We start from the raw sequence: 56,905 nt of genomic DNA, 5'->3' as shown, positions 1-56,905 counted from the left end.
ACTCCGGCCAGCCGGCCGCGAGCACGGCGTTGCGGGCCACGTTCCAGGACTGCTCGCCGACCTGCGACACACAGCCCCACACCACGTCGTCGACCTGACCCGGGTCGATGCCGGTGCGCTCGGCGAGCGCGCGCAGCACGTGCGCCGAGAGGTCGACCGGATGCACTCCGGCGAGGCTGCCCTTGCGCCGCCCGACCGGGGTCCGCACCGCGCCGACGATGACCGCGTCACTCATGTCTACTCCCCGGTAACCTCGCTTGCCCCGATCCTACGTGCTGACCGGACCGGCCGTCCTCCCCCGGCGCGCGGCAGGTGCGGCTGGCATGCTGGGCGGATGGATCCACAGTCGCCGCCGGTCCGGCAGTGGCGGGTGCCGCGGGAGGTGCCGGCGATCAAGGCGATCGGCGCGCTCGCGCTGCTGGCCCTGGGGCTGGTCTTCGCCGCCGGTGATCCGGTCCGTCCGGCGCTCGCCGGGCTGGCCGCCGCCGGCCTGCTCGCCTGGGCGCTGCGCGACGTGGTCGCACCGGTCCGCCTCGCCGTCGACCCGGACGGGCTCACCGTGCTGCGGGGGTTCGCCGGGCGGCACCGGCTGCCGTGGGACGCGGTGGAGGCGATCCGCCTGGATCGGCGCAGCCGGCGCGGGATCACCGCCGAGACGCTGGAGATCGACGCCGGGGAGTCGCTGCACCTGTTCGGCCGCCGTGACCTGGACGCCCCGCTGGACGAGGTGGCCGCGGCGCTGACCGAGGCCCGCCCCGCGCGCTGAGACGCCGGCTCAGCCGAGCAGGGCGGCGGTCCGGACGAGCGTCAGGCCGATCAGCGCGACCAGCACGATCGCGCAGCCCGCCACCTGGAACACGGTCCGCCGCGACCGTGGGGCGTACGCCAGGACCAGCGCCACCAGCGCGCCCGCGACCAGCCCGCCGAGGTGCCCGGCCACCGAGATGCTCGGCACGGTGAACGTGAAGATCAGGTTGATCACCAGGATCGGCACGATGGCCGAGGTGTCCCGGCCGAGCCGCCGCATGATCACGAAGACGGCGGCGAACAGGCCGAAGACGGCGGTGGAGGCGCCGGCCGTGAACCGGTGCGGCTCGGTGAAGACGTACGCGGCGACGTTGCCGCCGAGCCCGGCGAGCAGGTAGAGCGCCAGGAAGCGCAGCGGCCCGAGCACCGCCTCCAGCGTCCGGCCGAGCACCCAGAGCGCCCACATGTTCAGCAGCAGGTGCAGCACGCCGTAGTGCAGGAACATGGCGGTGACCAGCCGGTACCACTCGCCGTCGGCCACCCCGCCGACGTGCCCGTCGGGGAAGCTCGCCAGGCCGAGCACCGCCCCCCACTCGGTGAGCGGCGTCCCGTCGCCCATCAGGCCACCCAGGCCGCCGCCGGCCACGGCGGTCCCGCTGCGGGCCGAGAGGATGGACAGCAGCATCATCACCACGTTCAGCGCGATCAGCGCCTTCGTGACGTTGCCCTGGCGGCCGGCGGCACCGCCACCGAAGGCGGTACGCGCCGGCCGCACGCTGCGGCGGCCCTCGGCGACGCACTCCGGGCACTGGTGGCCGACGGAGGCGTCCCGCATGCACTCGGTGCAGATCGGCCGGTCGCACCGGGTGCACCGGATGTACGTCTCCCGGCCGGGGTGCCGGTAGCAGACCGGAGTGGTCGGCACCGGATCCCCGGTCGCGTCGCCTGGCTGGCCGGAGCGCTCAGTCATGCGAGCAAAGGTACCCGCGTGCCGCTCAGGACTGCTTGTGCTCGATCTCGACCCGCTCGATCACCACGTCCTGGATCGGCCGGTCGCTCGGGTCGGTCGGGGTGTTGGCGATCGAGTCGACCACCTTCGCCGACTGCTCGTCGGCCACCTGGCCGAAGATGGTGTGCCGGTTGTTCAGGTGTGGCGTGGGCGACACCGTGATGAAGAACTGCGAGCCGTTGGTGCCCGGCCCGGCGTTCGCCATCGCCAGCAGGTACGGCCGGTCGAAGCGCAGCTCGGGGTGGAACTCGTCGGCGAACTTGTAGCCCGGGCCGCCGCGGCCGGTGCCGGTCGGGTCGCCCATCTGAATCATGAAACCGCTGATCACGCGGTGCGAGACGGTGCCGTCGTAGTACGGCCCGCTGCCCGGCTGACCGGTACGCGGGTCGATGTACTCCCGGGTGCCCTCGGCCAGCTCCACGAAGTTGCGGACGGTCTTCGGCGCGTGGTTCGGAAAGAGCTCCAGCCGGATCGGGCCGGCGTTGGTGTGCAAGGTGGCGTAGACAGCCTCGGCCACGGGTACTCCTCACTCGTAGTTCAGTTCCTTGCGGATCCTCCCATGTGCCCGATCTGGCCATGCGGAGGCATTCGAAGGTGGAGGATGACGAAGGAACAACTCCCAGGAGGTGGGACCGTGTTTGGAATCGGGCGGCGAAAGACCCAGGGCCAGCTCGCCAGGGTCGAGCTGAACCAGGGCATCGGTCACCTGAGGCAGGCCGCCACGCACGCCGCGAAGGGTGCCGGCGCCACTGTCGGCCCGCGGGTCCAGGCAGCCCGGGTCGCCGTCGCGCCGACCGCGGTCCTGGTCCGGGACCGGGCGTCCAGCGGGTTCGCGTCGACCGCCGCGGCGCTCGCGCCGATGCTGCTGGCCGTGCGCAACGCCCGGGTCGAGGCCGCCGGCAAGGCGTCGAGCGGCCGCAAGGTGATGGCCGCGAAGCAGTCCGCGATGACGAAGAAGGCGAAGAACATGAAGGCCGGAAAGAAGAAGCAGCGCAGGTCGCGGGGCATGACCGCGGGCCTGCTGGTGGCCGGCACCGTCGCCGGCCTGGCCGGTGCGATGGCCATGCGCCGCCGCCGCGAGCAGCAGGAGTGGGCCGAGTACGACCCGACCGGCACGCTCGGCGCCACCGGTCAGGACAAGTTGGAGCCGATGCGGGAGGACGTGGACACGATCGTGGTCGAGACCCCGGACGCGAGCGCGAAGGTGACCCAGGCCGGCCCGACCGGCGCCGGCAGCTCGGCGGTGGCGAAGGGCAGCAGCTCGTCGACCGCCCCCTCCGGCAGCCAGCCGGTGATCCACCCGAACGACCAGGTCCCCTCCGTCGCCGAGGGCGCCCGGGACGTCTCCGGTCGCCCGGCCGACGACATCACCAAGGCCGTGCAGGCCGGCAAGAACGCCGCGAAGGCCGGCGGTCGCCGCTGACCTCGTACCGTCGGATCAGCGCCGGCACGCGGGGCACCCCGCGTGGCCGGCGCTTCCGCGTGTACGAGGCGGCGCGGGCCTGCGGCGACTCACTGTGACGCGGCGGTCACAGCCAGCCGTTGCGGCGGAACAGGCGGTAGAGCGTGAAGGACGCCGCGAGCATCAGCGCCCAGACGCCGGGGTAGCCGTACGTCCACTTCAGCTCGGGCATGTTGTCGAAGTTCATGCCGTAGATGCCGGCGATCGCCGTCCACACGGCACCGATCGCGGCCCAGGCGGCGATCTTGCGCATGTCGTTGTTCTGGTCGACGGTGACCTGGGCCAGCCGGGCCTGGAGGATCGAGTTGAGCAGGTCGTCGTAGGAGTTCACCTGCTCGACCGTGCGGCTGAGGTGGTCCTGCACGTCGCGGAAGTAGCGCCGCACCTCCTGCGGCACCGCGCGGTTGACCTGTGCGGTGAGCGTCATCAGCGGGCGCTGCAACGGCGCCACCGCCCGCTTGAACTCGACCAGTTCCCGCTTCATCTGGTAGATCCGCTGGATCCGGCCGCTGCTCTGCCGGTCGAAGACGTCCGCCTCCAGCACGTCGAGGTCGTCCTCCAGCCGGTCGGCCACCTCCAGGTAGAGGTCCACCACGCGGTCGGTGATCGCGTACGCGACCGCCCACAGGCCGTGCCGCAACAGATCCCGCTTCGCCTCCAGGTCGGCGCGCACCGGCGCCAGCCGGCAGGCGTCACCGTGCCGGACGCTGATCACGAAGTGCGGCCCGATGAAGAGCATCACCTGGCCGGTCTCCACCACCTCGGAGTTCTCGGTCAGCTCGGCGTGCTCGCAGTAGCGGGCGGTCCGCAGCACCAGGAAGACGATCTCACCGAAGTGCTCCAGCTTCGGGCGCTGCTGCGCCTTGACCGCGTCCTCCACGGCCAGCTCGTGCAGGCCGAACGTGGCAGCGATCTCGGTCATCTCGGCCAGGTCCGGCTCGTGCAGGCCGAGCCAGACGAAGCCGTCCCGCTCCTGCCGGGCGGCGGCCAGGGCCTCGGCGTACTGGGGGTGGCCGGGGCGGCGCTCGCCGTCGACGTACAGCCCGCAGTCGACGATCCCGCTGCGCTCCGGGCCGGCCGGCTGGGCCGTACGCGGGGAGCCGTCGGCGTTGAGGATGCGGGACATCGCGCGTACCGGGGCCGACCAGGCGCGGGGGCGAAGTGCCCGGCTCCCGTCGGTGCCGGCGGTTCGGTCGCGTGCCACCCGGTCCGTCATCTCTCGCCCCCTTCCCCTAGAGCTGCGGCTTGCAGGTTACGCCGACCGGCGGGAAGCGCAGCGCGGGCGCGGGTGCCTGGTACGGGCGGTTGCGGCGGGCGTCACGCGGCGGCGCCGGGCGGGCCGGGCCGCGTCAGGGGGGTGAGGGGCGACACGGCCCACCCGGCACCCCTTGGGGGCGGGAGTGATGCTGGGCGTGCCGCCGGCCCGGCCGGGGCGGCCGGCGGCCACCCGGGCGTACGGGCCGATCACCGGCAAAAGGCGAGCGGCACTCGCAGCATTGTGGGCTGCCGGCCGGTTCAGCGGGAGAGCCGAACCGGCCAGCGGGGCCTTTTTGTCAGAAACCCGACAGAAGATCAGCCGCGTACGGCGGCCATCGCCTCGGCGAGACGCCGCACGCCCTCGTCGATCCGGTCCGCGGTCACCGCCGAGTACGCCAGGCGCAGCGCGTGCCGGCCGCCGTCGACCATGAAGTCGCTGCCCTTCACCACCGCCACGCCACGCTCGGCGGCGGCCGGGGCGAGCCGGTCGACCTCGACGTCCTCCGGCAGCTCCACCCAGAGGAAGTAGCCGCCGTCCGGCTCCACGAACCGGGCCTCCGGCATGTGCCGGCGCAGCGACTCGGCCAGCACCGCCGACCGCTCCCCGAGCGCCGAACGGACCGTCCGGATCGACTCGTCGATCGCGCCGGACACGCAGAACTGGTGCACGATCGCCTGGGCCACCATGCCGGGCGAGATGTAGAGGTTGGTGGCCCGCTTCGCGATCGCCGCGATCAGCTCGGCCGGGCCGACCAGGTAGCCGACCCGTACGCCCGGGCAGACCGTCTTGGTGAAGCTGGAGGCGTGCACCACCACGCCCCGGGTGTCCATCGACAGCATCGAGGGCAGCGGCTCGCCCCGGAACCGGATGTCCGCGTACGGGTCGTCCTCGAAGATCGTGAACTCGTACTCGGCGGCCAGTTCCAGCAGCTCACGGCGCTTCTCCAGGGAGAGGGTCACGCCGGCCGGGTTCTGGTAGTTGGGGATCACGTGGGCCAGCCGCGGCCGCACCCCGGACTCCAGCAGCTTGCGCAGCTCGGCGGTGTCCAGGCCGTCCGGCTGGATCGTCACGCCGTGCACCTCGCCGCCCATCTGCTTGAGGTTGAGCAGCGTGCGGTCGTACGTCGGGCGCTCGACCACCACCGCGTCGCCCCGGCGGACCAGGTGGTCGAAGAGGAACGCGTCGGCCTGCAACGAGCCGTTGGTGATCAGCACCTGGTCGGCCTCGACACCGTGCTTCTCGGCGATCCACTTCCGCAAGGGCGGGTAGCCGACGGAGGTGCCGTACGCGGTGGCCCCGGCGGGGTCGGCGTCGAAGGCGCGGACGGCGGCGGCCTTGAGCCCCTCGACATCGACGATGTCCAGCGAAGGCGCGCCACGGGCGAACGAGATCAGCTGCTCGGCGGTCATGCGCAGAGCCTAGGGCCTGGCCCGGCGGGTCCGACCGCGATACACGCGAAGTTCAACATGCGGGCGGCCGGCCGGGGCACCGGTGCGTCCAGGGGATCCGAGACCGCCTCGCGACTGTCTACGATCCGACGGACGCTGGCGCCGGTCCGACCGGACGCCGAAGGATGACGGGTCGCGGCAGACCCGGGAGAACAAGGGATGGGGCTCGTGACCGAGGACGAGGCGGGACGGCTCGACGACCAGCGGTTCGCGCAGTGGCTGGCGGCCGAGGCCGGCAGGGCGCTCACCGCGCTGCGGGACCGGCAGGGCTTCGCCGACCCGAAGGCGCTCAAGGACGCGGGCGACCGCGCGTCGCACGAGCTGATGACGGCGGCGCTGGCCCGGCTGCGGCCGGCCGACGCGGTGCTCTCCGAGGAGGAGGCCGACTCGCGCCGCGCGTGGGCCGGCGGCGAACGCGCACCCCGGCACGAGGCGGACCGGGTCTGGATCATCGACCCGCTGGACGGCACGCGCGAGTTCTCCGAGGAGGGGCGGGACGACTGGGCGGTGCACGTGGCGCTCTGGCAGCGCTCCGCCGCCCCCGACGGCGCCCTGGTCGCCGGCGCGGTGGGCATGCCGGCCCGGACCACCGTGGACGGTACGCCGGTCGTGCTCGGCACCACCTGCCCGCAGCCGAAGCCGTCCGACGGGCCGATCCGGATCGCGGTGAGCCGCAGCCGCCCGCCGGCGTTCGTGGGCGAGCTGGTCGAGATGCTCGGCGCCACGGCGGTGCCGATGGGCTCGGCCGGTGTGAAGGTCTGCGCGGTGGTGACCGGCGAGGTCGACGCGTACGTCCACGCGGGCGGTCAGTACGAGTGGGACAGCGCCGCCCCGGTCGCCGTGGCGCTGGGCGCGGGCATGCACGCGTCCCGGATCGACGGTTCGCCGCTGCGCTACAACCGCGCCGACCCGCGCCTGCCCGATCTGCTGGTCTGCCGGCCCGAACTGGCCGACCAGTTGCTCGACGCGATCGCCCGGACCGGGGTCGAGATGCCCGCTTCGACCGTCACCGACAACCAGGGTGAGGCGTTCGGCTGAGTGTCACGGTACGTACGGCCAGGTGGATGAGGGTTATCGTCAGGCAGGTATGCGTGGCGATCTGAGCCCCGACCGCGGGCCGCCGACAGCCAGGGAGGGTCATGCCGGCCGACCGAGAGCCGCACAATGCCTTCGGGCAGCCGACCGGCCTGTGGCCGGGTCAGGACATTCCGCGCCAGGTGGGCGGCCCTTCGCTGCCCTGGCCGGAGGCGGAGAGCACGCCACCACCACCGGCCGGGCCGGGCGGTGACCTGCCCTGGCCCGAGCGCGACCGGCACGACGCCGGTCACCACGACGGGCCGGGGCACGACCCGGCCGGCTGGGACGCCGCGCCCGGCACGACGAACGGCTGGGCGCCGCAGCAGGACGGCGCCTGGCCGCAGCACGGGCCGCCGGGCCACGGCGACACCGCCTGGCCGCAGGGCGAGCGACACGACGACGCCTGGGCCACGCAGGCCGGCCCGGCGGCGGACGGCCACAACGGCTGGACGCCGCACGACGGGCCCGGCGGGGCCGGCGGGGCCGGGCCGGCGGGCGATGCGGGCTGGGGTGCGGGCACCACGGCGACCGCCACCCTGACCGGACCGCCCCCGGTGGGCGTTCCGCACGGACCGGCCACCGGCGGGCCGGGCGGGCCGCCCGCGCCGCCGCTCGCCCCGGCGCCTGCGCCGTCACCCGGCGGTTCCCGGCGGCGCTGGCGCGTCGCCATCGCCGCGGCCGTGGCGCTGGCCGTGGCCGGCAGCGGGGTCGCGGTGGCCACGCTGCGACCCGACTCGACGGACCGGCAGGCGGGCGGGACGCCGGGCTCGGTCGGGCCGGCGACCTCGATGGGCCCGGGCACGCCGGCCACCCCCGGCGCGTCCCCGGGCGCCGACCAGGGCCTCGGCAGCAAGCCCTCGGCGCGTCCGTCGGCCTCCGCGGACGCCGGGCCGGGCTTCACCGGTACGCGACTGACGCTGCCCGGCGCCTCGATCGGTGTGCAGAACGGGGAGACGTTCGGCCAGGCGCTCGCCCGGTCCGACCGGACCTTCGGCAAGCTGAGGATGGCCCGGATCTTCTTCCCCGGCCTGCCGCCGGCCTGGTCCGGCAGCCGGGCCGACGTGGTGGACCGGACCGTGGTGGTGTCCTTCAAGGCGTCGCCGCAGGAGGTCAACACCGGCAAGTTCGACTCCCGCCTGACCTCCTGGTTCGCCTCGATCCCGCGCGAGCACAACGTCTACTGGTCGTACTTCCACGAGCCGGAGGACGACGTCGAGCGCGGCGCGTTCACCACGGCGGCGTACCGGACGGCGTGGAAGCGGATCGCCGGCCTGGCCGACCGGACCGGCAACCCCAAGTTGATCAACACGCTGATCCTGATGTGCTGGACGCTCGACCCGAAGTCCGGGCGCAGCTTCGACGCCTTCTACCCGGGCGGCGACGTGATCGAGGCGCTCGGCTGGGACTGCTACAACTGGGGCGCCAAGTGGAAGCGGTACGCCCCGCCGCAGGAGATCTACAGCGCGATGATCAGCAAGTCCAAGGCGCTCGGCAAGCCGTGGGGCGTCGCGGAGACCGGCAGCGACCTGGTCCCGGGTGACTCGGGCACCGGCCGGGCGGCCTGGATCCGGTCGATGACCGGCTTCCTCAACGGCCAGCGGCCGGAGTTCGTGGCGTACTACAACCAGACGGTCGACCAGGGCGACTTCCGGCTGCTCGACCAGCCGAGCATCCAGGCGTGGAAGTCCTTCTGCACGGCCTGACACCGGCGAGCGAACGGCAACGGGCGGGCGACCTCGGTCGCCCGCCCGTTTCGCGTACGGCTCAGATGCCCCGGCCGCGCTTGTGCAGCGTGCGCAGCACCCGGTCGGCCTGCACCGCCCGGCTCGCCACCGCCAGCGCCAGGTAGGCGCGCGGCTCCTTCGGGTTGCGGGCCAGTGTGCGCCGGGCCCAGCGGACCGCGTCCCGCCGGTTGCCCATGGCCGCCTGCGCGAAGGCGATCTGCCCGGCCACCCGCGCCTCGCCGTGCGGCACCGTGGCGAACTCCGGGTAGCGGCGCAGCAGCCACTGCAACGCGGTCGAGATGGTCTCCCAGCGCTGCGCGAAGTAGGACCGCTTGTGCCAGCGGACCAGCACGTACGGGCTCTCCACGTTCACCAGCGGGGCGTAGCGGGCGGCGCGGAGCAGGAACTCGTAGTCCTCCGCGTAGCTGCCCGGGATCTGCTCGTCCACCAGCCCGATCGCGTCGAGCAGCGCGGCCCGGCGGATCAGGAACGTGGACGGGTGCAGCTCGGTGAGCCGGTCACGCAGCAGCGCCTCCAGCGAGATCCGGGCACGGTCGAGCGAACGGTCCACCGTACGGTCGTCGTAGCTGACCCGGATGCCGCAGCTCACCAGCGCGCCGTCCGGGTGCGCGTCGAGCGCCCCGAACTGGGCGGCCAGCTTGCCGGGCAACCACTCGTCGTCGTCGTCGCAGAACGCCACCCAGTCGCCGACGGCCGCCTCGATGCCGGTGTTGCGCGCGCCGGCCAGCCCGGCGGTACGGGTATTCGTGATCACCCGGATCCGGCGGTCACCCCGGTCGGTCTCCAGCGACCGGTCCGGTTCGGACTGGTCGTAGACCACGATCGCCTCGATCAGGCCCGGGTGCGCCTGGCTGAGGATCGCGTCGAGCGCCGCACGCAGCAACTCCGGACGGTCCCGGGTCGGTACGACGACCGAGATGCTCGGCCCACTCATGCTCTCTCCACGGACTCGTCGGATCCCCGCTGGCCCAGATAGCCGTAGCGGACCCGCAGGGGAAGCGTGGCCAGGCTGACCACGGCACGGCTGCGGCGCGGCAGGCGGTCCCGCCACGCCTCGTCCCGGCGCACCGTCAACGGCCCGCCGCTGAACCGCAGCGGGTTGCCGGCGACGCTGTGCGCCCGGAACGGCGCGGCCGGCTCGGGCGCCGCGCCGGTCTCGTCGGCCCCGGACAGGATGCGCAGCGCGGCCGGGTCGTCCGGCAGGCCGGCGAAGTCCCGCACCCGGCGTACGGTGCCGGCCGGGTCGGCGGTGAAGTCCTCGTACCGCAGCCGCAGCACCTTCGCCCGGGAGGCGAGCAGGTGGAACGCGGCGTTCTGCGCGGTCCACAGCTTGCTCACCTCGAACGGCGAGAAGGTCGGCATGAAGTCCTCGCCGTCGACCACCTCGGGGCGGCGCACCTGCTTGCCCCACGAGTACGCCACCGCCCGGCTGTCCCGGACCAGGTGCAGCACCCGCAGGTCCAGCCCTTCGGCCCAGCGCAACGCGAAGGCGAGTGAGGCGTGCTTGCTGGAGTCCACGACCACCCGGGCGCCGGTCGCCGACAGCGCGGCCCGGTAGATCCGGGTGTACAGGTCGGCGTAGCGGCGTACGTCGGCCAGCTGCTCCGGCGGGAGCGCGTCCTTCGCGAGCCGGGGGATGTGCCGGGTCCGGTCGACCCGGTCCTTGAGCGCCAGCACGTCGTCCCGGTCCACAGCGGCCCAGCCGCCGAACGCCTGGTCGCCGACCTGCCGCCAGAACGGGCAGGCGGTGAACCGCTCACCGCAGCCGCAGCGCTCGTCGGCGCCGAGCGCCCGCTCCCACAGGTGCACCACCTCACCGACGGCACACACGTCGGCGCTCTGCGCCAGCAGGAGTTCCAGCAGCGTGGAACCGCTGCGGCCGAGGCCGCCGACGAAGAGCACCCGCGGCGGCGCCGGATCGGGGGCGCTCATCCGCGCCGCCCGACGGCTCGTTGTCGTACCCGGCGGGCCACCAGCTCGTCGATGACCGCGCCGACGCGGGCGACCGCCTCGGCACGGGGGTCCGGGCGACTCGGGTCGGCCGCCAGGACGAACCGGCTCGGGTCGGCCAGCCCTTCGTCCAGCGCGGCGAGCAGCTCGGCCTCGGACTCGCACAGCCGCACCATGCCCGCCGCGCCCAGGCGGCGGGAGAACAACTGCTGGTGGTTGTCGACGTGCTCGTCGTGCGACGGGTCGCGGGGCACCACGATCGGCAGGTGACCGTTGCGCCGGGCCTCGGTGATGGTGGCCGGGCCGCCGTGGCTGACCACGAGCGTCGACTCCGCCATCGCCCGCTGGAGTTCCTCGTGGCCGAGGAACGGGGTGGCACCGGGCAGGGCCGGGGTGCGGCTGTGGCCATACTGGAGGACCAGCCGGACCTCGGGCCGGGCCGCGTGCCAGCGCTCCAGCCAGCCGACCAGCCGGTCGAAGCGGTGCACGTCGGTGCCGACCACGACCAGCACGTACGGTGCCGCGGAACGCCGGTCACGCTGCTGCGGAATGTGCGCCATCAGAGGAGATTCCCCACGACGGTGGCCTCCGGGTACATCCGGCGCTGCTCGTCCCACTGCACGAGCATCGCGGAGAGGAAGGGACGGCAGAGCCGGGCGGTGAGCGTCGCGCTGTCGATCCGGTCGTACACCTCGATGTAGACGGTCGGAATCTTGCGCATCCGGGCCGCCACCACGAACGGCAGGGCGACCCCGGCGCCGGTGGTGACCACGGCGTCGACCTGGCGCCGGCGGATCACCTTCAGCGCGAGGAACGCGTTGCGTACCAGGTTCTTGACGTTGCGTGTGGTGGGGTGGTGCGCCCAGACCACGTCCTCACCGGCGAGCAGCGAGCGCGCGTCGGGGGTGTCGAACGTTACCCATGCGCGGCGCCGATCCCGGTACCACGGCTCCAGGGCCAGGAGCTGGGCCAGGTGCCCGCCACTGGAACCCACCAGCAGGACCTGCCCCGAGTCCTCGGTTGACCCGCTCACCACAAAAGTCCTCCCGTACGCGGATGACGCGTCCGGATTTTTGTGAATGCCCCTCGGACGCGTCCTGACAACCTACTGGCGCGCCCATGGGCAACTGAAGGGGCCATTGGACGGATCCTGGCTCGCCGGTCGGCTCACCTCTCGATTCCCGCCACTGGGATGTGCACCGGCCGGTCACCGTCCAGGTCAGCCCGATGCCTCCGGGCGGCCGGGCCGGGCCACCGGGAGAAAGTGAGATGTGTCAGGATTCCGTCACCGCTCCGCACGAGAGCCGTCGGCGACGTCGGCTTACCGGGGGCAGGTCGGGCCCGGCACCGGGAAACCCGCCGAATGGTCAGCGCCGATCGGCCATTTCTACGCGGGCTGCCCACACCCGGGCAGGCTTACCGGAACGTGAGCAGACTTTCCCTCGTCGTTCGGATCGGGGACACTCAAGGCCACGGTCAGGTCCAGCTGTGCCGTGGACTGCCCGGCTCGGTCGAAAGGGAGCGACAGACTCTGATGCCCTCACCCCATTTGGCCGAGAGCGACGCCGACGGTCTTGCCCTGATGGCATACCTGGGCTGGCTGCGCCGCCGCTGGTGGATCCTGCTGCTCGCCGCGGTCCTCGGGCTGGCCGGTGGGCTCGCGCTCAACCAGATCCAGGAGGCGCGCTACACCTCGACCACCTCGCTGCTGGTGCGCCCGCTCGGCTCGGGCGCGGAGAGCAACCCCAACGCCAAGGTCAACCTCGACACCGAGGCCCAGGTGGTCCGCTCCCTGGTGGTGGCCGAGCGGGCGAAGGCGCTGATGAAGGTCGACACCGGCGCCGACCAGCTCGTCAAGTCGGTGACCGTCAAGGTGCCGCCGAACAGCCAGATCCTCCAGGTGGCGTACGAGGCGAACAGCCCCGAGGGCGCCCAGTCGGGCTCGCACGCGTTCGCCCAGGCGTACCTGGACCTGCGCAAGGCCACCGCGCAGAAGGCGCTGGAGAACGAGACGAACGCGCTCAAGCAGCAGATCGCCGAGCTGCAGAAGCAGCTCAGTGCCGTCGCCGGGCGGATTGCGGCGTCGCCGTCGAACTCGCCCGAGCGGGAGCGGGCCGAGGCCGAACGGAGCCTGCTCACCAGCCAGATCACCGGCCTGAACAACCGGCTCAGCCCGCTGGTCTCGGCCGGCTCCGACCCCGGCGAGATCATCTCCGACGCTCGTCTCCCCGACTCGCCCAGCTCACCGAACCGCACGCTCAACCTCGCCAGCGGCATGGGCGCGGGCCTGCTGCTCGGCATCGTGCTGGCGCTGGTGCTGGACCGGCTCGACACCCGGATCCGGCGCGGTCGCGACATCTCCGACCGGGTCGGCCTGCCGCTGCTGCTGGAACTGCCGGTGCGCGCGCCGTCGCTGGCCGTCCTGCCGGCCACCCACCGGGTCTCCCGCGAGCTGGGCCGGCTGCGCAACGTGCTGCTGTCCGCCGTGCCCGAACCGGCACAGGGCGGGCGCGGTCGCCAGTTGCTGATCTGCGACGCCTCGGCCGGCACCGCCGCCGGATTCGTCGCCGCCAACCTCGCCGCCGCGTACGCGCGCACCGGCCAGCAGGTCGCGCTGATCACCACCAAGCCCGACTCGACGGTGGGCGCGATCACCGGCGTGGCCGAGGGGCGGCACAGCCTCGCCTCGGTGCTGCGCCGCGACGTTCCCCCGCTCAAGGCGCTGGCGCCGGTGCCGGGGCTGGGCCAGCTCCGCGTGCTGGTGCCGGGTGACCTGGACGCGGAGGTCGAGCTGCCGGTCGCCGGGCTGCTGGAGATCATGCACGAGCTGTCCGCGCGCTTCGACCACGTGATCATCGAGACCGCGCAGCCCACGTACGCCGTGGAGGCACAGGCCCTGGGCCGGTACGTCGACGCGGTCATCATGGTGGCCGAGGCGGGCAAGACCCGCAGCGGCGAGATCACCGCCGCCCTGCAGCAGTTCGAGCAGGTGAACGCGCCGGTGATCGGCGCCGTGCTGGCCCCGCGCCTGCCCCTCCCGGCCGGCGGAGCCACCCGCCCGGCGGCGTCGGGCGGTCCGGGCACCTCGGGCGGATCGAGCGCACCGGCGGCTCCGGTCAACCGGCCCAAGCCCCGGCCGAGCCCCGGCCCGTCCGCCGAGTCGACGATGGTGCTGCCGCGCATGCAGTCGTCCCGCCCCGCCCCGGCGAAGCCGGCACCGGGCAAGGCCACCCCGCCGCCGAACCCGGGCAACCCGGGCAAGCCGGCGCCGCTCAACGGCACCGGCGGCACGTACCGCTCCCGGGGTGACGGCGACGGCCGCAGCTACGCCCTCGACTCCGGCGAGGACCTGGGGTGAACCGCCGGCAGATGCTCCGCGCCGCGCTCGCTCCCGCCGTCGTCCTCGGCGTCGGGACGGGATGCAGCGAACCCGAGCCCAAGCCCGGCAAGGTCCAGGTGGCGGACCCGGGCGACGTCACCGCATCGCCGTCCTCGGCCAGCCCCTCGCCGACCCTGCCGACCGGCCCGCTGACCGGCGCGCCGGTCGGCACCACGGCCGCGACCACCCGCCAGGCGGTCGCGGTGCCGCTGCGGGTCAGCCCCGCCACCACCCCGGCCGGCCTGGACGCCGCCGACCTGGTCTACGCCGAGTTCGCCGAGTCCGACACGCTGCACCTGACCGCCGTGTTCCACTCCAAGGACGCCGCCAAGATCGGTCCGGTCACCGAGATCCGGCCGGTCGACATCCGGTCGCTCGCGGTGCTGCGCCCGTTCGTCGGCTACGCCGGCGGCCCCACCGGCTTCCTCTCCCAGTTCAAGAACTCCGACCTCGGCGGCGTCACGCCGGACGACGGCGGCAAGGTCTTCTCCGGCGACTACACCTCGACCGCCGCGCTGCTCAAGGCCGCCCCGAAGGGCGGCCAGCCGCCCTCCCCGCCGATCGACCACGCCGCCGAGGGCGACGCGCTCGCCGCCCGCGACCTCGCCCCCGCCACCGAACTCTCCGTCGCCGTGGCCGGCGGGCCGCCGATGGTCTGGCGGTACGACCAGGCGAAGTCCCTCTGGGCCGGCAAGGTCGGCAAGGTCACCGTGACCGCCGCCTCCGTCATCGTGCTGACGATGGAATACCGCACGCTGGAGGTGCGCAAGCCGTCGGCGCGCTCACTGCCGTCGGCGAACGTCTTCGGTGAGGGTGCCGTGGTCGCGGTGTCCGGGCCGAACAGCGCGAAGGGCCGGTGGCGCAAGCCCGGCCTCGGCATGGTCTGCACGCTCGCCGACACCGGCGGCGACCTCCTGCGTCCCCAGCCCGGCAACGCCTGGGTGATCTACGCCCCGACCACCGCCAAGGTCTCCGTGAAATGAGCACCGCCACCCCGCCCCGCACCGCGCGGGGGACGGTTCCGGTCGGGGCGGTGTCGCCGCCGGACGGGAACCGTCTCCGGCCGGTGACGGTGCGGCCGGAGGCCTGGTCGTGGCGGCTGCCGACGGCATGGCCGCTGATCGCGGTCTTCCTGCTGTACCCGCTGTGGTGGGTGCTCGGGGTGTCGAGCTTCGTCTTCGTCATCTTCGCGGTGCCGATGATCTGGCAGATGCGCAAGCGCGGCCCGGTGCGGGTGCCGCCCGGCTTCGGGATCTGGATGATCCTGCTGCTCTGGGTGTTCCTGTCCGTGCTCACCCTCGACCTCACCGCGCCGAACACGCTGCCGCCCGGTGGCAGCGGCAAGTACATCGGCTGGGGCATCCGGCTCGCCAACTACCTCGCGATGACCGTGACGATGCTCTACGTCTACAACCTGCGCCAGCGGGAGTTGTCCCAGCGCCGGATGGTCCGGCTGTTCGGGTTCATGGGCGTGGTCGTGGTCCTGGGCGGCTGGATCGGCTCGCTCTTCCCGAACCTCACCTTCGTCGCGCCGCTGCGCTTCGTCCTGCCCCAGTCGATCGCCGGTCACCCGTACGTCACCTCCCTCATGGAGATCAAGTTCGCCCAGGTGCAGCAGGTGATCGAGGGGGAGGCCAGCTCGCCCCGCCCGTCCGCGCCGTTCACCTACACGAACTCGTGGGGCCAGAACACCGCGATCCTGCTGATCTGGCTGATCGTCGGCTGGGTAGTGCTGGGCAAGCCGCTGCGCCGTACCGCCGGCGTGGCCATCGCCCTGGCGGCGATCTTCCCGATCGTCTACTCGCTGAACCGCGGCCTCTGGATCGGTCTCGGCATCGCCGCCGCGTACGTCGCGCTGCGGCTCGCGCTGCGCGGCCGGATGGTGGTGCTCGGCGGGCTCGCCCTGGCGGTCGGGCTGATCGGGGTGCTGATCGTCGCCACACCGCTCGGCCGCACCTTCGACGAACGCCTCCAGAACGGGCACAGCGACGACATCCGCACCACGCTGTCCCAGGGCGCGGTCAGCGCGGCCAACCATTCGCCGGTTCTCGGGTACGGCGGCAACCGGGCGCTGATCGGCAGCAACCGGTCCATCGCCATCGGCAAGTCCGAGGACTGCAAGCAGTGCGGCAACCGGGAACTGGGCAGCAACGGCCAGGTCTGGGCGCTGCTCGTCGGGCAGGGCTGGGTCGGCGCCATCTGCTACAACGCCTTCTTCGTCTACTGCATCTGGCGCTACCGGCGCGACCACAGCGCGATCGGTATCGCCGGCACGCTCGTGCTCATCCTCATGCTGTTCTTCCAGTTCACCTACGGTGCGATGGAAGCGACACTCGCCTACGCCCTGATCACGGTCGCCCTGCTGGCCCGCAACGACCGGATCCGCCGGTCGCTCGCGCCGGCGCCACCCGAGGGCACGATCGCCGGGCTACGGGCCCGACTGGAAAAGACCGGTGACCACTGATGGTGTTCCGCGTACCCCCGGACGGTGACGGCCGTGCCGCGTACCTCGGTGAACTGGCCGGGCTGATCTGGCCCGCGCCGGCCGAGCCCAGCCTGCGGCGCGGCGGCGCCGGCTGGGTGGTGGTGCCCTCGGCGGCCCGTCCCCGGCTGCTCGTGCCGGCCGGCTCGGGCCGGGCGGCGGCGAGCGCGGTCCGGCACTCCACCGAGGCGGTCGGCCGCAAGGCCAAGCTGGTCCGGCAGGGGCTGTCCACCGCGTTCCGGCTCGGGCTGGGCCCGCTGGTGTTCCGCGACCGGCTGGCGGTCGACGGCGGCGGGCTGGACGCGTACCTGACCGAGGTGCTCGGTGAGCCGGCGCTGGTGAGCCTGCACATCGGGCCGGCCCGCGCGAACCGCAAGCCGGTGCTGCAACTGCTCGCCCCGGACGGCCGGGCCCTCGGGTACGCCAAGCTCGGCGTCGACCCGCTGACCCGCGCGCTGGTGCACGCGGAGGCGGACGCGCTGCGCCGCCTCGCCGAGGTGCCGCTCGGCCCGGTGGTCCTGGCCGGGGTACGCCATCACGGCGACTGGCACGGCCACGCGCTGCTGGTGCAGGAGGCGCTGCCGGTGCGGCTGCCCCGGGCCGCCCCGGCCGCCGCGGAGGCGGCCGAACGCGCGGCGATGGTGGCGGTCGCCGGCTGTCTCGGCGTACGCCGGCAGTCGTGGGCGGGCAGCGGGCACGCGGTCCGGCTCACCGCGGCGGTGGACGCGCTCGGGCCCCGGCCGGAGGCCGGGCGGCTGCGCGCGGCGCTGAAGTCCGTCGCGGACGCCGACCCGGTGGTGGCCCTCGGCGCCTGGCACGGGGACTGGAACGGCGGCAACAGCGCGGTGCTGGCCGACGGCCGGGTGCTGGTCTGGGACTGGGAGCGGTTCGAGGCGGACGTGCCGGCCGGGTACGACGCGCTGCATCTGGCGGTGCAGAGCGCGATGAGCCACGACGGGGTGGAACCGGTCGAGGCGGCAAGGGCGCTGATCGCGGGCGCCGGCCGCACCCTGGCGCCGTTCGACCAGACCGGCGGGGGCGCCGATCTGGTCGCCGTGCTCTACCTGGTGGAGCTGGCGGCGCGCTACCTGCGGGACCGGCAGGCGGAGGCGGGTGCGCGACTGGGGCACGTCGACACCTGGCTGCTGCCCGCCGTCGAGGAACACCTGGCCCGCCGGGCCGGGTGAGAGTGAGGAGTGGGGACGTGACGCTGGCCAAGGAGCAGGCGCTCCGCGCGGTGAAGTCGGTGAGCCGGACGGTCGGCCGCTTGACCGCCGGTTCGCGGATGGTGCCGGGATTCCTGATCGTGGGGGCGCAGCGCTGCGGCACCACCTCGCTGTTCAAGACGCTCTCGCAGCATCCCGGTGTGCTGCCGCCCGCGTACCACAAGGGCGTGCACTACTTCGACATGGACTACCACCGGGGGATGAGCTGGTACCTCGGGCACTTCCCCACCACCGGCAAGGCCGAGGCGGTGAAGGCCCAGATCGGGGTACGCGGGATCACCGGCGAGTCCAGCCCGTACTACATGTTCCACCCGCTGGCCGGGCAGCGCATCGCCCGGGACCTGCCCTCGGTGAAGCTGCTGGTGCTGCTGCGTGACCCGGTGGAGCGGGCCTACTCCGCACACTCGCACGAGCTGGCCCGCGGCTACGAGACCGAGACGGACTTCGAGCGCGCGCTCGCGCTGGAGGAGTCTCGTACGGCGGGCGAGCGGGAGCGGATGATCAGCTCCGCGTCGTACGCCAGCGAGCACCTCCAGCACAACGCGTACCTGGCCCGGGGCCGCTACATCGAGCAGCTTGAGCGCCTGGAGGCGCTCGTCGGCCGGGACCGCATGCACGTCATCGACAGCGACGACTTCTTCGCCGACCCGCGTCCCTCCTTCGACGCGGTCTGTGACTTCCTCGGGCTGCCCCGCTGGGCGGACATCGCGTTCGGCAAGCACAACTCGCGTTCCCGTTCGCCCATGTCGGCGGAGCTGCGCACCCGGCTGGAGGACCACTTCGCCCCGTACGACGAGCGGCTGGCGGCGTGGTGGGGACGCGTGCCGTCGTGGCGGCGGTGACCCGGGCGGACGCCGGCGGCACCCCGACGCTCACCGCACCGCCCCCCGGGCCGGGCGCGGGCCTGGGCGGCGCAGCCCGGCAGGGCTTCGCCAACCTGGCCGGGGTCGGGCTGGCCGCGGTCGCCGGCTTCGGCCTGAACATCGTCATCGCCCGGGGCTGGTCGGTCCGCGAGGCGGGCATGTTCTTCGCGGCCACCAGCGCGTTCATGATCGCCGCGTCGGCGGCACGGCTCGGCACCGACGTCGGCACCGTCTACTTCGTCAGCCGCCAGCGCACGCTCGACCGCCGTGACCAGATCCGGGGCACGATCCTGGTCGGGTTGCTGCCGGTGCTGGTGGTCGGCACGCTGCTGGGGCTGGCCGGCTGGCTGGCCGCACCGGCGCTGGCCCGGGCCACCATGCCGGAGGCCGGGCCGGAGGCGGTGACCGCGCTGCGCATCCTGCTGGCGTTCGTGCCGCTGGCCGCGCTGAACGACTACGCGCTCGCCGCCTGCCGCGGCTTCGGCCAGATGCGCCCACTGCTGACCGTGGAGCGGCTCGGCCGCACGCTCGTGCAGTTCCTGGGTGTGGCAGTCGCCGCGTGGCTCGGCCTGTCCGCCACCGTCGCGCTGCCGCTGGCCTGGGTGGTGCCGTACCTGATCGCCGCGGCGGTCGCGCTGTTCTGGCTGAGCCGGTTGGTCGGCCGGGCCGGGCGGCAGGTGACCCGGCCGGTGCCGGCGCGCGAGGTGGCCGGGCCGTTCTGGCGGTTCACCGGGCCCCGCGCGATCAGCAGCCTGGCCGCGATCGTGGTGCAGCGGCTGGACATCGTGCTGCTCAGCGCGTTGCGCGGCCCGGCGGACGCGGCGATCTACACGGCCGCGACCCGGTTCCTGGCACTGGGTCAGCTCTCCAGCGTCGCGCTGTCCAGCTCGGTCCAGCACCGGCTGGCCGCCGCGTTCGCCCGCGACGACCGGGCCGAGGCACGCCAGCTCTACCAGGCCGCCACCGGCTGGCTCGTCCTGCTCTCCTGGCCCGCGTACCTGATCTTCGCGGCGTTCGCCACGCCGATGCTGGCGCTGTTCGGAACCGGGTACGGCGACGGCCGCCGGGTCGTGGTGCTGCTGGCGTTGACCATGCTGCTGGCCACCGGCTGCGGCATGGTCGACATGGTGCTCAACATGGCCGGGCGCACCGCGTGGACGTTCTACAACGCGATGACCGGCACCGTGCTCAACGTGGTCGGCAACCTGGTGCTCATTCCGCGTTACGGCATCCTCGGCGCGGCCCTGGCCTGGACCGTCTCCATCCTGGTCACCAACCTGGTGCCGCTGACCCAGCTCTGGTGGTCGATGCGGCTGCACCCGTTCGGCGCCGGTACCCGGGCCGCGATGGCGCTGGCAGTGGTCACGCTGGGCCTGCCGCTCGGCGTGGCGACCCTGCTCGGCGCCGGTCCGCTGGTGCTCGCGCTGGTGACGGTCACCGGCCTGGTCGCGTACCTGGCGGGCGCCTGGCGCTGGCGGCGCACCCTGCACCTCGACGCGCTGCGCGCCCTGCGCCGCGGCCGTAACCGGGCCGGGGCGGACCCGGCCGCCCAGTCCTGACCGATCCTGCGCACCGATGGGACCTTCGATGACAAGCGACTCCCCCCTCGCCCCGCACTCCGGCCTGTCCACGGTGAAGGCCGCGAAGCTCGCCGCGGTCGGGCTGCTGGCGGACCGCAAGGAACGCCGCGAGCTGGAACGGCCGGTGGAGGCGGGCAGCCGCCGGCTCACCCTGAAGGTGGAGCGGCCGATCTTCATCCTCGGCGCCCCGCGCTCCGGCACCACGTTCCTCGGCAGTTGCGTCGGCGCGCTGCCGGACGTGTCGTACCACTTCGAGCCGCGCCTGACCAAGGCCGTCGCCCGCTGTGTCTACGAGGGAAGCTGGACGCCGCAGCGGGCCGCCCGCTACTTCCGGGGCTACTACGGCGCGCTGCTCGCCGCGTCCGGGCACGGCGGCCTGCGCTTCGCCGAGAAGGACCCGGAGAACTGCTTCATCGTGCCGTTCCTGACCGAGGTCTTCCCGGACGCGGTCTTCCTGCACGTCTACCGGGACGGGCGGGACGTGGCGGTGTCGCACGCCGAGCAGCCCTGGCTGAACGCGGCGTCCACTGGTAGCGGCCGCAGCGGCCGGGGCGGTACGCCGTGGGGTGCCACGCCCCGGTTCTGGGTGGAGCCGGAGCGGCGCGACGAGTTCACGCAGGTCTCCGACCTGGGCCGGTCGGCCTGGATGTGGCGGCGGTTCACCAGCAGCGCGCTGACCCAGCTCGCCGAGCTGCCCGCGGAGCGGGTGCGGCACCTGCGTTACGAGGACGTCGTCACCCGCCCGGCCGAGGCGGCCGAGGTCGTGGCCGACTTCCTGGAGGTCCGTGACCCGGCCGGGCGGGAGGCGCTGCACGCCCGCTTCGCCAAGGCGCGGCCGGGTTCGGTGGGCCGCTGGCGGCAGCGGCTGACCGAAACGGATCTGGCCGACGTGATGGCTCAGGCCGGGCCGCTGCTGACCCGACTCGGCTACCCCGCCTGAGCGCCGCGCCACAGGTAGAGTGCCAGGGGTCGCCCGCCCGGCCCGGCGTGCCTCTCCGCCCACGCGGATCCGTCAGGGCCCCCATACCGTGGCCGGCGACCATCCTGGGGAGAGGTTGCGGTGGTACGACGGTTACGACTGACGATGGCTGCCGTGCTGGGCCTGGCGTTGCTGGCGCCGGCGGTGGCGGCCTGTGAGATCGGCTCCGAACGGTCCGGCGAGGGGACGACCGCCGCGCCGCCCCCGCCGACTGTGACACCGCGGACCGCGCCGGTCCGCACCACCGGACGCGGGCCGGAGCCGCCCGAGAAGGGGGCCTGGCTCGGCACCTGGGTCAAGCCGCAGTACCACAACGCCAGCGGGCGGGCCGCGGCGTTCGACGCGTTCAACCAGGCGGCCGGCGGCAAGCTCGCCATCGCGCACATGTTCCACGAGTGGAACGAGCCGTTCCCGAGCGCCACCGAGAAGTTGTTCCAGTCCCGGGGCAAGCTCCAGATGATCTCGTGGCAGGGCACCGACACCCGGTCCACTGTCAGCGGCATCTACGACTCGCTGATCCGGCAGCGCGCGAAGGACGTCAAGGAGTTCGGCGTCCCGGTGCTGCTGCGCTACCGGTGGGAGATGGACCGGCCGAACCTGGCCGCGAGCATGCACTCGCCGGAGGACTACGTCGCCGCCTGGAAGCACGTCCGCGGCATCTTCACCGAGATGGGCGTCACCAACGCGGCGTGGGTGTGGTGCCCGCACGCCGACGGGTTCGCCGAGCCGCAGCGGCGGGCCGCCGCCTACTATCCCGGCGACGACCAGGTCGACTGGCTCTGCGCGGACGTCTATCCCAGCCCGGAGTGGAACAGCTTCTCCAACCGGATGGACCACTTCATGGCGTTCGCCAAGAAGCATCCGCGGCCGGTCATCATCGGCGAGTACGGCCTGACCCAGGACGGGCGGCCGGGCCAGCGGGCCGACTGGATGCGCGAGGTCGGGCCGTACCTGAAGAAGCACCCGCAGATTAAGGCGGCTGTCTACTTCGCCGCCCGGCAGACGGAGAAACCGATCTACGACAGCACGTTCGGCAACGACCCGGAGAGCGAGCAGGTCTTCCGGGAGATGGCGACCGATCCGTACTTCCAGCCGCCGATGCCCGACCTGAGTGTTTCCTCAGGACCACCCTCCGTGTACACCAGGTGATCGTCGCTCGTCTTTTCGTGTGACCCGGGGCGTTTCCTCGGCCAAAAAGGCCGAACCCGGGTGGACGGGCGACGGCCGAATGCGAGAAGGTATTGCTCTCACGTCTGCGGTCGGTCGAGTGACACCCCGCCTCATGTCGGCACCGACTACGATCGCAGCGCCTCCGACGTTTCCCCCCGGAGTAGCCTGTGGCTTCCTCGATCCTGAGACACCGCTCGGTGTCCGCCTTCGGCGCTGCCGTGCTCGGCATCGCCACCTTGTTCACACCGGTGCCGGCGCTCGCCGCGCCGGCCACGGCACCCGCGCCCGACCACAGCACGATGGTCGGCGAGGTGCCCTCGGACAAGACGCCGAACATCAACGACGGCAACGTCGTGGCCATCCACGACGCCGGCAGCAAGGTGATCGTCGGCGGCTCGTTCACCAACGTGCAGAACCGGGGTTCCTCACCCACCCCGGTCGACCGCCGCGGACTGCTCGCCTTCGACAAGGCGACCGGGAAGATCGACAACGCGTTCGCGCCGGTGCTCGACGGTGACGTCACCGCCGTCATCGCCGGCCCGACGCCGGGCACTGTCTACGTCGCCGGCAAGTTCAACAAGGTCGGCGACAAGAACTTCCGCAAGCTGGCGCTGCTGAACGTCGCGGACGGTACTCCCGTCGACGGGTTCAAGGGCCCGGCGTTCAACGGCACCGTGAACGACATCGCGCTCGTCGACGGCCACCTGCTGGTCGGCGGCATCTTCACCACGGTGACCGCGACGACCACCCGCAACGGGCTGGCCTCGCTGAACCCGACCACCGGCGCGGTGGACGACTACCTCACCGTGCCGCTGACCGAGAACCACAACTGGACCCCGACCAACAACGGCGCCTCGGCCGGTGTCGGTACGGAGAAGCTCGCCGTCTCCCCCGACGGCGAGCACCTCGTGGTGATCGGCAACTTCAAGAAGGCCGACGGCGTCGTGCACGACCAGATCGTGCGGATCAACCTGGGCGCGAACTCGGCGACCGTCGCCGACTGGAACACCGACGGCTACTCCGCGGCCTGCAAGTACACCGCGTTCGACTCGTGGGTGCGCGACATCCAGTTCTCCCCGGACAGCAAGTACTTCGTCGTGGTCACTACCGGCGCGTCGTACCCGGGCACGCTCTGCGACTCCGCGGCCCGCTGGGAGACCGCCGCCACCGGCGACGGCCAGAAGCCGACCTGGACGAACTTCAGCGGCGGCGACACCTTCCTCTCCGTCGGCATCAGCGAGAAGGCCGTCTACGTCGGCGGTCACTTCCGCTGGTCGAACAACCCGCTCGCCCGCGACAAGGCCGGACCGGGCGCGGTGCCGCGGGCCAGCATCGCGGCTCTCGACCCGGTGAGCGGCCTGCCGCTGTCCTGGAACCCGGGCCGCCACCCGCGCGGCTACGGCGTCACCGAGATGCTGGTGACCCAGGAGGGACTCTGGCTCGGCAGCGACCAGGAGTACATCGGCGACTTCGACTACCAGCGCAAGCGGCTCGCCTTCTTCCCGCTGGACGGCGGCAACGCCCCGCACTCGACCAGCACGAAGGGTCTGCCGGGCAACGTCTACCAGGCCGGCCGCGCGGCGCAGACCGAGGTGCTCTACCGGGTCAACGCCGGTGGTCCGGCCATCCCGGCCACCGACGGCGGGCCGGACTGGGCCGCCGACAGCGCCACCGAGCCCAGCCCGTACCACAACACGGGCAACCAGGTCACCAGCTACACCACGAACGCGACGTTCGACCCGACCGTGCCGGCGAGCACGCCGGCCACGCTGTTCAACACGGAGCGGTGGGACGAGGCGACCGCGCCGGACATGCAGTGGGACATCCCGGTCGCGGCCGGCACCCGGGTCGACGTCCGGATCTACATGGCCAACCGCTGGTCCGGCACGAGCAAGCCGGGTGCCCGCAAGTTCGACGTCAGCGTCGACGGCGTGCTCAAGCTGAACGACTTCGACCCGGTCGTCGCGGCCGGCGGGACCGACCGCGGCACCATGCAGTCCATCTCGGTGGTCAGCGACGGCGTGGTCGACATCGACTTCGGCCGGGTGCTTCAGAACCCGCTGCTGCACGGCATCGAGATCGTCAAGACCGCGCCCACGCCGGATGCCTCGGACGTGCTCTACCGGGTCAACGCGGGTGGCGACCAGCTGGCGGCGCCGAGCGGCCCGGCCTGGGCCGCGGACACCGCCGCCGCGCCGAGCACCTACCACAACGCCGGCAACCAGGTGACCAGCTACACCACGAACGCCTCGCTCGACGGCACGGTGCCGTCGGGTACGCCGGTCGAGCTGTTCAACGCGGAGCGGTGGGACGAGTCGCCCGCGCCGGACATGCAGTGGGACTTCCCGGTCCCGGCCGGCACGCCGGTGCAGGTGCGTCTCTACCTGGCGAACCGCTGGGCCGGCACCGCCACCGCCGGCAAGCGCAAGTTCAACGTGTCGATCGACGGCGTGGTCAAGCTGAGCAACTTCGACCCGATCGCCGCGATCGGCGCCACCAACCGGGGCACCATGCGCGCGTTCCCGATCACCAGCGACGGCAACATCGACATCGACTTCGGTCGCGTCCTGGAGAACCCGCTGGTGCAGGGCATCGAGATCGTCAAGCTGCCCCCGGTGCCGCCGGCCACGACGGTCGACAGCATCACCAAGCGCACGTACGACGGTGCGACCTCGGTCGGCAACGCGATGTCGGTGCAGAACGGCGACAACACCGGCTGGTCGAAGATCAAGGGCGCGTTCTGGGTCGGTGGTGACCTGTTCTACGGCGTCGGCGGCGACCTCTACAAGCGCTCGTTCGACGGCAGCGAGTTCGGCACCCCGAAGAAGCTCGACCCGTACCACGACGCCAAGTGGGACACGGTCGTCACCGGCTCCGCGCCGGAGGGCTCCACGTACGCCGGCATGACCGGCAACTTCTCCGCGGAGCTGCCGAACGTGACCGCGATGTTCTACAAGGCCGGACGGATCTACTACTCGCTGGCCGGTCAGAGCACGCTGTTCTGGCGCGGGTTCGCGCCGGACACCGGCACCGCCGGCGCCGAGCGCAACACGGTCACCGGCACCACCGCCTTCGCCGACGCGGGCGGCCTGTTCCTGGACGGCGACACGCTCTACGTCGTCTCCCGGAGCACCGGCAACCTGTCCTCGATGGCGTGGTCCGACGGCGTGCCGACCGGCTCCGCCACGGTGCGCAGCGGTCCGGGCGTCGACGACGTGGACTGGCGCGGCACCTCGGTCTTCGTCGGCCCCTGACGGGCGGGCACGACCGAAACGAAACGCATGACGACGATGGCCCGGCCGATATCGGCCGGGCCATCGCCCTTTCTCGGGCGCCGCTCGCGCCGGGGAGGATCAGGTACGGGTCGGCGCGTGCTCTCCCGCCCAGACCCGCATCAGGTCCCGTACCGAGATCACTCCCGCCACCTCCCGGCCGTCGAGCACGACCAGGTGACGGAACCCGCCCCGGGCCATCGCCGCGGCTGCCTCCTCGACCGTCCAGTCCGGGCCGGCGTAGACGACGTCCCAGGTCAGGTGTGCTCCGGTGCGCTCGACATCCGGGTCGAGCCCGGCGCCGATCGCCTTCAGCACATCGCGTTCGGTCATGATCCCGACCCCCTCGGAGTCCGGGTCGATCACGACCGCCGACCCGACACCGCGGGCCGACATCATCCGGGCCGCCTGCCGGAGCGTGTGCTCCGGCCCGACCACGAGTACCTCGCTGGACATCGCTTCCCGTACCTGCATCACACATCACCCCTATGGGACGGCGACTGAGTACGGCCATGGTGGGCCATCGATGCGTACCGGGACAAGAACGGGCATCGCCGCGGACGGCCCGGATGGCTACTGTCGGAGGGTGCCCACCGAGCCCCTCCGCTGCGCCGGCGCGCTGATCGTCGACGACGACGGCCGCATCTTCATCCAACGCCGATCCCCCGAGCGACGCCTCTTCCCGAACTGCTGGGACATCGTCGGCGGCCACCTCGAACCGGGCGAGGAGATCGACGACGCGCTGCGCCGGGAGGTCGCCGAGGAGACCGGCTGGGCCGTGTCGCACGTGCTCGGCCTGGTCGGCGAATACCGGTACACCGCCGACGACGGGCTGACCCGGGTGGAAACCGACTTCCTGGTCCGGGTGGACGGCGACCTGAGCCGGCCCCGGCTGGAAGCCGGCAAGCACACCGAGTTCCGCTGGCTGGCGGAGTCGGACGTCGCGCTGCTCGACGAGCACCGGGACGTCAACGACGGGCTGATCCGGCGGATCGCGGAGGACGGCTTCGCCGCGCTGCGCTCGATCGGGCTGACGGGCTGAACCAATGCGGGTCGGTGCCCGGCGATATCCTCGCCGGGTGGAATCGGGTCGAGAAGAGGAGCGTGTCGGCATGATCGGGATGGTGCTCGCCGCGGGAGCGGGGCGCCGGCTGCGGCCGTACACCGACACCCTGCCCAAGGCCCTGGTGCCGGTCGACGGGGAGACCACCATCCTCGACATCGCGCTGCGCAACCTCGCCGAGGTGGGGCTGAACGAGGTCGTGATCGTGGTCGGCTACGCGGCCGACGCGGTGCGGCAGCGCCAGGCCGCCCTGGAGGAGAAGTACGGCGTCACGCTCACCCTGGTCCACAACGACAGGGCCGAGGAGTGGAACAACGCGTACTCGCTCTGGCTGGCGCGTGAGCACTTCTCCCGGGGGGTGCTGCTCGTCAACGGCGACACCGTGCACCCGGTGAGCGTGGAGAAGACCCTGCTGGCCGAGCGCGGCCCGGGCATCCTGCTCGCCGTCGACACGCTCAAGCCGCTGGCCGAGGAGGAGATGAAGACCACCTTCGACGCCGCCGGCCAGCTCACCCGGATCACCAAGCTGATGGACCCGGGCGAGGCGTACGGCGAGTACATCGGCGCGACGCTGATCGAGCCGCAGGTGGCAGTGCCGCTCGCCGACGCGCTGGAGGCGACCTGGCGGCGTGACCCGAACCTCTACTACGAGGACGGCTACCAGGAGTTCGCCGAGCGTGGTGGCGAGGTGCGGGCGGCCCCGATCGGTGACGTCTCCTGGGTCGAGGTCGACAACCACGCCGATCTGGCCCGGGCGCGGGAGATCGCGTGCCGCTACTAGCCCGCAGCGTCCTCACCCCGCTGCACATCGACGTGCGGCGGGGCGCGGTGGCCGATCTGGCGGCGATCCTCTCCGACGGGCGGATCTCCGCCGGCGGCGACGTCGCCGTGGTGGTCGGGCCGGGGCAGGGCGAGCGGATCGCCGAGCTGATCCGGCCGTCGCTGCGCTCGGCGGACGTGTTCACAGTGGCCGGGGGGACGCTCGACGCCGCCGACGACCTGGGGGCGAAGCTGCGCACCCGGTCGTACGACGCGGTGGTCGGCATCGGCGGCGGCAAGACCATCGACGTGGCCAAGTACGCCGCGACCCGGCGCGGCCTGCCGATGGTGTCGGTGGCGACGAGCCTCGCCAACGACGGCATCGCCTCCCCGGTGGCCAGCCTGATCACCGAGGGCCTGAAGGGCTCCTACGGCGTGCACATCCCGATCGCGGTGATCGTGGACCTGGACTTCGTGGAGGCCGGGCCGGAGCGGCACAACCGGGCCGGCATCGGCGACGTGGTGAGCAACATCAGCGCGCTCGCGGACTGGGAACTCGCCCGGCGGGTACGCGGTGAGCGGGTCGACGGGCTGGCCGCCTCGCTGTCGCGCGCCGGCGCCGAGGCGGTGCTCAACCACCCGGGCGACATGAGCGACGACGGCTTCGTCACGGTGCTCGCCGACGCGCTGATCTCCAGTGGCCTGGCGATGGCGATCGAGGGCACCAGCCGGCCGTGTAGTGGCGGCTGCCACGAGATCATGCACGCCATCGACGCGCTGTTCCCCGGCACCGCCTCGCACGGCGAACTGGCCGGGCTCGGCGCGCTGTTCTGCACGTACCTGCGTGGCGACGAGCGCCGGTTCGCCGAGATGGCGGCCTGCCTGACCCGGCACGGGCTGCCCCGCCTGCCCGCCGAGGTCGAGCTGACCGACGACCAGTTCGTCGAGGCGGTGCAGTTCGCGCCGGCCACCCGACCGGACCGCTACACCATCCTCGAACACCTCGCGATGTCGGCTACCGAGACGCGGGAGCGGCTGGCAGACTACGCCGGTGCCCTCCGCGACCACATTGGCTGAGCCCCGCCCCACCGTCGCCGACTTCCACCGGGTCAACCGGGGAGGCGGCCTGTTCAGCGAGTCGATCAGCCAGTGGATCGGAGCGGCCTTCGCGCTTGCCGCCCAGCGGCTCGGGTTGCGCCCGACCACGCTGACGCTCACGAACCTGGTGCTGGGACTGGCCGCCTCGGTCACTGTGGTGGCGCTCGCCGACGACGTGGCCGCCGGCACCGTACCGGCCTGGGCGGTCGGGTTGGTCGCCCTGGTCGCCTGGCAGATCGCGTACGCGCTGGACTGCGCCGACGGGCAGCTCGCCCGGGTGACCGGTCAGGGCAGTGCGGCCGGCGCCCGGATCGACGTGCTCTGCGACGTGGCCGCCCAGATCGCGCTGGTGGCCGCCATCGGCGCGACAGCGGTGGCGCAGCGCCCGTCCACGCCGGTCTGGCTGGTGGCGGTGTTCGCCGGCACCTGGATGGTCAACCTGGTGACCTCGGTGATGCAGTCCGGGCCGAACGCGGCGAGCATGGTCACCTCGACCTCGCTCCCGGTACGCCTGGTCAAGCTGGTCCGCGACTACGGGGCGGTGATCTTCGTGGCCGGCCTGGTGCTGGCCTTCGCGCCCGCGCTGGCGTTCTGGGTGATGGTGGCGTTCACCGTCGTCAACGGCGGCTTCCTGCTGGCCAGCATCGCGTTCTCCGCCCGCGCCGCCCTGCGGTAAGGAAGGGCCCCTTCTTAACGCCTCGTGCATTGAAAGGGGCCCTTCCTAACACCTGGGGTCAGCGCGCGGGACGGCCTCCGGCCAGGCCGGCGTAGATGTCGATCAGGCGCTTCGTGATGACGTCGGGGTGGAAGGTGCGCTCGTAGCGGGACCGGGCCGGACCGGCGAGCGCCCGCGCCTCGGCGCCGGCCAGCGGCAGCGCGGCGGCCAGCGCGTCGACCTCCGGCGCCACCACCCAGCCGGCCTCGCCGCGCTGCACCCCCACCGGCAGCGGAACCCTCCCGTCGCCCGGCGCCGCGGTGGCCACCTCGGCCGGTCCGGTGCCCGCGGGCTCGCGAGGCGTGTCCGCGCCGACCAGGTAGGGAATGCCGCCGAGCGCGGTCCCGAGCACCGGCCGACCGGCCGCCAGCGCCTCGATGATCACCGTGGGCAGCACGTCGTGCCAGGTGGAGGTGGCCAGCACCACGGAGCTGTCGGCCAGCGCCGCGCGTACCCCGGAACGGTCGAGCTGGCCCAGGTAGAGCACGTCGGGCCGCTCCGCGGCGGCCGCCTCGGCCAGCGGACGCAGCTCGCCGTCACCGGCGATGCGCAGCGGGCCGAGCGCGCCCACCGGGTGCCGCCGCCACGCCGAGAGCAGCAGGTCCAGGCCCTTCTCGGGGCTGAGCCGGCCCATGAAGAGGAAGCCGTTCCCGGCCGGCGCCGGGGTGCCCGGGTCGGGTACCGCGTTCGGCTTGACCACGATCCGCTCGTCCGGGATGCCGTAGTCGCGCAGATGATCGGCGACCGCCGTGGTGAGCGCGACGAACCGGTCCACCGACTTCCAGGTGGGGCGGTGCACGGCGAGCGTGGTCGCCATCAGCGCGCTCTGCGCCCGGGAGTTGCGGTAGCAGCGGTGCACGATCGCCGGTACGCCCAGCGTCCGCCCCCGGCAGTCCTGGCAGATCACGCCGTCGCGGAAGTAGAGGCCCGACGAGCAGACCTGCCGGTAGTTGTGCACGGTCTGCACCACCGGCACGCCGCGCTTGTGCGCGGTCCGCACCACCCAGGGCGAGAGCAGGGGGTACGGGTTGTGCAGGTGCAACACGTCCGGCCGGTGCTCGGTGAGCAGGCGGTCGAGGTCGTGCTGGGCCTTCGGGGCCCAGATCGGCGAGATCGGCAGCAGCGCCTTGGCCGGCTTCGACATCGACGGGATCTCGTCCGAGCTGCGCAGGAACGGCAGCACCTCCACGCCGGCTGCGGCGAGCTGGGCGATCTCCGCGTCGACGATGGTGTTCTCGCCGGAGGGCTGGGCCTCCCGGTACCGGTTGTGCGCCACCACGATTCTCACGGGAAAGAAGGCTACCGTTGTACCGTGCCCGAACTTCCGGAGGTGGAAGCGCTCGCCGGTTACCTGCGCGAGCGTGCGGTGGGCCGCCGCGTCGAGCGGTTCGAGGTCGCCGCGATCAGCGCGCTGAAGACGTACGACCCGCCGCCGAGCGCCGTCGCCGGCCGTGCCGTCACCGGCGCCGGCCGGTACGGCAAGTTCCTGGACGTCCGGTTCGACGAGGGACTGCACCTGGTGGTCCACCTGGCCCGGGCGGGCTGGCTGCACTACCGGGAGGCGTTCCCGTCGGCGACCCCGCTGCGGCCCGGCAAGGGCCCGATCGCGGTGCGGGTACGCCTCGACGACGGCTCCGGCTTCGACCTGACCGAGGCCGGCACCCAGAAGAAGCTGGCCGCCTACCTGGTCACCGATCCGGCGCAGGTGCCGGGCGTGGCGAAGCTCGGGCCGGACGCGCTGGAGGCGGACCTGCCGACATTCGCCGAGCGGCTGCGCAGCCGCCGGGGGCAGGTGAAGGGCGTGCTGACCGACCAGGCGGTGCTGGCGGGGGTGGGGAACGCGTACTCGGACGAGATCCTGCACGCGGCGCGGCTCTCGCCGTTCGCGATCACCGACCGGCTCACCGACGAACAGCTCGCCGGCCTGCACGCGGCGACGCGCACGGTCCTCGGCGACGCGGTACGCCGGTCGATGGGGCAGCGGGCCGCGGAGCTGAAGGGCGAGAAGCGCTCGGGGCTGAAGGTGCACGCCCGCAAGGGACTGCCGTGTCCGGTCTGTGGCGACACCGTGCGGGAGGTCTCGTTCGCCGATTCGAGCCTCCAGTACTGCCCCACCTGTCAGACCGGCGGCAAGCCGCTGGCTGACCGAAGGTTGTCCCGGCTCGTACGGTGAGTAATGGCATTCGCCGGTTACCGAGCGGAATCGACCGGCGATCGCGGAAGGTCCGGTCCGCCCCTCTACCCGAGCCGTCATCCATCGGTATAGTGGCTCGGTCCCCGGCTTCACAACTGATTCGGAGCCGGCCAGATCTCACCGAGCACCAGCGGAACGGCTTCCTCGCGGGGGCCGGTCCGGGCCGGGCCCGCGTGGGAGACTGGGACGGTGAGCGACCCGGGCCCTCACGCCGAGTGAGGACGCGGGTCATGCGGGAGGACATGGGTTGAGGTGACGACAAGCCTCCAGCGCCCGGTAACCGACAGAGGCCGGAGCAAGAGCGTGCGGCACGTCGACAGCTTTGAGATCCAGCCGCCGACTCCGCCGTCGCACAACGGCGTACCCCGGTCGGCGTGGGCCCGAGCCCGGCGCCGGGTCTCCCGGTGGCACCGGCCCTACATCGCATTCCTGCTGCTGCTCGACTTCGGCGCGGCCGCCCTGGCCAGCTTCCTGGCCGTGCAGATCTTCGAGCAGGCCGCCTCCGGCTTCCGGGACGCGCCCGAGGCGTGGTTCTACACCGTGGCGTTCGTGCTCCTGCCGCTCGGCTGGGTGCTCATCCTCTGGGGCAACCGGGCCTACGACCGGCGCTACCTGGGCCTCGGCCCGGACGAGTTCAAGCGGGTGATCCGCGGCGGCGTGGCGGTCGCCGCGACGGTCTCGTTCCTCGCCTTCGCCACGAAGACCACCCTTTCCCGGTGGACGGTCGGCTTCGCGCTGCTCGGCGCCCTGCTGCTGATCCTGCTCGGCCGCATGGTCGCCCGGGCCTGCCTGCACGCGCTGCGCCGCCGCGCCGGCCACGCCGGGCACCGGATGGTGCTCGTCGGCACGCTTCCGGAGTGCCTGGAGGTCTACACCACAGTCACCCGGAACCCGTCCGTCGGCCTGGTGCCGGTGGCCATCCACCTCACCGACGGGTACGCCGCCGCGCGCGGCCTGGAGACCCCGGTGCCGGTGTACGCGGGCCGCGACGTCCTGGCGCTGGTGCGTGAGGTCGGCGGCGACACGATCGCGGTCTGCGGCTCGGCCAGCGCCGAGCCGGGCGAGCTGCGCCGGCTGGCCTGGCAGCTGGAGGGCTCCGGCGTCGACCTGGTGGTCGCGCCCCAGCTCACCGACATCGCCGGTCCCCGGGTGCATATCCGCCCGATCGAGGGCCTGCCGCTGCTGCACGTCGAGGAGCCGACCCTGTCCGGGCCGGCGCTGCTGGCCAAGAACCTGATGGACCGGGTCGCCGCCGGGCTGGGCCTGCTGCTGCTGGTCCCGCTCTTCCTCGCCATCGCCGTCGCGATCCGGATCTCCGACCCCGGGCCGGTCTTCTTCCGCCAGCCCCGCGTGGGCCACGAGGGGCGGACGTTCCGGGTCTGGAAGTTCCGGACCATGTACGTGGACGCCGAGGAGCGGCTGGCCGGCCTGGTCGACCGGAACGAGACCGACGGCATGCTGTTCAAGATGAAGCAGGACCCCCGGGTCTTCCCGGTGGGCCGCTTCCTGCGTGCCACGTCGCTGGACGAGCTGCCCCAGCTGATCAACGTGCTCTGGGGCGAGATGTCGCTCGTCGGCCCGCGCCCGCTGCCCGCCGACGACGGCGACTTCCTCGGCGACGTGCGGCGCCGGCTGCTGGTCCGGCCGGGCATGACCGGTCTGTGGCAGGTCTCCGGCCGCTCCGACCTGTCCTGGGACGAGGCGGTCCGGCTCGACCTCTACTACGTCGACAACTGGTCGCTGGCGTACGACCTGAGCATCCTGTGGCGGACCGTGGGCGTGGTGCTTGCTCGCAAGGGCGCGTACTAGCGCTACCGGGCCGGCACCCGGCAGGATCGCTGCGTGGGTGGCAACCTCTCCGCCGTCTTCGCCGTCGTCTCGCTGATCACCGCGTTGGCCGCGGCGCTCTGGGCGGTGCTGCGGCTGCGCGGCCGGCGGGGCATCGCCACCGCCACGCAGCGGGCCACGTACGAGGTGCTGCACACGGCGGGGCTCGCCGCCGAGCCGCTGCGCGCCGGCCTGACCGCGGCGGACGCGGCGAAGGCCGTACGCCATCTGCGGGCCCTCGTGGGCGCGGCCGGGCTGGCGCTGACCGACCGGGACGCGTTGCTCGCGGTCGACGGGCAGGGCGCGCACCACGGCGACCAGCTGGTCGCGGCGGCCCGGCGGGCGGCCGACAGCGGGCGCTCGACCGTGCTGGGCGAGTCGGACCTGCGCTGCGACCTGGTCGACTGCCCGGTACGCGGCGCGGTGGTGGCGCCGCTGCGCGCGGACGGGCGGGTGGTCGGGGCGCTGGTGGCGGTGGCCGACGAGCGCCCGGCCCCGGGTCTGGTGCAGGCGACGCTGGAGACCGCGCACTGGGCGGGTGACCAGCTCGCGCTGGCCGAGCTGGAGTCGTCGCGGGAGCGGCTGGCGCGGGCCGAGGTACGCGCGCTGCGCGCCCAGATCAGCCCGCACTTCATCTACAACGCGCTCACCGCGATCGGCTCGTTCGTGCGCACCGACCCGGAGCGGGCGCGGGAGCTGATCCTGGAGTTCGCCGAGTTCACCCGCTACTCGTTCCGGGCGCACGGCGAGTTCACCACGCTGGCCGAGGAGCTGCGCTCGATCGACCGCTACCTGACCATCGAACGGGCGCGTTTCGGCGAGCGGCTCCAGGTGCGCCTGCAGATCGCGCCGGAGGTGCTGCCGGTGACGCTGCCGTTCCTCTGCCTCCAGCCGCTGGTGGAGAACGCGGTCCGCCACGGGTTGTCCCGCAAGCCGGGCACCGGCATGGTGAGCATCGAGGCCCGGGACGCGGGCGCGGAGTGTCACATCACGGTGGAGGACGACGGGGTGGGGATGGATCCGACGACGCTGACCGCCGGCATCGCCGAGGTGTCGGGTGCGGCCGGCGACCCGGCCGACGACCCGGGGCAGCACGTCGGCCTCTCGAACGTCGACGAACGGCTCCGGTCGGTCTTCGGCGACGGGTTCGGCCTGGTCGTGGAGACCGGCCTGGGTTCGGGTACGAAGGTCAGCATGCGTGTACCGAAGTTCCACCCCGGCGTCCGGGCGTCGTCGTGACCGTCACCGGCACCGGATTCCTCCGGGTGCTGGCGGTGGACGACGAGCCGCCCGCGCTCGACGAGCTGGCGTACCACCTGCGCGCCGATCCTCGGGTGGCCCGGCTGCACACGGCTGGGGACGCGACCGAGGCGCTGCGTGTGCTGCGCGACGACGACGTGGACGTGGTGTTCCTCGACATCCGGATGCCGGGGCTGGACGGCATGGAGCTGGCCCGGGTGCTGCGCCGGTTCGCCCGTCCGCCGGCGATCGTGTTCGTCACCGCGTACGACGACGGCGCGGTGGACGCGTTCGACCTGGGCGCCACCGACTACGTGCGCAAGCCGGTACGCGCCGAGCGGCTGGCCGAGTCGCTGCGCCGGGTGATCGGCTCCCGGGTGGTGCCGTCGCACCCGGCCGCGCTGGCCCGGGCCGAGGAGGATCCGACGATCCCGATCGAGCTGGCCGGCACCACCCGGATGCTGCCCCGCTCGGCGGTGCGGTGGGTGGAGGCGCAGGGCGACTACGCGCGGCTGCACACGGCGGAGGGGTCGCACCTGGTCCGGGTCTCGCTCGCGACGCTGGCCGAGCGCTGGGCCGACGCCGGGTTCGTCCGGATCCACCGCTCCTACCTGGTGCAGCTGCGGCTCATCGCCGAGCTGCGGCTGGTCAACTCCGGCTACGTGGTGGTGATCGACGGATCCGAGCTGCCGGTGAGCCGCCGGCACACCCGGGAGCTGAAGGACAAGCTGGTACGCGCCGCGAAACAGGACTGGAGCCGCTGAGGGGCGAGGTCGCCGGCGGCGCGGCCGCCGGCTTGTCGCTGTCGCGCACTGGCGTACAATGTACGGCAGACCGTACGACAGGGTGGGGGGCCGCATGTCCGACGACCGCTTCGACGCCGCTACCGAATTCGACCGCCAGCTCGACCGGCTCGTCCAGCTCGGCTACCCGGCGCTGGCCGGGCGGACCGAGGAGGAGTTCCGGGCGCTGCTCACCCCGCTGCGCGACGCGGCCGTGACCGGTACCGCCGGGCTGGCCGGGCCCACCGACGCGCGGGTGCCGTTCCTGCTGGTGACCACGCGGGAGCTGGTACCGGTGCCGGAACGCATCGCGCTCACCACGCTCGCCGGCAAGCGCAAGACCGGCGTCCTGGACCGGAACTTCCCCGCCGACGACCTGCCCAGGTTCCACCCGATCAAGGAGCTGGAGGTGCCGCCCGGTCCCGCGTACCTGATCTTCGACGTGGACCGGGGCGAGGAGTACCGCAACGTGCCGCCGTCGGGCGCGCTCGAGGACATGACCGCGAAGGACCGCCTGCCGATCACCATCGACGAGGGGCTGGCGTTCGTCACGCTGCACCCGCAGGCGCTGGCGAGCAACAGGTGCTTCTCGCTCGTGGGGTCGCGCTGCGGCGACCGGCGGGTGCCCGCGCTGTGGATCAGCCAGGGCGCGCCGAAGCTCGGCTGGTGCTGGTTCGGCAACCCGCACACCTGGCTCGGCTCGGCGACCGCGAACCCGGTACGGGTAGGGCTGGACTGACCTGTCCACAACGACTCCACGTCATCCACCGGGTTATCCACAACCGTGAAGCGTTATCCACAGGTTGTACACAGGGCTCGGAACCGTGCTCTTGACATTCCCGCTGAGCGGGCGAGACTGCCGGGGGTGACCGGAGCCGAGGAACAGCATCTGACGGGGCGGCCCGCCGGGGCCGTCCCGGTTCCCGGCCCGCGCGCGTTCCCACCGCCCGCCGAGCCGGGCAGCGGGCCGCCGCCGGCCGCCGCGCCGAAGCGGACCCGGATCGTGCTGGCCGAGGTCTCCCGGACGGGCGACCCGGCCGACCGCACCCGATCCGAGCTGACCCAGCAGACCCCGGTCGGCGAGACGCTCGTGCAGGGGCTGATGCGCGCCCAGCTCTCCCTCGCGCTCCGGCTCAGCCTGCTGGTGCTGATCGGCCTCGGCGGACTGCCCTGGCTGTTCGCCATCGCGCCCACGGTCGGCCGGGTCACGGTGCTCGGGGTCAACCTGCCGTGGCTGCTGCTCGGCGTCGTGTCCTTCCCGTTCCTGATCGTGGTCGGCTGGGCGTACGTGCGGCTGGCGGAACGCAACGAGCAGGACTTCGTCGACCTGATCCGACGGCCGGAACGCTGATGTCCAACGGCTACGTGGTCCCGGCGATCGTCGCCGTCACCCTGGTCACCGTCGGCATCGGGTTCTACGGGCTGCGGCTGGCCCGGACCACCTCGGACTTCCTGGTCGCGTCCCGGGCGGTCAGCCCGACCTGGAACGCCGCCGCGATCGGCGGGGAGTACCTGTCGGCGGCGAGCTTCCTCGGCGTCGCCGGACTGATCCTCAAGTACGGCGTGGACGTGCTCTGGTACCCGGTCGGCTTCGCCGCCGGATACCTCGCGCTGCTGCTGTTCGTGGCCGCGCCGCTGCGCCGCTCCGGCGCGTTCACGCTGCCCGACTTCTGCGAGGTACGGCTCGGCTCGCGCCGGCTGCGGACGCTCGCCACCGTCTTCGTGATCTTCATCGGCTGGCTCTACCTGGTGCCACAGTTGCAGGGCGCCGGGCTGACACTCGCCACGCTCACCGGCTCGCCGTACCCGCTCGGCGCGCTGCTCGTCGCCGTGGTGGTGACCGCGAACGTGGCGCTGGGCGGCATGCGGGCGATCACGTTCGTGCAGGCGTTCCAGTACTGGCTGAAGCTCACCGCGCTCGCCGTACCCGCGATCTTCCTGGCGTTGCAGTGGCAGGCCGACGCCCGCCCGGCGGTGACCCCGCCCGACGGGCCGACGTTCCGGACCGCGACCACGGTCGTGGTCGAGCACCGCGCGACGCTCACCCTGCCCGGCGGCGACATCCGGGAGGTACGCCCCGGCGACCGCCTCGAGTTCGCCGCCGGTGACCCGGTGCCGGAGGTGTCCGGCGCGGCGACCGGCGCCACCGAATGGCTGCTGCCGGACACGGCGGGCGAGGACGACCGGGGACTGTTCGCCACGTACTCGCTGATCCTGGCCACGTTCCTCGGCACCATGGGCCTGCCGCACGTGCTGGTCCGCTTCTACACCAACCCCGACGGCGCCGCCGCCCGCCGCACCACGCTCGTGGTGCTGGCGCTCGTCGGCGTCTTCTACCTGCTGCCCACCGTGTACGGCGTGCTGGGCCGCATCTACACGCCGCAACTGCTGGTGAGCGGCCAGACCGACGCGGTGGTGGTGCTGCTGCCCGGGGCGTCGCTCGGCGACGGCACCACCGGCCGGCTGCTCGCCGCGCTCGTCGCCGCCGGCGCGTTCGCGGCGTTCCTGTCCACCTCGTCCGGCCTGCTCACCAGCGTGGCCGGGGTGATCTCCACGGACGTGCTGGGACGCGGGTCGGTACGCGGTTTCCGGATCGCCACCGTGATCGCCGGCGGGGTGCCGGCGGCGCTCTCGCTGAACGTCTCCGGGCTGGACGTGTCGCAGGTGGTGGGGCTGGCGTTCGCGGTGGCCGCGTCGAGTTTCTGCCCGCTGCTGGTGCTCGGCATCTGGTGGCGCGGCCTGACCGATCTGGGCGCCGCCGCCGGGGTGCTGGTCGGCGGCGGCGCGGCGGTCGGCGCGGTGCTGCTCACCGTGCTCGGCCCGCCGCTGACCGGGTGGCCGGCGACGCTCACCACCCAGCCGGCCGCGTGGACGGTGCCGCTGGCGTTCACCGTCATGGTGGTGGTGTCGACGGCGAGCCGGCGGCGGCTGCCCCGCGACGTCGGCGCCACCATGCTCCGCCTGCACACCCCGGAGTCGCTGCGCCTGTGAGGCGGGGCCCGCTCGCACCGGCCCCGCCCCACAGCCGAGCGCCCGTCAGCAGCTGTCGGTGCCGGCACAGAGGCGGTTCACCACCCACCCGACGACGCGCCTGGCCTCGCTCGGCGTGGTCTGGTGGTCGACCCGCAGTTGCGCCACGAGGTCGCCCTGCCGCACCACGACCCATCGGGCGGGCGTCCCCTCGATCTCGCTGCCCACCAGCACCGCGTCGTCACCGCCGAGCGACTCGGCGAGGATCGACAGCGAGTCGCCCGGCCGGGTCGGTTCGCAGCCCGTGACCAGCTGGCGGACCCGCTGCATGACCGTGGTGGCCGAGGTACCCGAGTGCCGCGTCACCCGCTCGACGATCCAGTCACTGGGCGAGTCGAACTGCACCGACCTGCTCGCCACCTGACCGGCGTTCAGCGCCGGCGACTCGTTGTCGCAGTAGATGGTCACGGACTCCAGGGACCAGTCACCGTCCACCTTCGTCGTCATCGTGAAGCCCGTCGGCAGGTCGGCGAGCTGGAGCATCGCCGCCGCCGGAATCGTCCGGCTCGGCGGACGGCTGGTCGGCCCGCCGCCGATGGCGGCGGCCGGCCCTCCTGTGGTGCGGTCCGGCGTCGGCGTCCCGCTCGCGGACGGCTCGGCCGACGGCGTGGAACTGGGCGTGGGCGCGGGTGCCGGCGTGGTGGGAACCACTGTCGCCGGGGGCACGGGGGGTGGCGGTGCGGCGTCGGGACGGGCCAGCGCCACACCCGACGCGACGACGCCCACCGCCACCGCGGCGGCCAGGCCGGCGGCGATCTGGGTACGCCGCGTCCGCTGCCGACCTCGGCGGCGCACCTGCTCGGTGGGTGCCCAGACGAGGTGCTCGGTGTCCCGGTACAGGTCCGAGAAGATCGGATCAGGCATTGCGGATCTCCTCCGGCAGGGTCATGTCGAGCAGGGCGGCGAGGGCCTTGCGGCCCCGGGAGAGGCGAGCCTTGACCGTGCCGCTGGGCACACCGGTCTGCGCGGCTATCTCCGCGACCGACAGGTCGGCCAGGTGGTACAGAACGAGTGCCTGCCGCTGGTCCGCGGAGAGCTGCCGCAGCGCGGCGACCAGCGCCACGGTGTTCTCCGAGGGTGGCCGCACGGGTGGTGGTGGTCCGTGCCGCCGGTAGGCGACGACGCTGTTGCGAACCTTGCGCCACCGGTTGACCAGCAGGCGGTGGCCGACGGTACGGACCCACGCCTCCGGATCGTCGTACTCGCTGACCTGCGACCAGCGCTGCCAGGCCCGCGCGTACGCCTCCTGGGCGGCGTCCTGCGCCTCGGCCCGGTCGCCGCCGAGCGCGTACAGCACCGTCACCACGCGTTGTCTGCTGTTCCGGTAGAACTCCTCGAACCCACTGTCCGAATCCATGTCTCTCCCCGCTGCCGTCCCTGCGACTGACACCCACCGCCCCCGTCGTCGGTTGCCGGCCGTCGGTGATCCGACTCGTACCTCTCAGGGATGACGCGAGATCATCCTGCCGCCCGAGCAGCCGCTGGCCGGAGCCCGATACGGTCGGACCATGACCGATCAGCACCCGGCGCTCTCCCTTCGTGGTCTGGCCAAGCGCTTCGACACCAAGGTCGCGGTGGCCGGAGTCGACCTCGCCGTGCCGACCGGCTCGTTCTACGGCCTGCTCGGCCCGAACGGAGCGGGCAAGACCACCACCCTCTCCATGGCCGTCGGCCTGCTGCGGCCCGACGCCGGTGAGGCGCGGGTGCTCGGGTACGACGTCTGGGCCGACCCCGTCCGTGCCAAGAGCCTGCTCGGCGTGATGCCGGACGGCGTACGCCTCTTCGACCGGCTGAGCGGGGCGGAGCTGCTGGCGTACCACGGTCTGCTGCGCGGCATGGACCCGGCGGTGGTCGACCAGCGGGCGGCGGATCTGCTCGACGTGCTGGCGCTCTCCGACGCCGGCCGCACGCTCGTGGTCGACTACTCGGCGGGCATGAAGAAGAAGATCGGGCTGGCCTGCGCGCTGCTGCACGGTCCGCGCCTGCTGGTGCTGGACGAGCCGTTCGAGGCGGTCGACCCGGTCTCGGCGGCGCTGATCCGCGACATCCTGCACCGGTACGTCAGCGGCGGCGGCACGGTGATCTTCTCCAGCCATGTGATGGAGGTGGTCGAGCGGCTCTGCTCCCACGTGGCGATCCTGGCCGAGGGCCGGATCAAGCGGGTCGGCACGCTGGCCGAGGTGCGCGGCGACCGGTCGCTGGAGGACGTCTTCGTGGAGGTGGTCGGCGGCCGGACCGCGACCGGCGAGGAGCTGTCGTGGCTGTCCCGGTGACCGTCCCCGAGCGTCCGGCCCGGCGCGTGTCGCCCTGGCACTTCGTCCGGCTCAAGCTGCGGGTGCTCGGCAACAACTTCCGGGGCCAGACCTGGCGGGTCGCGCTGTTCGTCCTCGGCCTGCTGTTCGGGCTCTGGTTCGCCGCCGTCGGGTTCTTCCTGCTGGCCGCGCCGGGGCTGGCCGGTGAGTCCCGGTACGCGCTGATGATCGCCGCCTTCGGCGGTGGCGTGCTGACGCTCGGCTGGCTGCTCCTGCCGCTCGTCTTCTTCGGCGTGGACGAGACACTCGACCCGGCCCGGTTCGCGCTGCTTCCGCTGTCCCGCCGCACCCTGGTCACCGGCCTGCTGGCCGCCGCCCTGGTCAGCGTGCCGGCCCTGGCGACGGCGATCACGGCGGCCGGGCTGGTGGTCACCGCCGGTGCGCTCGGCGGATGGGCCGCCGCCCTGGTCGGCGCGCTCGGCGTGGTCCTCGGGCTGCTCGTCTGCCTGGCCGGCGCCCGCGCGATCACAAGCGCTTTCGCGACGATGCTGCGCTCCCGCCGGGTACGCGACCTGGCCGCCGTGCTGCTCGCGGTGCTGGCCGCCCTGCTCGGGCCGTTGCAGTTGCTGGTGCTCGCCGCGGTACGGCAGACCGACTGGGACCGGCTGGACGGTCCGGCCCGGGTGGTCGGCTGGACGCCGTTCGGCGCACCGTGGACCGCCGGTGTCGACGTGGCGGAGGGCCGGGCCGGCGCCGCCGTGGTGAAGCTGCTGATCGCGGTCGCGACGCTCGGCGTACTCCTGCTCTGGTGGTCCCGGTCGTTGGAGTCGGCGATGGTGGGCACCGCGAGCAGCGGCCCCGCGCGGACGCCGCGCGGCGTGGCCGGCGGCGCGGTCGCGCAGCTCTTCCCCCGCGCGGTGGGCTGGACCCGGCGGGACCGGTTCGGCGCGCTCGTCGCCCGCGAGTGCCGCTACTGGTGGCGGGACGCCCGGCGACGGGCCAACCTGATCACCGTCGCCGTGGTCGGTGTGTTCGTGCCGCTGATGGTCAACCTCGGCGGCCCCGCGTTCCTGTCCGAGGGCGGCGCCGCGTTCGAGCAGGCCACCGCCGACTCGTCGCCGGCGCTGGTCAGCCTCACCATGATCGTCGTCGGGGCGCTCGCGTCGGTGACGCTCGCCAACCAGTTCGGCTTCGACGGCAGCTCGTACGCCGCGAACCTGATCGCCGGTGTGCCCGGGCGGGTGGAGCTGCGGGCCCGGATGGCCGCGTTCTCGATCTACGTGGTGCCGATGCTCGTCGTGATCGCGGTCGCGCTGGCGGTCGTCCTCGGCCGGCCCGAATGGCTCGGCGTCATGGGTGGCGCGTTGTTCGCCGCGTACGGCTGCGGGCTGGCGATCAACGCGTTCGTCTCCGTGCTCGGCGCGTACTCGCTGCCCGAGTCGAGCAACCCGTTCGCCATGAACAGCGGCGCGGGATTCACCAAGGGCCTGCTCACCCTGGTCTCCATGGTCGGCTCGGCGGTGGTGGCGGTGCCGTTCGTGGTGGCCGCCGCGCTACTGGGCGACGTGTGGCTCTGGCTGGCGCTGCCGGTCGGCCTGGCGTACGGCGGGGGCGCGGCACTGCTCGGCGCGTACATGGCGGGGGACACGCTCGACCACCGGCAGCCGGAGCTGCTGGCCGCCGTCACGCCGAGGCGCTGATGCCTGTCGTCGAAGCGGTCACCACGGTCCGGGTTCCGCCGGAGCTGGCGTTCGCCGTCTCCCAGACCACCGCCCCGGTGCGCTACCGCTGGGATCCGTTCGTCCGCGAGCAGCACTTCGTCGACGGCGCGACGCGGCCCGGCCGGGGCGTGCGCACGTACACCCGCTCCAGGCACGGCCTGGTCATGGTCAGCGAGTACGTCTCCTGGTCGCCGCCGACGAACGTCGGCATGAAGATGGTGCGCGGACCGTGGTTCTTCGAGCGGTTCGGCGGCGGCTGGCGCTTCGCGCCCGGCCCGGAGCCCGGCACCACGATCGCGACGTGGCGGTACAACTTCCGCTGCCGGCCTGCGTTCCTGCGCCGGTACGGCGGCACAATGTTCCACGTGAATCCAGAGCCGGGCGCGCAGATCCACTCCACCGATCCGTTCGCGGCGCCGGCCGCGCAACGCTCGCCGGTACGCCGGCTGCGCGGGCGGCTGGCCGCCCCGGTGACGCTCTGGACCGCGCCCGGTCCGGCCGGGCTGACCGTCTCCTCCACGCTCGTGGCCGAGGGCGAGCCGGACCGGCTGCTCGGCCTGATCGACCCGGAGTCGGACCTGTGGGCGGCGATCGAGGAGGCCGGACGGTTCGCGGTGGCCCCGCTGGGCCCGCAGCACCGGCAGCTCGCCGACCGCTTCGCCGGCCTGTTCCCGTCGCCCGGCGGCCTGTTCGCGATCGGCACCTGGACCGAGACGCCGTACGGCCCGGTGCCGGCGGACGCCGGCGGGTGGGCGGGCTGCCGCCTGGAGACCGCCCGCGAGTACGGCTGGAGCCTGCTGGTCGAGGCCACTATCGAGTCGGTGGACCTCCCCCGGGACACACCCCCGCTACTGCACTACCGGGGCCGCTACCACGACCTCCCCGGCTGACCCTCTCCGCTCCGTCGGGGTGACCGGTTAGCGGAGTGATGTGGGTCACTGGGCGCAGTGGGGATGCCGTTCGGCGCAGCCGTCCGCCGCCCGGCGGCGGAGCCTTCCCGGGCCGGGAGCGCGCTCTCTACCGTGCGCGAAACTCCCCCACGCCTGCGAAGGTGGTGATCCACAGATGTCCACGGACACACCCGCGTCCGCACCCGCCGAGTCGGCGGCGGAACGGTACCTCGCCGTCCAGCGGTCGGACGAGTTCGCCGGGTTGCGTCGCGCGCTACGCGGCTTCGTCTTCCCGATGACCGTCGCATTCTTCCTGTGGTACGCGCTCTACGTCATCCTCTCCGCGTACGCGCGGGGATTCATGGGCACGAAGCTGATCGGCGACATCAACGTCGCCCTGGTCTTCGGCCTGCTCCAGTTCGTCTCCACGTTCGTCATCGCCTGGCTCTACTCGCGGTTCGCCAACCGCCGGATCGACCCGGTCGCCGACCGGATCCGCGACGAGATGGGGGAGGTGACCCATGAACACGGTCCTCGCGGCTGAGGCGGGCAGCACCACCGCCCGGAACCTCACCATCACGCTGTTCCTGGTCTTCGTGGCGATCACGCTGGCGATCACCGTCTGGGCCAGCCGGCAGACCAAGACCGCCACCGACTTCTACGCCGGCGGCCGCTCCTTCTCCGGCTTCCAGAACGGCATGGCGATCGGCGGCGACTACATGTCGGCGGCGTCCTTCCTGGGCATCGCCGGCATCATCGCGCTCTACGGCTACGACGGCTTCCTCTACTCGATCGGCTTCCTGGTCGCCTGGCTGGTGGCGCTGCTGCTCGTGGCCGAGCTGCTGCGCAACTCCGGCCGGTACACGATGGCGGACGTCCTGGCGTTCCGGATGCGGCAGCGGCCGGTGCGGACCGCGGCGGCGGTCTCCACCATCACGGTGTCGATCTTCTACCTGCTGGCCCAGATGGTCGGCGCGGGCGCGCTCGTCGCGCTGCTGCTCGGCATCAAGCCGGGCACCACGTTCCTCGGCATGGACGCCGACACCGCCAAGGTCGCCACCATCATCATGGTCGGCGCCCTGATGATCATCTACGTGACGGTCGGCGGCATGAAGGGCACCACGTACGTGCAGATCGTCAAGGCGTTCCTGCTGATGGGTGGCGCGCTGGCGATGACGCTGCTGGTGCTCGCCAAGTACAAGTTCAACCTCTCCTCGCTGCTCGGTGACGCGGCCAGCGCCTCGGGCAAGGGAGCGGCGTTCCTCGAACCCGGGTTGCGCTACGGCGTGGAGACGCCCGGCGACGCGCTGAAGACGTTCTACAGCAAGATGGACCTGCTCTCGCTGGGCATCGCGCTGGTCCTCGGTACGGCCGGCCTGCCGCACATCCTGATCCGCTTCTACACCGTGCCGACCGCGCGGGCGGCCCGTAAGAGCGTGCTCTGGGCGATCGGCATCATCGGCACGTTCTACCTGCTCACCCTGGCGCTCGGCTTCGGCGCGGCGGCGATCGTCGGCGGGCAGGCGATCACCGAGCAGGACAAGGCGGGCAACACCGCGGCACCACAGCTCGCCGAGGCGCTGGGGGTGGACTTCCTCGGCGGGAACCTGGGCGGCGCGACACTGCTGGCGATCATCGCGGCGGTCGCGTTCGCCACGATCCTCGCGGTGGTCGCCGGGCTCACCCTGGCGTCGTCGTCCAGCCTGGCGCACGACTTCTACGCCAACGTGATGAAGAACGGGCAGGCGTCGGAACGGCAGGAGGTGACTGTCGCCCGCATCTCCGCGCTGGTGATCGGCACGGTCTCGATCGTTCTGTCGATCTACGCGCAGAACCTCAACGTGGCGTTCCTGGTCGCGCTGGCGTTCGCGGTGGCCGCATCCGGCAACCTGCCGGCGATCCTCTACAGCCTGTTCTGGAAGCGGTTCAACACCTCGGGCGCGGTCTGGGCGATCTACGGCGGCCTGCTCGCCGCCGTGGTGCTCGTCTTCTTCTCGCCGGTCGTCTCCGGCGCGCCGACGGCGATGTTCCCCGACCACGACTGGCAGTGGTTCCCGCTGTCGAACCCGGGCATCATCTCGATCCCGTTCGGCTTCCTGTGCGGCTGGCTCGGCACGATCCTGTCCAAGGAGAGCGACGAGGAGAAGTACGCGGAACTGGAGGTGCGCTCGCTCACCGGAGCCGGCGCCCACTGATCACCACGGTCGAGCGGGGCCCCTGCCTTACGCGGGGGCCCCGCCTCGCGTGTATAGGCTGACCGCCATGAAGGTCGCTCCCCGCTTCGGAACCGGACACCGCATCCTCGTCACCGGCGGCGCCGGTTTCGTACCGTCCCACCTGGTCGACCGGCTCGTCGAGCGCGGCTGCGACGTCGTGGTGCTGGACAACTTCGTCACCGGGTCCAAGGACAACGTCGCCCACCTGCTGGACCGGCCGACCTTCACGCTCGTCGAGGCGGACATCTCCGACGGCCTGCCGAACCACCCGGCGATGACCGAGCGGTTCGACGCGATCCTGCACATGGCGTCCCCGGCCAGCCCCACCGACTTCGAGAAGCTGCCGGTGGAGATCCTCCGGGTCGGCTCGGTGGCCACGCTGGCGCTGCTGGAGCGGGCCACCGACGACGGCGCCCGGTTCCTGATGGCCTCCACCTCCGAGGCGTACGGCGACCCGAAGGAGCACCCGCAGCGCGAGACGTACTGGGGCAACGTCAACCCGATCGGCATCCGCAGCGTCTACGACGAGGCGAAGCGGTTCTCCGAGGCGGCCACCATGGCCTACCACCGCAGCCGGGGCACCGACACCGCGATCGTACGGATCTTCAACACGTACGGTCCGCGGATGCGCCCGGACGACGGCCGGGCCATCCCGACGTTCATCTCCCAGGCGCTGCGCGGCGAGCCGATCACGGTGCACGGCACCGGCAACCAGACCCGCTCGATCTGCTACGTCGACGACCTGGTGCGCGGCATCCTGCTGCTGCTCGACTCGACCGAGACCGGCCCGATCAACTGCGGCACCGAGCACGAGATGTCGATGCGGCAACTGGCCGAGACGATCGTGTCACTCACCGGCAGCACGTCCGAGGTGAGCTACATCACTCGGGCCTCGGACGACCCGGAGATGCGCCGCCCGGACCTGACCCTCGCCCGCGAACTGCTCGGATACGAGCCGAGCGTCACGCCCGAAGACGGCCTCCGACGCACGATCGAGTACTTCCGCGGGCGGCTCGGGTACTGAACCCGACGGGGACGCGGCTGACACCGGCGCGCGTACGAGGGCGTCGGTGGCCCGGCCGACCTACCCTCGGTTACATGTCAGCGACCTCGTCTGCCGGCGCCCCGATCCCCCGCCACCTGAGCCGGGGCGCGGGCCGCGCCCAGGTTCCCGGCTCCGGCCGGGCCACCACCGGGCGCGCCCGGCCCTCGGAAACCAGGTGGTACCCCGCACACGACGAGGCGCCCCGCTCGGGCGGTCCCGGCGGTCCGGTGGGGCCGACCGGCCCCGGTGGTCCGGGCGGCGGTGGTCCGGGCGGGCCCGGGCGGCGTGGCCCCCGGCCGCGCTGGGGGCGCATCGGCCTGGTAGCCGGCGTCGCGGTGCTGGTGCTGGCGCTGCTCGGCGGCCTCGGCGCCTGGTTCTACGCCCGCAACCTGGACGACGACCTGGCGCGCACCGACCCGTTCGCCGGGATCACCGGTGGACGGCCGGCCAAGCAGGTCGAGGGTGCGTTCAACATCCTGCTCGTGGGCAGTGACTCGCGGGATCCGGACGCCCCGGTCGACGGGAGCGGCAAGTGGCGCGCGGACACCGTGATCGTCATGCACATCCCGGCCGACCACAAGAGCGCCTACCTGGTCTCGGTGCCGCGTGACCTGTACGTGCCGATCCCGGAGAGCGCGGGCGCGTCCTGCGACTCCGGCTCGCGCAACAAGATCAACGCGGCGTTCGCGTTCGGCGGCCTGCCGCTCGCGGTGAAGACCGTGGAGTGCTTCACCGACGTACGGATCGACCACGTCATGGCCATCGACTTCGGCGGCTTCAAGGAGGTCACCGACGCCCTGGGCGGGGTGGACCTCAAGGTGGAGCGGACCATCACCTCGATCCACAAGCCGTACCGGACGTTCACCAAGGGCGTGAACCACATGAACGGCGCCGAGGCGCTGGACTGGGTCCGGCAGCGCAAGCAGTTCCCGGACGGCGACTTCGCCCGGATGCGGCACCAGCAGGAGTTCCTGAAGGCGCTGATGGACAAGGCGGCGAGCACCGGGACGCTCACCAATCCCAAGAAGCTGAACGACTTCCTCAAGGCGGTCACCGCCGCCGTCACGGTCGACCAGGGATTCTCGTTGACCGACATGGCAGTGCAGTTCCGCAGCCTGCGGGGTGAGAACCTGACGTTCGTCACCAGCCCGCACCTGGGCGGACAGACCATCGACGGCCAGTCGGTGGTGGTCTCCGACCGGGAGAAGGCGCTGGCGATGTACAAGGCCATCGCCGCGGACCGGATGGCCGAGTGGATGCAGGCGAACCAGAAGGGTTCGGGCGACAACGCGGGCGGCTGACGCCGGCACCACATGACCGGTCCCGAGCGCTAGGACCTCGCCGCCACGGAGGCCAACCGCCGACCGGCTCCTTACCCCTGCCCGTTCGGCCACAACCCGAAGATGTCGTCCGGTATTGACGGGAATTGCGCCCCTACGAGGTCGCGAGAACGGGAACAGATACGTAAAGTGGTCCCGCCCCCGATCACCGAGCTGGAGCACGCATGTCGGTCCAGACCAGCCGTCGCCCGCAGTCACCGGCACCCGGATCATCCGGGCGGGTCCCTCCGGTCATCCCCACACAGCCCGGTTCCGGCGGTCGCGGTCCCGGCGGTGGCAAGAAGAAGCGCACCAAGCGCAAGGACCCGCTCTGGGCCAAGCTCACCCTGGTGCTCGGCGCGGTGCTGATGGTGACCAGCGGCGTCGCGATCGTCGGCAGCAAGGCGGTCATCGGCCAGGCCACCAGCAACATCGCCCAGCGCAATCTTCTCGGCGAGGCGGGCAAGACCGAGGCGGAGGGCGGCAACAGCCTCGAAGGCCCGATCGACATGCTGCTGCTCGGCGTGGACGCGCGGGCCCGCTGGGCCGCCGACGACGTCCGGTCGGACACGATCATCGTGTTGCACATCCCGGCCAGCCACGACCAGGCGTACCTGATCTCGATCCCCCGGGACACCGAGGCCCGCATCCCGGCCTTTGAGAAGAGCGGTTACCGGGGCGGCGTCGACAAGATCAACGCGGCCTTCTTCCACGGCGCCCAGAACGGCGGCGGCTGGGAGGGCGGTGCCCAGCTCATGGCCAAGACGATCAAGGGCATGACCGGCATCAGCTTCGACGGCGCCGCGATCATCAACTTCGGCGGCTTCAAGAACGTCATCGACGCGATCGGCACGGTCAACATCTGTGTGACCCAGGACGTCTCTTCGCTGCACATGTCGTACGTCGACGGCAAGCCGATGTGGAACGCGGACGCCAAGAAGACCGGCAAGAGGATGAAGCCGGTGAGCTACAAGAAGGGTTGCCAGGAGATGGAGGGGTGGCAGGCGCTGGATTACTCCCGGCAGCGCAAGACACTCCGCAACGGCGACTACGACCGGCAGCAGAATCAGCAGCAACTGATCAAGGCGATGGCGAAGAAGGCGAGCCAGAGCGGGACGTTGACCAACCCGATCAAGCTGAACGCGCTGATCAAGGCGGCCGGCAAGGCGTTCGTCCTGGACACCGGCGGTGTGTCGATCGAGGACTTCATCTTCACCATGAAGGGTGTGACCGGCAACGACCTGGTCATGCTCCGCACCAACGGCGGCACCTTCAACGGCAACGGCAACCGGGAGATCCTCAACGAGGTCAGCATGGACATGTTCAGGGCGGTCAAGAACGACAAGCTGGCCGAGTTCGTGGTGAACAACCCGGACGTCCTCTCGACCCGTAAATGACCTGCTGACCTGCGCGAAAGCGATACCGGTCGGCCGATCCCCCCGTAGCCTGACGTGAGCGGGTCTCATGTCGCGGCTACGGGGGGATCGTCACGTCCAGGCCAGCACGGAACCGACGCGGGCGGGGTGGACCCGCCCGCTGGGCCCGGTTCCTGCTCGGCACCGGGCTCGTCCTGGTCCTGCTCGCCACGCTCGGCGTCGCCGGGCTACACTGGCTCACCTCGCGCTACGACCGCACCGTGGCCAAGGAGCAACTGCTCGACCCGGCCGCCCGGAACAAGCGGACAGACCTGGACGGCGCGCTCAACTACCTGCTGATCGGCTCGGACCACCGGCCCGGCGCGAACCCGGAGGACCAGCGCTCCGACAGCATCCTGATCGTGCACGTACCGGCCGGGATGCGGCAGGCGTACCTGATCTCCGTGCCGCGCGACCTGCTGGTGGCGCTCCCCCCGGCACCGGGCTTCCCCGGCGGCCAGGACAAGGTCAACGCCGCGTACGAGCACGGCGGCGGCGGTGAGGGCGGCGCGCGGCTGCTCAGCACCACCCTGAGCCGGCTCACCGGCATCCGCTTCGACGGGGCCGCACTCGTCGACTTCTCCGGCTTCAAGCAGGTGATCGACCAGCTCGGCGGCATCCGGATGTGCGTGGACACGCCGGTGCGCTCGATCCACACCCGGCACCAGTTCGACGCCGGCTGCCAGCAGATGGACGGCGCACGGACGCTCGACTACGTGCGGCAGCGCTACGACCTGCCCGGCGGCGACTACGACCGGCAGCGGCACCAGCAGCAGATGCTGCGGGCGGTGCTCGACCGGGCGGGTGAGACGCGGCTGCGCAGCGACCCGGTCAAGCTGGACCGGGTGCTCCGCGCGGCCGGCGGGGCACTGACCGTGGACACCAACGGCGTACCCCTGGACGAGCTGTTGTTCGCGCTGCGCGGCCTGCCCGCGGACGCCCTGCGCGGGGTCCAGGTGCCCTCCTACCCGCAGACCATCGACGGCGTCTCGTACGTGGTGCTGGACAACGGCGGCGGCGGGCTGTTCACCGCGCTGCGCGACACGCGCGTGCCGGAGTGGGCCGGCGCCAACCCGCGCTGGGTCAACCGGCTGTGAGCGGCGTGGGCGACTAGGCTTGGTGACCGTGTTCGGAGCCTCACTACCCAGCGTCCCCGCGTCGGCCGTGCCCGACGACGTCTACCTGCTCGACGTCCGGGAGGACGACGAGTGGGCCGCCGGCCACGCGCCGGCCGCCCATCACCTGCCGATGACCGAGCTGCCCGCCCGGATCGCCGAGATCCCGCAGGACCGCGACGTCGCGGTGATCTGCCGCTCGGGCGGACGTTCCGCCCAGGTGGTCGGTTACCTCATGCGCAACGGCTGGGACCAGGTGCGCAACGTCGACGGGGGGATGGGCGACTGGGCCGCCGCCGGCCGTCCGGTGGTCACCGACGACGGGCAGCCGGGCCGGGTCGCCTGAGCCGGTGACGCGGCCATGACCGTCCCCCTGGTCTTCGCCCATCGCGGTGCCTCGTACGACCTGCCGGAGCACACGCTCGCCGCCTACCTGCGCGCGCTCGACGAGGGCGCGGACGGGCTGGAGTGCGACGTCCGGCTGACCCGCGACGGGCACCTGGTCTGCGTGCACGACCGCCGGCTGGACCGCACCAGCAACGGCCGTGGGCTGGTCAGCGCGCGGACGCTCGCCGAGCTGGAGGCGCTCGACTTCGGCTCCTGGCATCGGGCCGCGACGCTCGCCGAGGACGACGCGCCGCTCGACGAGTCGCACACCCGGCTGCTCACGCTGGAGCGGCTGCTCGACGCGGTGCTGGCCGCCGGGCGGCCGGTCCGGCTGCTGATCGAGACGAAGCACCCGTCCCGTTACCGGGGCGACGTCGAGCGCCGCCTGGTCGAGATGCTGCGCCGGTACGGGCTGGCCGAGCCCCGCCCGGACCATCCGGTCCAGGTGACCGTGATGTCGTTCTCGCCGCTCGCCGTACGCCGGATCCGGGAACTCGCCCCGGCGCTGCCCACGGTGCTGCTGCTGGAGGTGCTGCCGCGCCTGCTGCCGCTGGGCCGGCTGCCGTTCGGCGCCCGGATCGCCGGCCCCGGCGTGGACCTCGTCCGGGCCCGCCCGCGCCTGGTCCCCGCGCTGCGCGCCGCCGGCAACTCGGTGTACGTCTGGACCGTCAACGAGCCGGAAGACCTGGAACTCGTGCTCGAAGCCGGCGTGGACGGGGTGATCACGGACCGGCCGGCCCACGCGCTGGCCCGGTTGGGCCGGTGAGTCCCGTCGATCGGTACCGGGGACGGTCGACCGGCCGGGGGTGTCCCGGACGCGGACGGCGCGGCACACTCGGGACATGCCGGAGCGAACCGACTACCCCGCCGTCATCGCCGGCCACACCGCAGTGATCAACATGATCAACTCGGGCGAGTCCGGTCTCGCCGTGCTCACCCGTCTGCTCCGCGAGGTCGAACCGGCGGTCGGCGCGGCCGGCCTGGTCTTCGTGGAGTTCACCCCGGCCGGGGGGCGGGTGATCGCGGCGACCGGCCGCGCCGAGTTCGTCCTCGGCCGCCCGCTGCCCGCCACCGACCCGGCCACCGTCTGCCTGCTCGCCGGGCCGCCGGTGCGGGAGGTCCGGGTCGACGCGATCCCTGGCGCGCTCGCCGACGAGGTCGCCGGCCGGGGACTCTCCCGGATGATCGTGGCGCGCGCCGAGATCGGCGGGCTCACAGTCGGCAGCCTGCACGCGCTCTACCCGCTGGGCGAGCCGCTGCAACCCTCGCAACGCGCCGTCATCGGCTACATCGCCGCGTGCGTCGCCCACATGTACGGCGATCAGACCGGCCTGCCCGTACACGGTGACGGCCCGGTCGTGGCGGCGCTCGCCGACGGACTGGCGGTGGTGGACCGGGACGGGCGGGTCCGGCTCTGGAACCCGGCCGCGGCCCAGGTGACCGGCCGGCCGGCGGAGGAGGCGCTGAGCCGTCCGCTGCCGTTCCCGCTGCCGCCGCCCGGCCAGGTGCTCGACCACCGGCTGCCGGACGGCCGCTGGCTGCGGATCACCTCCGGCGAGCTGCCCGGCCCGAACGCGCTGCGGGTGGTCAGCTTCCGCGACACCACCGACCAGCAGCGGCGCGACCACGACCGGGATCTGTTCGTCGCGGTGACCAGCCACGAGCTGCGTACCCCGGTCACCGTGATCAAGGGGTACGCGGACACGCTCACCGACCACTGGGACTCGCTGAGCGACGGCGACCGGAGGCAGGCCGCCCGGATCATCGGCCAGCGCGCGAACGAACTGGCCCGCCTGGTCGACCGGCTGCTGACCGCCGCCACCGAGAACCGCCCCGGTGGTGAACCGGCCGCGCCGTTCGACCTGGTCGACGCGCTGCGGGCGGCGGTGGCCGACCTGCCGGCGGACGTCCGGCACCGGGTCGTGCTCGACCTGCCCGCCGACCTGCCCAAGGCGCTCGGCGACCGGCACAGCCTCGCCACTGTGCTCACCGAACTGGGCACCAACGCCGGGAAGTACTCGCTGCCGGACACGCCGATCGAGATCACCGCCGAGGCGAACGAGCGGACCGTCTCGTTCCGGGTGGCCGACCGGGGCATCGGCATCCGGCCGGAACACGTGGAGCGGGCCTTCGACCGGTTCTGGCAGGGTGAGTCCGGCGACCGCCGCCGGTATCCCGGCGCCGGGCTCGGTCTCTATCTCGTCCGCCAGATCGTTGAACAGCAGAATGGATGGGTATCCCTCCGGCCCAGAGCCGGTGGCGGTACGGTCGCAGAGGTGCGGCTGCCCCGGGGTTGACCGGGGCGCTCACGGGCGGGGAAGGAACGACGTGTCGACTGGTCCGGCCGAACGGTCGTGGTGCGTGGTGGTGCCTCACGACGCCATCGGCGCGCGCCTGGCCCGGCACCGGCTCGCCGACGAGCTGACCGGTGTCGTACCCCCGATCCTGGTGGCCGACCTGGTCGCGGTCCTCGCCGAACTGGTCGGCAACGCGGTCCGGCACGCCGACGCGCTGCCCGGCGGCGTCGTCCGGGTCGCCTGGCGGCTGCGCCCGACCGAGCAGGGGCCGAGCGTCGTACTCCGGGTCACCGACGGCGGTGCCGGCGCCGGTCCGCGCATGCGGGCCGCCTCGCCGGACGCGGCGGACGGGCGGGGACTGCACATCGTCGCCGGGCTGGCCAGCGGCTGGGGCGTGGAGCGCGACGGCCTGGGCCAGAGCGTGTGGGCCCGGTTCGACCCGGTCCCGGCGCAGCGGACGGACCTGGTCGCCGCCGGCTGACCGACGCGGCGGGCGGGTCCGGCCCCCACCGCCGAGACCCGGCATCTAGGCTGTCTCGCCATGAGCGAGCGGAGCGGAGCGGGCGCATGAGCAAGCGTCGGAAGAACCAGCGGGCCGTCGAGGCCACCCCGAAGCGGGAGAAGGTGCGCGACGTCTTCGTCCCCCGGCCGTTCGAGGGCCTCGCCGACGAGCCGGAGTGGATCGCCCTGCGCGAGCTGGTCCCGGCCGCGTCCGCGCCGCTGCGGCTGACCCCGGAACTGATCGAGGAGTACGGCGACCGGCCGGTCACGCTGGCCACCGTGCTGCCGATGGCCGCCCCGGCGATGACCAAGCCGGACGGGCGGGTCTTCATCGGCCTGCAACGGCACCAGCAGTCCGGCGACGTCTCCCGTGACCTGGCCGACGCGCTGATCTCCGCGCTGCGGACCGAGCCGGGCGGCCAGGTGAGCGTGCCGCCGCTGCCCGGGCCGGGCCCCCGCCTCCAGGACATCCTGGTGGACGGCCCGCTGGAGATCAGCATGCACGACGGGTTCGACTTCTGGCTCGACCCGGGCGCCGCCGACGACCCGAACGTCCAGGCGTCCCTGGAGCGGGCCAACTCGGCGATCTACCCGACCGTGCGGCTGGCCGCCGCGCGGGCCGCGTACTGGTGCCAGGTGCCGGAGAAGGCCCACGTCCGCCTGGTCCTGCCGGAGGACGAGGACACCGCGCTGGACGCGCTGTCCCGGCTCGCCGCCGGGGGCGCGCTGACGCTCGGCGACGACACGAAGTTCGCGGGCATGTTCCGGGCGCACGGGCGCCTCGCGCCGGTCTGGGATCTGCCGGAGGACACCCCGGCCGCCGAGTGGGAGGCGCCGGTGGCGGAGTTCGCCAAGCGCTACGCCGAGGCGGTCGCGGAGCGGGAGCCGCTCGACGCGGCCGGCCGCCGGGCCCGCCAGGGCCTGCTCGGCCGCCAGCTGACGCTGCGCTGACGTCTCCGGGTCAGGCGGCCCCGCCCTTCTCCCGCACCAGCGGGCAGGACATGCAGCGCGGGCCGCCCCGCCCGGAGCCCAGCTCCGAACCGGCGATGGCGATCACCTCGATGCCGGCCCGTTCCAGTTGCGCGTTGGTCTCCACGTTGCGCTCGTAGCCGACGCAGAGCCGGGGCGCGAGCGCGAGCGTGTTGTTGCCGTCGTCCCACTGCTCGCGTTCGGCGGTGACCGGGTCGAGGCCGGTGTCGATCACCCGGAGCTGGTCGAGGTCCATCGCGTCGGCGGCGGCCCGCAGGAACGGCGCCGGGCCGTCGACCCGCAGGTCGTCGCCGTCCGCGCCGGCGATGACCGTGTACGCGGACAGCTCGTCGGCGACGTTCGCGTACATCAGCACGGCGTCGACGTCGACCATGGTGCAGATCGTGTCCAGGTGCATGGTGGCGCGCTCCTGCGCGATCGGCACCACCAGGATGGTGTGCGCCAGCCCGGCCGCGAACACCTGCCGGGCCAGCCGTTCCGCGCCGGCCGGGGTGGTGCGCTCGCCGACGCCGACGGCGAGCACCCCCGGCGCGAGCAGCAGCACGTCGCCGCCCTCCAGGTGCTCCAGCCGGGGGTGGTAGACGAACTCGGTGCCGACGAAACGCGGGTGGTAGCGGTAGATCGCGTCGGTGAGGGTGGTCTCCCGCCGCCGGGCCGGCATGGCCAGGCTGGTCACTCCGACCCGGTCGCCGATCCAGACCGACGAGTCGCGGGTGAACAGCAGGTTGGGCAGCGGGTCGATGACGAAGTCGTGCCGGTCCATGAGCGTCCAGACCAGACCGCCGGGGCGGTCGGCGCCGATCCGCAGCTCCTCGTGGGCGAGCCCGGCGGTGAGCACGTCGGCCAGCGCGGCCGGGTCGAGGTACGCCAGATGGTCGGCGACCCGGCGCCGCAGGGTGTGGCCGAGCCGGCGGGACCGCAGCACCTGGTCGGTCAGCTCGGCCCGGGCGTCCGCCACGGCGAGCGTCTCGACCAGCAGGTCGGTCAGGTAGAGCACCTCGACCCCGCGGGACCGCAGCGCGGCCGCGAACGCGTCGTGCTCCTCCTGCGCGCGTCCCACCCATGGGATAGCGTCGAACAGGAGACTGTCGTTGTTCCGTGGGGTGAGGCGGGCCAGTTCCGGTCCCGGGCGGTGCAGCAGGACCGTCCCGAGCCGGGCGACTTCGCTGTCCACATAGTGGGTCACTCCCGCAGCCTAGGGCAGGCTTGCGCACCATCCGGAAAAGAAGTGTGGATGAATATGGCATTCATCCACACTCACTCCGGCGGTCCAACTTGCCGAGCCCCCGGGGGCGCAACGTAGGGTAGTGGAGACATAACTTCGAGAGACCTTTTGCCGGAGGTCGCGATGACTGTCTTTCCCGCTCGTCGAGCCGTACCGAGCAGGGCACTGCCGCCCCGCACGGTGCCGCACTCCCGGGTCGAGCCCACCTCGGTGCTCGAGCCGGCCCGACCGACTCCACTGGAGTGGGCCCGGCGTCGCCGGGCGGAGCGGGGGGCCCGCCGGTTGGAAGCGGCAGGGGCTCGCGCCCTGGGCCAGCTCGACCATCTCGGTCCCGCCTGGCACGTCATCGAGTGGCCCCGGACGGACCCGGCGGACATGCTGCTCGACCGTGGCCGCGACGACCGGGCCGGGTTCCTGGCCATCGGCCCGAGCGGTCTGTTCGCGGTCACCATCGCCGACCACGGCCGGGCCCGGGTGCTCGTGGCCGGAGACGTGGTCCAGATCAACGGCAAGCGCCCGCCGTACGTGGCGGAGGCGCGCCGGGACGCCAAGCGGGCCAGCAAGGCCCTCTCCGACGCGGTCGGCCTGCCGATCCCGGTCACCCCGGTGCTGACGTTCGTCGGCTCCGGGGTGATCAGCGTCTACGGCCTGCCCAAGGACTGCCTCATGGCCACCCACCGAGAGCTGGACCGCCTGCTCGTGGCCGGTGGGAACCGGATCAGTCCGGCCACCGCCGAGAAGCTCTCCCGCGTCGCGCAGGCGCCGGCGACGTGGTTCAACGGCACGTACCGTCCAACCGCCGACTACCGGTGGTATGACGAGGGCCGAACGGCCGCTGACAAGCGGGCCGCCCGCCGGTAACGTCTCCGGCGACGCCACGCGGCCCACGGCACCGCCCCGACTGGTTCCGTCGGTCCGCGCCGTCGCCGGCCGCCCGGCAGCCGATGCTTCCGCCGCACCGACCGGCTAGCGTGGACAGACCGTCGGTGTACATAGGAGGCGCGGTGGCCCACGTCGAACTCTCACTCTCGGAAGTGTTCGCGCCCGCGGCATCCGCCGAGCAGGAGTCCGACAACTTCGGGCAGTGGTCCGGCATGGTCTCCCGGGCCGCCGAGCCGTGCCTGCTGATCGACGCGGGCACCACTGTCGTGGCGATCTCCTCGTCCGGCTGCGACCTG

53 protein-coding genes and 1 pseudogene (2 of these 54 cut by a window edge) are annotated in these 56,905 nt (G+C 72.7%); 40 read left to right on the top strand and 14 right to left on the bottom strand.

The genetic code is table 11. The features are described from left to right. Positions 1-235, bottom strand: partial view of an acetyl-CoA C-acyltransferase gene (locus ABIH81_RS08945; protein WP_013289257.1) — the beginning only. The gene continues 938 nt to the left of window position 1, outside the view; the window shows 235 of its 1,173 coding nt (coding positions 1-235); the start codon lies at positions 233-235; its stop codon lies beyond the left edge, outside the window. Positions 236-334: 99 nt separating this feature from the next. Here ABIH81_RS08945 and ABIH81_RS08940 point away from each other — a divergent pair, with 99 nt between their 5' ends. Then, positions 335-766: a PH domain-containing protein gene (locus ABIH81_RS08940; RefSeq protein WP_349879857.1), complete on the top strand. Its 432-nt coding sequence runs from the start codon at positions 335-337 to the stop codon at positions 764-766. Between the two features lie 9 nt (positions 767-775). On the opposite strand, the gene ABIH81_RS08935 is transcribed toward ABIH81_RS08940, so the two are convergent. Both ABIH81_RS08935 and ABIH81_RS08930 read right to left on the bottom strand, forming a co-directional pair. After that, positions 776-1,717, bottom strand: coding sequence for a rhomboid family intramembrane serine protease (locus ABIH81_RS08935; protein WP_349879856.1), 942 nt, complete (start codon positions 1,715-1,717; stop codon positions 776-778). 25 nt (positions 1,718-1,742) lie between these two features. Then, a complete protein-coding gene (locus ABIH81_RS08930; protein WP_349879855.1) occupies positions 1,743-2,273 on the bottom strand; it encodes a peptidylprolyl isomerase in 531 nt (176 codons plus the stop codon). A gap of 84 nt (positions 2,274-2,357) precedes the next feature. Between ABIH81_RS08930 and ABIH81_RS08925 the strand changes: the two genes are divergently transcribed. Next, a complete protein-coding gene (locus ABIH81_RS08925) occupies positions 2,358-3,179 on the top strand; it encodes a hypothetical protein (RefSeq protein WP_349879854.1) in 822 nt (273 codons plus the stop codon). A 106-nt stretch (positions 3,180-3,285) separates the two neighbouring features. Here the strand turns inward: ABIH81_RS08925 and corA are convergent, their stop codons facing one another. After that, positions 3,286-4,434: a magnesium/cobalt transporter CorA gene (gene corA / locus ABIH81_RS08920; RefSeq protein WP_349879853.1), complete on the bottom strand. Its 1,149-nt coding sequence runs from the start codon at positions 4,432-4,434 to the stop codon at positions 3,286-3,288. Between the two features lie 356 nt (positions 4,435-4,790). Beyond that, entirely contained in the window at positions 4,791-5,885 is a 1,095-nt protein-coding gene (locus ABIH81_RS08915; protein WP_349879852.1) for a PLP-dependent aminotransferase family protein, read from the bottom strand. 198 nt (positions 5,886-6,083) lie between these two features. Here ABIH81_RS08915 and ABIH81_RS08910 point away from each other — a divergent pair, with 198 nt between their 5' ends. Further along, on the top strand, positions 6,084-6,962 hold the full coding sequence (locus ABIH81_RS08910) for a 3'(2'),5'-bisphosphate nucleotidase CysQ (protein WP_349879851.1): 879 nt from the start codon (positions 6,084-6,086) through the stop codon (positions 6,960-6,962). A 101-nt stretch (positions 6,963-7,063) separates the two neighbouring features. Further along, positions 7,064-8,704 carry a hypothetical protein gene (locus ABIH81_RS08905; RefSeq protein WP_349879850.1) on the top strand — a complete coding sequence of 547 codons (1,641 nt, stop codon included), beginning with the start codon at positions 7,064-7,066 and terminating at the stop codon, positions 8,702-8,704. Between the two features lie 61 nt (positions 8,705-8,765). On the opposite strand, the gene ABIH81_RS08900 is transcribed toward ABIH81_RS08905, so the two are convergent. Genes ABIH81_RS08900 through ABIH81_RS08885 form a run of 4 tightly spaced genes read right to left on the bottom strand, consistent with a single transcriptional unit; the run spans position 8,766 to position 11,732 of the window. Beyond that, a complete protein-coding gene (locus ABIH81_RS08900) occupies positions 8,766-9,680 on the bottom strand; it encodes a glycosyltransferase family 2 protein (RefSeq protein ID WP_210943051.1) in 915 nt (304 codons plus the stop codon). After that, on the bottom strand, positions 9,677-10,678 hold the full coding sequence (locus ABIH81_RS08895; RefSeq protein ID WP_349879849.1) for a sulfotransferase: 1,002 nt from the start codon (positions 10,676-10,678) through the stop codon (positions 9,677-9,679). The genes ABIH81_RS08900 and ABIH81_RS08895 overlap by 4 nt, the downstream gene beginning before the upstream one ends. Then, positions 10,675-11,256, bottom strand: coding sequence for a glycosyltransferase (locus ABIH81_RS08890; RefSeq protein WP_349879848.1), 582 nt, complete (start codon positions 11,254-11,256; stop codon positions 10,675-10,677). Before ABIH81_RS08890 ends, ABIH81_RS08895 begins: the two co-directional genes overlap by 4 nt. Next, positions 11,256-11,732, bottom strand: a complete 477-nt coding sequence (locus ABIH81_RS08885) for a polysaccharide biosynthesis protein (protein WP_013289269.1) — start codon at positions 11,730-11,732, stop codon at positions 11,256-11,258. The genes ABIH81_RS08890 and ABIH81_RS08885 overlap by 1 nt, the downstream gene beginning before the upstream one ends. A gap of 498 nt (positions 11,733-12,230) precedes the next feature. On the opposite strand from ABIH81_RS08885, the gene ABIH81_RS08880 reads away from it, so the two are divergent. The 9 genes from ABIH81_RS08880 to ABIH81_RS08840 all read left to right on the top strand — a co-directional run bounded on the left by ABIH81_RS08880 (position 12,231) and on the right by ABIH81_RS08840 (position 25,629). Continuing rightward, on the top strand, positions 12,231-14,054 hold the full coding sequence (locus tag ABIH81_RS08880; RefSeq protein WP_349879847.1) for a Wzz/FepE/Etk N-terminal domain-containing protein: 1,824 nt from the start codon (positions 12,231-12,233) through the stop codon (positions 14,052-14,054). Beyond that, on the top strand, positions 14,051-15,058 hold the full coding sequence (locus tag ABIH81_RS08875; RefSeq protein WP_349879846.1) for a DUF3048 domain-containing protein: 1,008 nt from the start codon (positions 14,051-14,053) through the stop codon (positions 15,056-15,058). Before ABIH81_RS08880 ends, ABIH81_RS08875 begins: the two co-directional genes overlap by 4 nt. After that, the gene (locus ABIH81_RS08870; RefSeq protein ID WP_349879845.1) at positions 15,055-16,539 is read left to right on the top strand and encodes an O-antigen ligase family protein; all 1,485 of its coding nucleotides are present in this window, start codon (positions 15,055-15,057) and stop codon (positions 16,537-16,539) included. Before ABIH81_RS08875 ends, ABIH81_RS08870 begins: the two co-directional genes overlap by 4 nt. Further along, positions 16,539-17,744 (top strand): hypothetical protein, encoded by a 1,206-nt coding sequence (locus ABIH81_RS08865; protein ID WP_349879844.1) that lies wholly within the window; start codon positions 16,539-16,541, stop codon positions 17,742-17,744. Before ABIH81_RS08870 ends, ABIH81_RS08865 begins: the two co-directional genes overlap by 1 nt. Before the next feature lie 17 nt (positions 17,745-17,761). Next, positions 17,762-18,625 (top strand): sulfotransferase, encoded by an 864-nt coding sequence (locus tag ABIH81_RS08860; protein WP_121683229.1) that lies wholly within the window; start codon positions 17,762-17,764, stop codon positions 18,623-18,625. After that, positions 18,592-20,205, top strand: coding sequence for an oligosaccharide flippase family protein (locus tag ABIH81_RS08855; RefSeq protein WP_349879843.1), 1,614 nt, complete (start codon positions 18,592-18,594; stop codon positions 20,203-20,205). The genes ABIH81_RS08860 and ABIH81_RS08855 overlap by 34 nt, the downstream gene beginning before the upstream one ends. 28 nt (positions 20,206-20,233) lie before the next feature. Continuing rightward, positions 20,234-21,166, top strand: coding sequence for a sulfotransferase (locus tag ABIH81_RS08850; protein WP_349879842.1), 933 nt, complete (start codon positions 20,234-20,236; stop codon positions 21,164-21,166). Between the two features lie 144 nt (positions 21,167-21,310). Next, positions 21,311-22,354 carry a glycosyl hydrolase gene (locus ABIH81_RS08845; protein ID WP_349879841.1) on the top strand — a complete coding sequence of 348 codons (1,044 nt, stop codon included), beginning with the start codon at positions 21,311-21,313 and terminating at the stop codon, positions 22,352-22,354. Positions 22,355-22,572: 218 nt separating this feature from the next. Beyond that, complete coding sequence (locus ABIH81_RS08840; protein WP_349879840.1) at positions 22,573-25,629, top strand: malectin domain-containing carbohydrate-binding protein; 3,057 nt, start codon at positions 22,573-22,575, stop codon at positions 25,627-25,629. Between the two features lie 99 nt (positions 25,630-25,728). Here the strand turns inward: ABIH81_RS08840 and ABIH81_RS08835 are convergent, their stop codons facing one another. Further along, positions 25,729-26,121, bottom strand: coding sequence for a CBS domain-containing protein (locus ABIH81_RS08835; protein ID WP_013289279.1), 393 nt, complete (start codon positions 26,119-26,121; stop codon positions 25,729-25,731). A gap of 112 nt (positions 26,122-26,233) precedes the next feature. On the opposite strand from ABIH81_RS08835, the gene ABIH81_RS08830 reads away from it, so the two are divergent. From ABIH81_RS08830 to ABIH81_RS08815, 4 genes are all read left to right on the top strand, one after another. After that, entirely contained in the window at positions 26,234-26,689 is a 456-nt protein-coding gene (locus tag ABIH81_RS08830; protein WP_349879839.1) for an NUDIX domain-containing protein, read from the top strand. A gap of 70 nt (positions 26,690-26,759) precedes the next feature. Next, positions 26,760-27,491, top strand: a complete 732-nt coding sequence (locus ABIH81_RS08825) for a phosphocholine cytidylyltransferase family protein (protein WP_349879838.1) — start codon at positions 26,760-26,762, stop codon at positions 27,489-27,491. Next, the gene (locus ABIH81_RS08820) at positions 27,479-28,546 is read left to right on the top strand and encodes an iron-containing alcohol dehydrogenase family protein (protein ID WP_349879837.1); all 1,068 of its coding nucleotides are present in this window, start codon (positions 27,479-27,481) and stop codon (positions 28,544-28,546) included. Before ABIH81_RS08825 ends, ABIH81_RS08820 begins: the two co-directional genes overlap by 13 nt. After that, on the top strand, positions 28,521-29,243 hold the full coding sequence (locus ABIH81_RS08815; protein WP_349879836.1) for a CDP-alcohol phosphatidyltransferase family protein: 723 nt from the start codon (positions 28,521-28,523) through the stop codon (positions 29,241-29,243). The genes ABIH81_RS08820 and ABIH81_RS08815 overlap by 26 nt, the downstream gene beginning before the upstream one ends. A gap of 58 nt (positions 29,244-29,301) precedes the next feature. Here ABIH81_RS08815 and ABIH81_RS08810 read toward each other — a convergent pair whose 3' ends face one another. Then, a complete protein-coding gene (locus ABIH81_RS08810) occupies positions 29,302-30,570 on the bottom strand; it encodes a glycosyltransferase family 4 protein (protein WP_349879835.1) in 1,269 nt (422 codons plus the stop codon). Between the two features lie 24 nt (positions 30,571-30,594). Here ABIH81_RS08810 and ABIH81_RS08805 point away from each other — a divergent pair, with 24 nt between their 5' ends. The 7 genes from ABIH81_RS08805 (at position 30,595) to ABIH81_RS08775 (ending at position 38,315) form a co-directional block, all read left to right on the top strand. Further along, complete coding sequence (locus tag ABIH81_RS08805; RefSeq protein ID WP_349879834.1) at positions 30,595-31,455, top strand: DNA-formamidopyrimidine glycosylase family protein; 861 nt, start codon at positions 30,595-30,597, stop codon at positions 31,453-31,455. 324 nt (positions 31,456-31,779) lie between these two features. Continuing rightward, on the top strand, positions 31,780-33,285 hold the full coding sequence (locus tag ABIH81_RS08800) for a sugar transferase (protein WP_349879833.1): 1,506 nt from the start codon (positions 31,780-31,782) through the stop codon (positions 33,283-33,285). A 33-nt stretch (positions 33,286-33,318) separates the two neighbouring features. Further along, positions 33,319-34,542, top strand: a complete 1,224-nt coding sequence (locus ABIH81_RS08795) for a histidine kinase (RefSeq protein ID WP_349879832.1) — start codon at positions 33,319-33,321, stop codon at positions 34,540-34,542. Then, positions 34,539-35,306: a LytTR family DNA-binding domain-containing protein gene (locus ABIH81_RS08790; RefSeq protein ID WP_013289288.1), complete on the top strand. Its 768-nt coding sequence runs from the start codon at positions 34,539-34,541 to the stop codon at positions 35,304-35,306. Before ABIH81_RS08795 ends, ABIH81_RS08790 begins: the two co-directional genes overlap by 4 nt. Before the next feature lie 94 nt (positions 35,307-35,400). Then, positions 35,401-36,063, top strand: a complete 663-nt coding sequence (locus ABIH81_RS08785) for a DUF5701 family protein (RefSeq protein ID WP_349879831.1) — start codon at positions 35,401-35,403, stop codon at positions 36,061-36,063. A gap of 261 nt (positions 36,064-36,324) precedes the next feature. Beyond that, entirely contained in the window at positions 36,325-36,675 is a 351-nt protein-coding gene (locus tag ABIH81_RS08780) for a hypothetical protein (RefSeq protein ID WP_216936013.1), read from the top strand. Continuing rightward, entirely contained in the window at positions 36,675-38,315 is a 1,641-nt protein-coding gene (locus ABIH81_RS08775) for a cation acetate symporter (RefSeq protein WP_349879830.1), read from the top strand. The genes ABIH81_RS08780 and ABIH81_RS08775 overlap by 1 nt, the downstream gene beginning before the upstream one ends. A gap of 45 nt (positions 38,316-38,360) precedes the next feature. Here the strand turns inward: ABIH81_RS08775 and ABIH81_RS08770 are convergent, their stop codons facing one another. Beyond that, on the bottom strand, positions 38,361-39,218 hold the full coding sequence (locus ABIH81_RS08770; protein ID WP_349879829.1) for a hypothetical protein: 858 nt from the start codon (positions 39,216-39,218) through the stop codon (positions 38,361-38,363). Further along, a complete protein-coding gene (locus tag ABIH81_RS08765; RefSeq protein WP_349879828.1) occupies positions 39,211-39,711 on the bottom strand; it encodes a SigE family RNA polymerase sigma factor in 501 nt (166 codons plus the stop codon). Before ABIH81_RS08765 ends, ABIH81_RS08770 begins: the two co-directional genes overlap by 8 nt. A gap of 151 nt (positions 39,712-39,862) precedes the next feature. On the opposite strand from ABIH81_RS08765, the gene ABIH81_RS08760 reads away from it, so the two are divergent. The 14 genes and pseudogenes from ABIH81_RS08760 (at position 39,863) to ABIH81_RS08695 (ending at position 54,463) form a co-directional block, all read left to right on the top strand. Then, positions 39,863-40,627, top strand: coding sequence for an ABC transporter ATP-binding protein (locus ABIH81_RS08760; protein WP_349879827.1), 765 nt, complete (start codon positions 39,863-39,865; stop codon positions 40,625-40,627). Next, positions 40,612-42,306 carry an ABC transporter permease gene (locus ABIH81_RS08755; RefSeq protein ID WP_349879826.1) on the top strand — a complete coding sequence of 565 codons (1,695 nt, stop codon included), beginning with the start codon at positions 40,612-40,614 and terminating at the stop codon, positions 42,304-42,306. Before ABIH81_RS08760 ends, ABIH81_RS08755 begins: the two co-directional genes overlap by 16 nt. 371 nt (positions 42,307-42,677) lie before the next feature. Then, a pseudogene (locus tag ABIH81_RS08750) lies at positions 42,678-43,217 on the top strand (flavin reductase family protein); the annotation flags it as partial. Positions 43,218-43,392: 175 nt separating this feature from the next. After that, a complete protein-coding gene (locus ABIH81_RS08745; RefSeq protein WP_349879825.1) occupies positions 43,393-43,761 on the top strand; it encodes a DUF485 domain-containing protein in 369 nt (122 codons plus the stop codon). Then, entirely contained in the window at positions 43,739-45,412 is a 1,674-nt protein-coding gene (locus ABIH81_RS08740) for a cation acetate symporter (RefSeq protein WP_349879824.1), read from the top strand. The genes ABIH81_RS08745 and ABIH81_RS08740 overlap by 23 nt, the downstream gene beginning before the upstream one ends. A 67-nt stretch (positions 45,413-45,479) precedes the next feature. Continuing rightward, on the top strand, positions 45,480-46,457 hold the full coding sequence (locus tag ABIH81_RS08735) for an NAD-dependent epimerase/dehydratase family protein (RefSeq protein ID WP_128138238.1): 978 nt from the start codon (positions 45,480-45,482) through the stop codon (positions 46,455-46,457). Positions 46,458-46,531: 74 nt separating this feature from the next. Next, positions 46,532-47,779, top strand: coding sequence for an LCP family protein (locus ABIH81_RS08730; protein WP_334460968.1), 1,248 nt, complete (start codon positions 46,532-46,534; stop codon positions 47,777-47,779). Between the two features lie 203 nt (positions 47,780-47,982). Further along, positions 47,983-49,194 carry an LCP family protein gene (locus ABIH81_RS08725; RefSeq protein WP_128137090.1) on the top strand — a complete coding sequence of 404 codons (1,212 nt, stop codon included), beginning with the start codon at positions 47,983-47,985 and terminating at the stop codon, positions 49,192-49,194. Between the two features lie 179 nt (positions 49,195-49,373). Further along, positions 49,374-50,309 (top strand): LCP family protein, encoded by a 936-nt coding sequence (locus ABIH81_RS08720; protein WP_181726565.1) that lies wholly within the window; start codon positions 49,374-49,376, stop codon positions 50,307-50,309. Positions 50,310-50,337: 28 nt separating this feature from the next. Then, positions 50,338-50,673 (top strand): rhodanese-like domain-containing protein, encoded by a 336-nt coding sequence (locus ABIH81_RS08715; RefSeq protein WP_013289303.1) that lies wholly within the window; start codon positions 50,338-50,340, stop codon positions 50,671-50,673. A 15-nt stretch (positions 50,674-50,688) separates the two neighbouring features. After that, a complete protein-coding gene (locus ABIH81_RS08710) occupies positions 50,689-51,480 on the top strand; it encodes a glycerophosphodiester phosphodiesterase family protein (protein WP_128137087.1) in 792 nt (263 codons plus the stop codon). Positions 51,481-51,556: 76 nt separating this feature from the next. Then, on the top strand, positions 51,557-53,011 hold the full coding sequence (locus ABIH81_RS08705; protein ID WP_349879823.1) for an ATP-binding protein: 1,455 nt from the start codon (positions 51,557-51,559) through the stop codon (positions 53,009-53,011). Positions 53,012-53,042: 31 nt separating this feature from the next. Beyond that, entirely contained in the window at positions 53,043-53,492 is a 450-nt protein-coding gene (locus tag ABIH81_RS08700; protein ID WP_349879822.1) for an ATP-binding protein, read from the top strand. An 86-nt stretch (positions 53,493-53,578) separates the two neighbouring features. Further along, positions 53,579-54,463, top strand: coding sequence for a DUF5926 family protein (locus tag ABIH81_RS08695; RefSeq protein WP_349879821.1), 885 nt, complete (start codon positions 53,579-53,581; stop codon positions 54,461-54,463). Between the two features lie 10 nt (positions 54,464-54,473). Here ABIH81_RS08695 and ABIH81_RS08690 read toward each other — a convergent pair whose 3' ends face one another. After that, positions 54,474-55,688, bottom strand: coding sequence for an arginine deiminase (locus ABIH81_RS08690; protein WP_349879820.1), 1,215 nt, complete (start codon positions 55,686-55,688; stop codon positions 54,474-54,476). Positions 55,689-55,850: 162 nt separating this feature from the next. On the opposite strand from ABIH81_RS08690, the gene ABIH81_RS08685 reads away from it, so the two are divergent. Together ABIH81_RS08685 and ABIH81_RS08680 are read left to right on the top strand one after the other, a co-directional pair. Then, positions 55,851-56,588, top strand: coding sequence for a hypothetical protein (locus ABIH81_RS08685; RefSeq protein WP_334460970.1), 738 nt, complete (start codon positions 55,851-55,853; stop codon positions 56,586-56,588). 143 nt (positions 56,589-56,731) lie between these two features. Beyond that, on the top strand, positions 56,732-56,905 hold the 5' end (the start) of the coding sequence (locus ABIH81_RS08680; RefSeq protein ID WP_318336171.1) for a hypothetical protein. The gene runs 276 nt beyond the window's last position; 174 of the gene's 450 nt are visible here — the first part of the coding sequence; its start codon is at positions 56,732-56,734; its stop codon lies off the right edge, out of view.

The sequence above is a fragment of the Micromonospora sp. HUAS YX12 genome, assembly GCF_040215685.1.
In the GTDB taxonomy this organism is placed as follows: domain Bacteria; phylum Actinomycetota; class Actinomycetes; order Mycobacteriales; family Micromonosporaceae; genus Micromonospora; species Micromonospora tulbaghiae.
The sequence above is the reverse complement of the archived record's forward strand: the minus strand, read 5'-3'. Positions and strand labels throughout refer to the sequence as shown.

What these genes read in the sequence shown, in the direction of transcription:
- ABIH81_RS08940 (WP_349879857.1), top strand. Translation starts at nt 335, where the DNA reads ATGGATCCACAGTCGCCGCCGGTCCGGCAGTGGCGGGTGCCGCGGGAG.
- ABIH81_RS08935 (WP_349879856.1), bottom strand. Translation starts at nt 1,717, where the DNA reads ATGACTGAGCGCTCCGGCCAGCCAGGCGACGCGACCGGGGATCCGGTG.
- ABIH81_RS08925 (WP_349879854.1), top strand. Translation starts at nt 2,358, where the DNA reads ATGACGAAGGAACAACTCCCAGGAGGTGGGACCGTGTTTGGAATCGGG.
- corA (WP_349879853.1), bottom strand. Translation starts at nt 4,434, where the DNA reads ATGACGGACCGGGTGGCACGCGACCGAACCGCCGGCACCGACGGGAGC.
- ABIH81_RS08915 (WP_349879852.1), bottom strand. Translation starts at nt 5,885, where the DNA reads ATGACCGCCGAGCAGCTGATCTCGTTCGCCCGTGGCGCGCCTTCGCTG.
- ABIH81_RS08910 (WP_349879851.1), top strand. Translation starts at nt 6,084, where the DNA reads ATGGGGCTCGTGACCGAGGACGAGGCGGGACGGCTCGACGACCAGCGG.
- ABIH81_RS08905 (WP_349879850.1), top strand. Translation starts at nt 7,064, where the DNA reads ATGCCGGCCGACCGAGAGCCGCACAATGCCTTCGGGCAGCCGACCGGC.
- ABIH81_RS08900 (WP_210943051.1), bottom strand. Translation starts at nt 9,680, where the DNA reads ATGAGTGGGCCGAGCATCTCGGTCGTCGTACCGACCCGGGACCGTCCG.
- ABIH81_RS08895 (WP_349879849.1), bottom strand. Translation starts at nt 10,678, where the DNA reads ATGAGCGCCCCCGATCCGGCGCCGCCGCGGGTGCTCTTCGTCGGCGGC.
- ABIH81_RS08890 (WP_349879848.1), bottom strand. Translation starts at nt 11,256, where the DNA reads ATGGCGCACATTCCGCAGCAGCGTGACCGGCGTTCCGCGGCACCGTAC.
- ABIH81_RS08880 (WP_349879847.1), top strand. Translation starts at nt 12,231, where the DNA reads ATGCCCTCACCCCATTTGGCCGAGAGCGACGCCGACGGTCTTGCCCTG.
- ABIH81_RS08870 (WP_349879845.1), top strand. Translation starts at nt 15,055, where the DNA reads ATGAGCACCGCCACCCCGCCCCGCACCGCGCGGGGGACGGTTCCGGTC.
- ABIH81_RS08865 (WP_349879844.1), top strand. Translation starts at nt 16,539, where the DNA reads ATGGTGTTCCGCGTACCCCCGGACGGTGACGGCCGTGCCGCGTACCTC.
- ABIH81_RS08850 (WP_349879842.1), top strand. Translation starts at nt 20,234, where the DNA reads ATGACAAGCGACTCCCCCCTCGCCCCGCACTCCGGCCTGTCCACGGTG.
- ABIH81_RS08845 (WP_349879841.1), top strand. Translation starts at nt 21,311, where the DNA reads ATGGCTGCCGTGCTGGGCCTGGCGTTGCTGGCGCCGGCGGTGGCGGCC.
- ABIH81_RS08835 (WP_013289279.1), bottom strand. Translation starts at nt 26,121, where the DNA reads ATGCAGGTACGGGAAGCGATGTCCAGCGAGGTACTCGTGGTCGGGCCG.
- ABIH81_RS08825 (WP_349879838.1), top strand. Translation starts at nt 26,760, where the DNA reads ATGATCGGGATGGTGCTCGCCGCGGGAGCGGGGCGCCGGCTGCGGCCG.
- ABIH81_RS08785 (WP_349879831.1), top strand. Translation starts at nt 35,401, where the DNA reads ATGTCCGACGACCGCTTCGACGCCGCTACCGAATTCGACCGCCAGCTC.
- ABIH81_RS08775 (WP_349879830.1), top strand. Translation starts at nt 36,675, where the DNA reads ATGTCCAACGGCTACGTGGTCCCGGCGATCGTCGCCGTCACCCTGGTC.
- ABIH81_RS08770 (WP_349879829.1), bottom strand. Translation starts at nt 39,218, where the DNA reads ATGCCTGATCCGATCTTCTCGGACCTGTACCGGGACACCGAGCACCTC.
- ABIH81_RS08765 (WP_349879828.1), bottom strand. Translation starts at nt 39,711, where the DNA reads ATGGATTCGGACAGTGGGTTCGAGGAGTTCTACCGGAACAGCAGACAA.
- ABIH81_RS08760 (WP_349879827.1), top strand. Translation starts at nt 39,863, where the DNA reads ATGACCGATCAGCACCCGGCGCTCTCCCTTCGTGGTCTGGCCAAGCGC.
- ABIH81_RS08745 (WP_349879825.1), top strand. Translation starts at nt 43,393, where the DNA reads ATGTCCACGGACACACCCGCGTCCGCACCCGCCGAGTCGGCGGCGGAA.
- ABIH81_RS08740 (WP_349879824.1), top strand. Translation starts at nt 43,739, where the DNA reads ATGAACACGGTCCTCGCGGCTGAGGCGGGCAGCACCACCGCCCGGAAC.
- ABIH81_RS08735 (WP_128138238.1), top strand. Translation starts at nt 45,480, where the DNA reads ATGAAGGTCGCTCCCCGCTTCGGAACCGGACACCGCATCCTCGTCACC.
- ABIH81_RS08730 (WP_334460968.1), top strand. Translation starts at nt 46,532, where the DNA reads ATGTCAGCGACCTCGTCTGCCGGCGCCCCGATCCCCCGCCACCTGAGC.
- ABIH81_RS08725 (WP_128137090.1), top strand. Translation starts at nt 47,983, where the DNA reads ATGTCGGTCCAGACCAGCCGTCGCCCGCAGTCACCGGCACCCGGATCA.
- ABIH81_RS08710 (WP_128137087.1), top strand. Translation starts at nt 50,689, where the DNA reads ATGACCGTCCCCCTGGTCTTCGCCCATCGCGGTGCCTCGTACGACCTG.
- ABIH81_RS08705 (WP_349879823.1), top strand. Translation starts at nt 51,557, where the DNA reads ATGCCGGAGCGAACCGACTACCCCGCCGTCATCGCCGGCCACACCGCA.
- ABIH81_RS08695 (WP_349879821.1), top strand. Translation starts at nt 53,579, where the DNA reads ATGAGCAAGCGTCGGAAGAACCAGCGGGCCGTCGAGGCCACCCCGAAG.
- ABIH81_RS08685 (WP_334460970.1), top strand. Translation starts at nt 55,851, where the DNA reads ATGACTGTCTTTCCCGCTCGTCGAGCCGTACCGAGCAGGGCACTGCCG.